The 54,863-nt window shown below is 70.8% G+C and carries 52 protein-coding genes (1 of these 52 running past the window's edge); 31 read left to right on the forward strand and 21 right to left on the reverse strand.

All coding sequences use genetic code 11. The features are described 5' to 3' along the window. The 3 genes from ACFW16_RS16560 to ACFW16_RS16570 form a co-directional block, all read left to right on the forward strand. Positions 1-65, forward strand: the 3' portion of a protein-coding gene (locus ACFW16_RS16560; protein ID WP_380306870.1) for a c-type cytochrome. The gene continues 847 nt to the left of window position 1, outside the view; only the last 65 of its 912 coding nucleotides appear in the window; the start codon falls outside the window, past its left edge; the stop codon is at positions 63-65. A 221-nt stretch (positions 66-286) separates the two neighbouring features. Further along, complete coding sequence (locus ACFW16_RS16565; RefSeq protein WP_380306872.1) at positions 287-2,398, forward strand: calcium-binding protein; 2,112 nt, start codon at positions 287-289, stop codon at positions 2,396-2,398. Between the two features lie 101 nt (positions 2,399-2,499). Beyond that, on the forward strand, positions 2,500-3,660 hold the full coding sequence (locus ACFW16_RS16570) for a serine hydrolase domain-containing protein (protein WP_380306874.1): 1,161 nt from the start codon (positions 2,500-2,502) through the stop codon (positions 3,658-3,660). Positions 3,661-3,702: 42 nt separating this feature from the next. Here ACFW16_RS16570 and ACFW16_RS16575 read toward each other — a convergent pair whose 3' ends face one another. After that, the gene (locus ACFW16_RS16575; RefSeq protein ID WP_380306876.1) at positions 3,703-4,161 is read right to left on the reverse strand and encodes a c-type cytochrome; all 459 of its coding nucleotides are present in this window, start codon (positions 4,159-4,161) and stop codon (positions 3,703-3,705) included. 249 nt (positions 4,162-4,410) lie between these two features. On the opposite strand from ACFW16_RS16575, the gene ykgO reads away from it, so the two are divergent. Both ykgO and ACFW16_RS16585 read left to right on the forward strand, forming a co-directional pair. Further along, positions 4,411-4,536 (forward strand): type B 50S ribosomal protein L36, encoded by a 126-nt coding sequence (gene ykgO / locus ACFW16_RS16580; RefSeq protein ID WP_138893229.1) that lies wholly within the window; start codon positions 4,411-4,413, stop codon positions 4,534-4,536. 98 nt (positions 4,537-4,634) lie between these two features. Then, the gene (locus tag ACFW16_RS16585) at positions 4,635-6,122 is read left to right on the forward strand and encodes an FAD-linked oxidase C-terminal domain-containing protein (RefSeq protein ID WP_380306878.1); all 1,488 of its coding nucleotides are present in this window, start codon (positions 4,635-4,637) and stop codon (positions 6,120-6,122) included. A gap of 31 nt (positions 6,123-6,153) precedes the next feature. Here the strand turns inward: ACFW16_RS16585 and ACFW16_RS16590 are convergent, their stop codons facing one another. Together ACFW16_RS16590 and ACFW16_RS16595 are read right to left on the reverse strand one after the other, a co-directional pair. Beyond that, complete coding sequence (locus ACFW16_RS16590; protein WP_380306880.1) at positions 6,154-6,705, reverse strand: type II TA system antitoxin MqsA family protein; 552 nt, start codon at positions 6,703-6,705, stop codon at positions 6,154-6,156. Beyond that, a complete protein-coding gene (locus ACFW16_RS16595) occupies positions 6,702-6,980 on the reverse strand; it encodes a type II toxin-antitoxin system MqsR family toxin (RefSeq protein WP_380306882.1) in 279 nt (92 codons plus the stop codon). The genes ACFW16_RS16590 and ACFW16_RS16595 overlap by 4 nt, the downstream gene beginning before the upstream one ends. A gap of 91 nt (positions 6,981-7,071) precedes the next feature. Here ACFW16_RS16595 and glcE point away from each other — a divergent pair, with 91 nt between their 5' ends. Beyond that, the gene (glcE, locus tag ACFW16_RS16600) at positions 7,072-8,247 is read left to right on the forward strand and encodes a glycolate oxidase subunit GlcE (RefSeq protein ID WP_380306884.1); all 1,176 of its coding nucleotides are present in this window, start codon (positions 7,072-7,074) and stop codon (positions 8,245-8,247) included. An 89-nt stretch (positions 8,248-8,336) separates the two neighbouring features. Then, positions 8,337-8,597 carry a GlsB/YeaQ/YmgE family stress response membrane protein gene (locus ACFW16_RS16605; protein WP_380306886.1) on the forward strand — a complete coding sequence of 87 codons (261 nt, stop codon included), beginning with the start codon at positions 8,337-8,339 and terminating at the stop codon, positions 8,595-8,597. 29 nt (positions 8,598-8,626) lie between these two features. Here ACFW16_RS16605 and ACFW16_RS16610 read toward each other — a convergent pair whose 3' ends face one another. Then, on the reverse strand, positions 8,627-9,283 hold the full coding sequence (locus tag ACFW16_RS16610; RefSeq protein ID WP_380306888.1) for a hypothetical protein: 657 nt from the start codon (positions 9,281-9,283) through the stop codon (positions 8,627-8,629). A gap of 131 nt (positions 9,284-9,414) precedes the next feature. Here ACFW16_RS16610 and glcF point away from each other — a divergent pair, with 131 nt between their 5' ends. Then, positions 9,415-10,719 carry a glycolate oxidase subunit GlcF gene (gene glcF, locus ACFW16_RS16615; RefSeq protein WP_380306890.1) on the forward strand — a complete coding sequence of 435 codons (1,305 nt, stop codon included), beginning with the start codon at positions 9,415-9,417 and terminating at the stop codon, positions 10,717-10,719. A 116-nt stretch (positions 10,720-10,835) separates the two neighbouring features. Here the strand turns inward: glcF and ACFW16_RS16620 are convergent, their stop codons facing one another. Continuing rightward, the gene (locus tag ACFW16_RS16620) at positions 10,836-13,415 is read right to left on the reverse strand and encodes a penicillin-binding protein 1A (protein WP_380306892.1); all 2,580 of its coding nucleotides are present in this window, start codon (positions 13,413-13,415) and stop codon (positions 10,836-10,838) included. Positions 13,416-13,609: 194 nt separating this feature from the next. Between ACFW16_RS16620 and ACFW16_RS16625 the strand changes: the two genes are divergently transcribed. Beyond that, positions 13,610-14,077, forward strand: a complete 468-nt coding sequence (locus tag ACFW16_RS16625; protein ID WP_380306894.1) for a phosphatase PAP2 family protein — start codon at positions 13,610-13,612, stop codon at positions 14,075-14,077. 4 nt (positions 14,078-14,081) lie between these two features. Here the strand turns inward: ACFW16_RS16625 and ACFW16_RS16630 are convergent, their stop codons facing one another. From ACFW16_RS16630 to ACFW16_RS16640, 3 genes are all read right to left on the reverse strand, one after another. Next, a complete protein-coding gene (locus tag ACFW16_RS16630; RefSeq protein WP_380306896.1) occupies positions 14,082-14,525 on the reverse strand; it encodes a VOC family protein in 444 nt (147 codons plus the stop codon). Next, complete coding sequence (gene irrA / locus ACFW16_RS16635) at positions 14,518-14,931, reverse strand: iron response transcriptional regulator IrrA (protein ID WP_380306898.1); 414 nt, start codon at positions 14,929-14,931, stop codon at positions 14,518-14,520. The genes ACFW16_RS16630 and irrA overlap by 8 nt, the downstream gene beginning before the upstream one ends. 232 nt (positions 14,932-15,163) lie before the next feature. Next, positions 15,164-16,810 carry an electron transfer flavoprotein-ubiquinone oxidoreductase gene (locus ACFW16_RS16640; protein ID WP_380306900.1) on the reverse strand — a complete coding sequence of 549 codons (1,647 nt, stop codon included), beginning with the start codon at positions 16,808-16,810 and terminating at the stop codon, positions 15,164-15,166. A gap of 174 nt (positions 16,811-16,984) precedes the next feature. Here ACFW16_RS16640 and ACFW16_RS16645 point away from each other — a divergent pair, with 174 nt between their 5' ends. The 5 genes from ACFW16_RS16645 (at position 16,985) to ACFW16_RS16665 (ending at position 21,676) form a co-directional block, all read left to right on the forward strand. Beyond that, complete coding sequence (locus ACFW16_RS16645; protein WP_380306902.1) at positions 16,985-17,851, forward strand: uracil-DNA glycosylase; 867 nt, start codon at positions 16,985-16,987, stop codon at positions 17,849-17,851. 76 nt (positions 17,852-17,927) lie between these two features. Then, complete coding sequence (gene moaB / locus ACFW16_RS16650) at positions 17,928-18,461, forward strand: molybdenum cofactor biosynthesis protein B (RefSeq protein ID WP_380306904.1); 534 nt, start codon at positions 17,928-17,930, stop codon at positions 18,459-18,461. 2 nt (positions 18,462-18,463) lie between these two features. Further along, complete coding sequence (locus ACFW16_RS16655; protein ID WP_380306906.1) at positions 18,464-19,366, forward strand: alpha/beta hydrolase family esterase; 903 nt, start codon at positions 18,464-18,466, stop codon at positions 19,364-19,366. Positions 19,367-19,685: 319 nt separating this feature from the next. Next, on the forward strand, positions 19,686-21,365 hold the full coding sequence (gene leuA / locus ACFW16_RS16660) for a 2-isopropylmalate synthase (protein WP_380306908.1): 1,680 nt from the start codon (positions 19,686-19,688) through the stop codon (positions 21,363-21,365). Positions 21,366-21,469: 104 nt separating this feature from the next. Continuing rightward, a complete protein-coding gene (locus tag ACFW16_RS16665) occupies positions 21,470-21,676 on the forward strand; it encodes a hypothetical protein (protein WP_380306910.1) in 207 nt (68 codons plus the stop codon). Between the two features lie 7 nt (positions 21,677-21,683). Here the strand turns inward: ACFW16_RS16665 and ACFW16_RS16670 are convergent, their stop codons facing one another. Continuing rightward, a complete protein-coding gene (locus ACFW16_RS16670) occupies positions 21,684-22,961 on the reverse strand; it encodes a DUF1501 domain-containing protein (protein WP_380306912.1) in 1,278 nt (425 codons plus the stop codon). Positions 22,962-22,965: 4 nt separating this feature from the next. After that, positions 22,966-24,285, reverse strand: coding sequence for a DUF1800 family protein (locus ACFW16_RS16675; protein WP_380306914.1), 1,320 nt, complete (start codon positions 24,283-24,285; stop codon positions 22,966-22,968). A 170-nt stretch (positions 24,286-24,455) separates the two neighbouring features. Here ACFW16_RS16675 and ACFW16_RS16680 point away from each other — a divergent pair, with 170 nt between their 5' ends. Beyond that, positions 24,456-26,876 carry a transketolase gene (locus ACFW16_RS16680; protein WP_380306916.1) on the forward strand — a complete coding sequence of 807 codons (2,421 nt, stop codon included), beginning with the start codon at positions 24,456-24,458 and terminating at the stop codon, positions 26,874-26,876. Positions 26,877-26,953: 77 nt separating this feature from the next. Here ACFW16_RS16680 and ACFW16_RS16685 read toward each other — a convergent pair whose 3' ends face one another. After that, positions 26,954-27,733 carry a 2-keto-4-pentenoate hydratase gene (locus ACFW16_RS16685; protein ID WP_380306918.1) on the reverse strand — a complete coding sequence of 260 codons (780 nt, stop codon included), beginning with the start codon at positions 27,731-27,733 and terminating at the stop codon, positions 26,954-26,956. A gap of 67 nt (positions 27,734-27,800) precedes the next feature. Here ACFW16_RS16685 and ACFW16_RS16690 point away from each other — a divergent pair, with 67 nt between their 5' ends. The 8 genes from ACFW16_RS16690 (at position 27,801) to ACFW16_RS16725 (ending at position 34,254) form a co-directional block, all read left to right on the forward strand. Next, entirely contained in the window at positions 27,801-28,553 is a 753-nt protein-coding gene (locus tag ACFW16_RS16690) for an SDR family oxidoreductase (protein WP_380306920.1), read from the forward strand. Between the two features lie 85 nt (positions 28,554-28,638). Then, positions 28,639-29,376 carry a FadR/GntR family transcriptional regulator gene (locus tag ACFW16_RS16695; RefSeq protein ID WP_380306922.1) on the forward strand — a complete coding sequence of 246 codons (738 nt, stop codon included), beginning with the start codon at positions 28,639-28,641 and terminating at the stop codon, positions 29,374-29,376. Positions 29,377-29,506: 130 nt separating this feature from the next. Next, entirely contained in the window at positions 29,507-30,505 is a 999-nt protein-coding gene (locus ACFW16_RS16700; RefSeq protein WP_380306924.1) for a Bug family tripartite tricarboxylate transporter substrate binding protein, read from the forward strand. A gap of 22 nt (positions 30,506-30,527) precedes the next feature. After that, positions 30,528-31,547 carry an aldo/keto reductase gene (locus ACFW16_RS16705; protein ID WP_380306926.1) on the forward strand — a complete coding sequence of 340 codons (1,020 nt, stop codon included), beginning with the start codon at positions 30,528-30,530 and terminating at the stop codon, positions 31,545-31,547. Between the two features lie 34 nt (positions 31,548-31,581). Beyond that, positions 31,582-32,505 (forward strand): sugar kinase, encoded by a 924-nt coding sequence (locus ACFW16_RS16710; RefSeq protein ID WP_380306928.1) that lies wholly within the window; start codon positions 31,582-31,584, stop codon positions 32,503-32,505. 98 nt (positions 32,506-32,603) lie between these two features. Continuing rightward, on the forward strand, positions 32,604-33,236 hold the full coding sequence (eda, locus tag ACFW16_RS16715; protein ID WP_380306930.1) for a bifunctional 4-hydroxy-2-oxoglutarate aldolase/2-dehydro-3-deoxy-phosphogluconate aldolase: 633 nt from the start codon (positions 32,604-32,606) through the stop codon (positions 33,234-33,236). After that, a complete protein-coding gene (locus ACFW16_RS16720; protein WP_380306932.1) occupies positions 33,233-33,751 on the forward strand; it encodes a GNAT family N-acetyltransferase in 519 nt (172 codons plus the stop codon). The genes eda and ACFW16_RS16720 overlap by 4 nt, the downstream gene beginning before the upstream one ends. Continuing rightward, positions 33,748-34,254 (forward strand): GNAT family N-acetyltransferase, encoded by a 507-nt coding sequence (locus tag ACFW16_RS16725; protein WP_380306934.1) that lies wholly within the window; start codon positions 33,748-33,750, stop codon positions 34,252-34,254. The genes ACFW16_RS16720 and ACFW16_RS16725 overlap by 4 nt, the downstream gene beginning before the upstream one ends. Positions 34,255-34,330: 76 nt before the next feature. Here ACFW16_RS16725 and pgmG read toward each other — a convergent pair whose 3' ends face one another. From pgmG to ACFW16_RS16760, 7 genes are all read right to left on the reverse strand, one after another. Then, a complete protein-coding gene (gene pgmG, locus ACFW16_RS16730) occupies positions 34,331-35,722 on the reverse strand; it encodes a phosphoglucomutase/phosphomannomutase PgmG (RefSeq protein WP_380306936.1) in 1,392 nt (463 codons plus the stop codon). 35 nt (positions 35,723-35,757) lie between these two features. Continuing rightward, positions 35,758-37,080, reverse strand: a complete 1,323-nt coding sequence (locus tag ACFW16_RS16735) for a UDP-glucose dehydrogenase family protein (RefSeq protein ID WP_380306938.1) — start codon at positions 37,078-37,080, stop codon at positions 35,758-35,760. Positions 37,081-37,127: 47 nt separating this feature from the next. After that, positions 37,128-37,997 carry a UTP--glucose-1-phosphate uridylyltransferase gene (locus ACFW16_RS16740; protein ID WP_380306940.1) on the reverse strand — a complete coding sequence of 290 codons (870 nt, stop codon included), beginning with the start codon at positions 37,995-37,997 and terminating at the stop codon, positions 37,128-37,130. 158 nt (positions 37,998-38,155) lie between these two features. Next, positions 38,156-38,725, reverse strand: a complete 570-nt coding sequence (locus ACFW16_RS16745; RefSeq protein ID WP_380306942.1) for a hypothetical protein — start codon at positions 38,723-38,725, stop codon at positions 38,156-38,158. Between the two features lie 176 nt (positions 38,726-38,901). After that, complete coding sequence (locus tag ACFW16_RS16750) at positions 38,902-39,810, reverse strand: Hsp33 family molecular chaperone HslO (RefSeq protein ID WP_380306944.1); 909 nt, start codon at positions 39,808-39,810, stop codon at positions 38,902-38,904. Positions 39,811-39,812: 2 nt separating this feature from the next. Continuing rightward, positions 39,813-40,730 carry an ornithine carbamoyltransferase gene (argF, locus tag ACFW16_RS16755; RefSeq protein WP_380306946.1) on the reverse strand — a complete coding sequence of 306 codons (918 nt, stop codon included), beginning with the start codon at positions 40,728-40,730 and terminating at the stop codon, positions 39,813-39,815. Further along, the gene (locus ACFW16_RS16760) at positions 40,723-41,913 is read right to left on the reverse strand and encodes an aspartate aminotransferase family protein (protein WP_380306948.1); all 1,191 of its coding nucleotides are present in this window, start codon (positions 41,911-41,913) and stop codon (positions 40,723-40,725) included. The genes argF and ACFW16_RS16760 overlap by 8 nt, the downstream gene beginning before the upstream one ends. A 199-nt stretch (positions 41,914-42,112) precedes the next feature. Here ACFW16_RS16760 and rpmI point away from each other — a divergent pair, with 199 nt between their 5' ends. The 4 genes from rpmI (at position 42,113) to pheT (ending at position 46,333) form a co-directional block, all read left to right on the forward strand. Further along, positions 42,113-42,313 (forward strand): 50S ribosomal protein L35, encoded by a 201-nt coding sequence (gene rpmI, locus ACFW16_RS16765; protein ID WP_342241424.1) that lies wholly within the window; start codon positions 42,113-42,115, stop codon positions 42,311-42,313. 18 nt (positions 42,314-42,331) lie between these two features. Next, a complete protein-coding gene (gene rplT / locus ACFW16_RS16770) occupies positions 42,332-42,697 on the forward strand; it encodes a 50S ribosomal protein L20 (RefSeq protein ID WP_342241425.1) in 366 nt (121 codons plus the stop codon). Between the two features lie 130 nt (positions 42,698-42,827). Further along, positions 42,828-43,904, forward strand: a complete 1,077-nt coding sequence (gene pheS / locus ACFW16_RS16775) for a phenylalanine--tRNA ligase subunit alpha (protein WP_380306951.1) — start codon at positions 42,828-42,830, stop codon at positions 43,902-43,904. A 26-nt stretch (positions 43,905-43,930) separates the two neighbouring features. Further along, the gene (pheT, locus tag ACFW16_RS16780; RefSeq protein ID WP_380306953.1) at positions 43,931-46,333 is read left to right on the forward strand and encodes a phenylalanine--tRNA ligase subunit beta; all 2,403 of its coding nucleotides are present in this window, start codon (positions 43,931-43,933) and stop codon (positions 46,331-46,333) included. A gap of 152 nt (positions 46,334-46,485) precedes the next feature. On the opposite strand, the gene ACFW16_RS16785 is transcribed toward pheT, so the two are convergent. Next, complete coding sequence (locus ACFW16_RS16785; protein WP_380306955.1) at positions 46,486-47,595, reverse strand: D-alanyl-D-alanine carboxypeptidase family protein; 1,110 nt, start codon at positions 47,593-47,595, stop codon at positions 46,486-46,488. A 338-nt stretch (positions 47,596-47,933) separates the two neighbouring features. Between ACFW16_RS16785 and ACFW16_RS16790 the strand changes: the two genes are divergently transcribed. The 3 genes from ACFW16_RS16790 (at position 47,934) to clpA (ending at position 51,362) form a co-directional block, all read left to right on the forward strand. Continuing rightward, positions 47,934-48,470, forward strand: coding sequence for a phasin family protein (locus ACFW16_RS16790; RefSeq protein WP_380306957.1), 537 nt, complete (start codon positions 47,934-47,936; stop codon positions 48,468-48,470). A gap of 171 nt (positions 48,471-48,641) precedes the next feature. Next, positions 48,642-48,980 (forward strand): ATP-dependent Clp protease adapter ClpS, encoded by a 339-nt coding sequence (gene clpS, locus ACFW16_RS16795; RefSeq protein ID WP_034844418.1) that lies wholly within the window; start codon positions 48,642-48,644, stop codon positions 48,978-48,980. A gap of 39 nt (positions 48,981-49,019) precedes the next feature. Further along, on the forward strand, positions 49,020-51,362 hold the full coding sequence (clpA, locus tag ACFW16_RS16800) for an ATP-dependent Clp protease ATP-binding subunit ClpA (protein WP_380306959.1): 2,343 nt from the start codon (positions 49,020-49,022) through the stop codon (positions 51,360-51,362). Positions 51,363-51,506: 144 nt separating this feature from the next. Here the strand turns inward: clpA and ACFW16_RS16805 are convergent, their stop codons facing one another. Continuing rightward, entirely contained in the window at positions 51,507-52,916 is a 1,410-nt protein-coding gene (locus tag ACFW16_RS16805; RefSeq protein WP_380306961.1) for a PLP-dependent aminotransferase family protein, read from the reverse strand. Positions 52,917-53,005: 89 nt separating this feature from the next. Between ACFW16_RS16805 and ACFW16_RS16810 the strand changes: the two genes are divergently transcribed. Further along, a complete protein-coding gene (locus tag ACFW16_RS16810) occupies positions 53,006-53,896 on the forward strand; it encodes a DMT family transporter (RefSeq protein WP_380306963.1) in 891 nt (296 codons plus the stop codon). Here the strand turns inward: ACFW16_RS16810 and ACFW16_RS16815 are convergent. Continuing rightward, complete coding sequence (locus ACFW16_RS16815; protein ID WP_380306965.1) at positions 53,893-54,786, reverse strand: LysR family transcriptional regulator; 894 nt, start codon at positions 54,784-54,786, stop codon at positions 53,893-53,895. The two genes, ACFW16_RS16810 and ACFW16_RS16815, sit on opposite strands and share 4 nt — an antisense overlap. Positions 54,787-54,863 lie beyond the last annotated feature (77 nt).

The raw sequence follows: 54,863 nt of genomic DNA on the forward strand, positions 1-54,863 counted from the left end.
TTCCGGCCGACCGCGAGGCGATCGCCACCTATCTCAAGAGCCTCAAGCCGCTGTCCGGCCGGTAACGGCCGGACGGGGCCATGGCTCCGGGCCGCGGAATCCCCTATAGTGCCGCGACATTCGTAATTTTAGGAACATTTGCATTGTATTGACCGGCGCCTGCCCATTTCGATCCGCCGGCGCCTTCCGCTTTCAACCGCGACATGCCGCCCGGGCAGCGAGCACGGCCGAGGCCGTTCCGCTGTGCGCACGGCGCGCCGCCCTGCATTGATCGGAGACCCATCTCGTGACCAGCTACACCGGCACCGTCGATCCCGACTATATCTACGGCCTGACCGATTCCGTGGTGGTGCCGCCCGGCGCCAACGGCGTGCAGCTCGACCTGTCGGGCGACGACACGCTGAGCGGAATGGGCGGCGACGACTTCGTCCTGGCCGGCGCCGGCAACGATGTGGTCGACGGCGGCGACGGCGCCGATCAGCTCGACGGCGGCACCGGGGACGACCTGCTGCGCGGCGGCCTTGGGCCCGATACGCTGACCGGCGGCGACGGCGTCGACACGGCCGACTACAGCACCAGCGCCAAGCCGGTGATCGTGGATCTCTATCTGGGCATCGGCAGCGGCGGGGATGCCGAGGGCGATACCCTGGCGGGGATCGAGAACGTCACCGGCAGCGCCGGCGACGACACCATCGACGGCGGCACGGACGACAACGCCCTGTCCGGGATGGCCGGGGACGACCTGCTGGTCGGGTATGAGGGCGCCGACACGCTGGTCGGCGGCGACGGCAACGACATGCTCGCCGGCGACGCGGAGCCGGGCGGCGGCAGCTGCGGCTGCGGCGACGGGCCCGACCTGCTGCAGGGTGGCGCCGGCGACGACACGCTCTATGGCGGCGGCGACGCCGACCGGATCGAGGGTGGCGACGGCAACGACCTGATCGGCATCATGGATGGGGCGGAGGTCGTCGCCGGCGAGGTCATCGACGGCGGCGACGGCTACGACGTCATCGCCTTCACCCCGCTGCCCGGGGCGGACACGCTGCTGGTGCTGCAGGGCGATTCGCTGCGCGGCATCGAGGAGATCGACCTCGGTTTCCCGGGCGGGCCGGTCGGCCTGCCGGCGCATCTGCTGCTGGTCGGCGTGCTGTCCGACCTGCTGATCGTCGGCAGCGACGACCGCAACGTGGTCACTGCCGGCGACGCCAACGACACGGTCCGCGGCCTGGGCGGCGCCGATGTCCTGCTCGGCGGCCTCGGCAACGACAGGCTCGAAGGCGGCACCGGGGCGGACCGGCTCGACGGCGGCGCCGGGGACGACGTGCTGCTCGGCGGCGCCGGGGCCGACTCCCTGGCCGGCGGGGGCGGCATCGACACCGTCCTCTACCAGGGCTCGGCCGCGGCGGTGGCGATCGACCTGCTCGCCCGCACCGCCTCCGGCGGCGATGCCCAGGGCGATGTGCTGACCGCGATCGAGAACGTCTACGGCACCAGCCTCGGCGACTCGCTGGGCGGGGATGACGGCCGCAACGTCTTCGGCGGCCGGGTCGGCGACGACATCCTGGCCGGGCGGGGCGGCGACGATTCCCTCTCGGGCGAAGGCGGCAACGACAGCCTCGACGGCGGCGACGGCGCCGACCGGCTGGTGGGCGGCGACGGCATCGACACCATCCATGGCGGTACCGGCAATGATTCGGTCGATGCCGGCACCGGCAACGATCAGGTCTTCGGCGAGGCCGGCAACGACTCCATCATCGGCGGGGCGGGCGACGATCAGCTCGACGGCGGCGACGGCAACGACACGCTCGAAGGTGGGACCGGGGCCGACACGCTGACCGGCGGGGCCGGTGTCGACACGGCGAGCTATGCCAGCTCGGCCGCGGGGGTGACCGTGGTGATCGGCGGTGCCTCCAGCGGCGGCGATGCGGCGGGCGACACGTTCAGCAGCATCGAGCAGGTGATCGGCTCGGGCTTCGTCGACACGCTGACCGGCGATGCCGGCGCCAACACCCTGTGGGGCATGGCCGGCGACGACGTGCTCGCGGGCGGCGGCGGAGCCGACGTGCTGAGGGGCGGCGCCGGCAACGACCGCTTCGTCTATGCCGCCGTCACCGACAGCACCGTCGCCGCCGCCGGCAAGGATGCGATCCTCGACTTCACCGCCGGCGACAGGATCGACCTGTCGGCGATCGACGCCGACGGCAACGCAGCCAACGGCGACACCGCCTTCACCTTCGGCACCGGCGCCGTCTTCACCGGCATCGGGCAGATCCGGGTGCTGGCCTTCGCCGACAACCGCTACGGCGTCTATCTCGAGACCACCGGCAACAGGGTGGAGGACGCGATCATCACCGTCACTTCCGACCACGCCCTGACCGCGGCCGACTTCGTGCTGTAGACCATCAGAACGGTGCAGGCCTGCCTCGTCTTCGTCTAGAGTGGGCTGCCGCCGGCAAGGCGGCGGCAGCCCCTCGGGGCGAAGAAACAGGGACGGCAATGGTGACCGAGCTGGAGACGAGCGAGGCGGCGCCGGAGGCGACGCTCGCAAATTGGCGCCAAGCGCCGTACAGCCGCTGGGGCTTCCGCAATGTCCGCCGGCTGGTGCCGGTGGCCGAGATCCCGCGCGGCGAATTCGCCGCCTGCCTGAAGCCCGGGCCGGCGCTGGACCTCGACCGCATCGCGGTGCCGGGGCAGGACGGGTCGGTGGCCAGGCTGATGGCCGAGAGCGACACCGACGGCATCCTGGTGCTGCATCGCGGTGCGACGGTGGCCGAGCACTACGCCCACGGGCTGGGGCCGAAGACGCAGCACATCGTCTTCTCGATCAGCAAGTCGATCACCGGCCTGATCGCCGGCATCCTGGTCGGCCGCGGCCAGCTCGACCCCGGCGCGCCGGTGACGGCCTATGTGCCGGAGGCGGCGGGTTCGGCCTATGACGGCGCCACGGTGCGCCATGTGCTCGACATGACGGTCGGCATCCGCTTCGTCGAGGACTATGTCGACCCGGCCGGCGACGTCGCCCGCTACCGCGTCGCCATGGGCTGGAACCCGCCCGGCGAGGTGGCGCGGGACAACGACCTGCACGGCTTCATCGCCCGCCTGCCGGCCGATGGCAGCCGGCATGGCGAGACCTTCCACTACGTCTCGCCCAACTCCGACATGCTGGGCTGGATCTGCGAACGCGCCTCCGGCATGCGCTTCGGCGCGCTGATGACCGAGCTGCTGTGGCGGCCGATGTGGACGGAGGCGGATGCCTATATCACGCTCGACCGGCTGGGCGCGCCGCGCACCGCCGGCGGCATCTGCATGACCCTGCGCGACCTGGCCCGGATCGGCGAGCTTGTGCGGCGGGACGGCCGGGCCGGCGGCATTCAGGTGGTGCCGCAGGCCTGGGTCGACGACATCCTCGACAACGGCGACGCCCGGGCCTGGGCGCGGGGCGACCTGGCGCCGCAGGGGCGCTACCGCAGCCAGTGGTACGTGCCGGGGCCGGGGCGCGACGTGGTCTGCGGCATCGGCATCCACGGCCAGTGGATCTATGTCGACCGCGCAGCGGAGCTGGTCATCGCCAAGATGTCGTCGCAGCCCATGGCGGTCGACGACGCGCTCGACCACCGCCTGCTGGCCGGCTTCCGCGCCATCGCGCAGGCGGTCATGTAGGTCGGGTTCGCGGACGCGAACCCGACGCTAGGCCGCGATTCGTCAGCTCTTCTTCACCCGATAGGTCTCGTGGCAGGCGCCGCAGGACTGGCCGACCGCGGGGAAGGCGGCCTTCACCTTGGCGGCATTGCCTTCCTGGGCGGCGGCGTCCAGCGCCGCGATGGCGTCGTGGTTGGCCTTCACCTTGGCCTGGAAATCGGCCCAGTTCGCCCAGACCTCCGGCTTGGCCGCGCTCTTGCCGACGCCGACCGCGGTGCCTTCCGGGAACAGGGCCAGCAGGTTGGCGCTCACCCCCGCCATCTTGGCGGTCGCCGCCTTGACGTCGTCGATCGTGCCCTGGTTGTCGCGCACGAAGCCGGTCAGGGTCTTGACGCTGGCGCCGTAGGTCTTCATCGCATCCTCGCGCTGGGTCACCACCTCCTCGGGCGTGGCCGCCCAGGCGATGGCGGCGCCGCAGCTGACGATGGCGGCGGTGATGACGGCGAACTTCAACGAACGCATGGTGCCTCCCCCTCGGGTGGGTGCCGGTCCGGCGATGATGGGCGCGAGTATGCTGGAGGAATTGTTGCGATCTCCAGCCCGTTCGGGCTCCGGCCCCTGGTTCGCTGCGACGTGTCGCAGGGTTACGCCTGAAATCGGTGCGCGCGTGGTTGACAGGATGCGGGTCCGCCACTATGGTCCGCGCCTCTAATTCCGGCCCGCGAGCCCGTGCTCCCGGCGGCGCCGGCGCTGCCGCATGGGATATGGATCATGAAAGTCGCGAACTCGCTCAAGACCCTGAAGACCCGCCACCGCGCTTGCCGCGTCGTCCGTCGCAAGGGCCGTGTCTACGTCATCAACAAGGAGAACCCGCGCTTCAAGGCGCGCCAGGGCTGATCTCAGCCGCTCCTTGAGTCGGTCGAAGGCCGCGTCCCCGGACGCGGCCTTTGCATTTCCGGCGATGGCTTCTATCGTCCGCGGCGGAGGTCCCGCCGATGAAGATGCCAGCCCCCGATGCCGCCGTCCTGGCGCGACGCGAGGAGATCGCCACGGCGCTGCGCGCCATCGTGCCGGGGGAGGGCGTGATCACGGCCGAGAGCGAGCGCCGCGCCTATGAATCGGACGGGCTGACCGCCTATCGCACCCTGCCGATGATCGTGGTGCTGCCCTCGACCACCGCCCAGGTCTCGGCGGTGCTGCGCAAATGCCAGGAGCTGGGGGTGAAGGTGGTGCCGCGCGGGTCCGGCACCTCGCTGTCCGGCGGCGCCCTGCCGCTCGAGGACGGCGTGCTGCTCGGCCTCGGCAAGTTCAACAAGGTGCTGGAGATCGACTTCGACAACCGCTGCGCCCGGGTGCAGCCGGGGGTCACCAATCTCGGCATCACCAACGCCGTCGCCCATGCCGGCTTCTATTACGCGCCCGACCCGTCCAGCCAGATCGCCTGCTCGATCGGCGGCAATGTCGCCGAGAATTCCGGCGGCGTGCACTGCCTGAAATACGGGCTGACCACCAACAACGTGCTGGGGCTGGAGGTGGTGCTGATCGACGGCACCGTGCTGCGCCTCGGCGGCAAGCATCTCGATTCGCCGGGCTACGACCTGCTCGGCGTGCTCACCGGCTCGGAAGGGCTGCTGGCCGTGGTCACCGAGGTCACGGTGCGGCTGCTGCGCCGCCCGGCGACCCAGCGCGCCGTGCTGATGGGCTTCCCGTCGTCGGAGGCCGGCGGCGACTGCGTCGCGCGCATCATCGGCGCCGGCATCATCCCGGGCGGGCTGGAGATGATGGACAAGCCCGCCATCCATGCGGCCGAGGCCTTCGTCAAGGCCGGCTATCCGCTGGATGTCGAGGCGCTGCTGATCTGCGAGCTGGACGGGCCGGAGGCCGAGGTCGACCACCTGATCGGGCGGGTCGAATCGATCGGCCGCGACTGCGGCGCCACGATCTGCGTCGTCAGCCGCAACGAGGAGGAGCGGCTGCGCTTCTGGGCCGGGCGCAAGGCCGCCTTCCCGGCGGTCGGCCGGATCAGCCCCGACTATTACTGCATGGACGGCACCATCCCGCGGAAGCGCCTGCCCGAGGTGCTGGCCCGGATGCAGGAGATGTCGCGCCGCCACGGGCTGCGCGTCGCCAATGTCTTCCATGCCGGCGACGGCAACCTGCACCCGCTGATCCTGTACGACGCCAATGTGCCGGGCGAGCTGGAGAAGGCCGAGGAGTTCGGGTCGGACATCCTGAAGCTGTGCGTCGAGGTCGGCGGGGTGCTGACCGGTGAGCACGGCGTCGGGGTCGAGAAGCGCGACCTGATGGAGGTGCAGTTCGGGCCGGAGGACCTGGCGCAGCAGCAGCGGCTGAAATGCGCCTTCGACCCGGACGGGCTCTTGAACCCCGGCAAGGTGTTCCCGACGCTGCACCGCTGCGCCGAGTTGGGGCGTGTCCATATCCACCGCGGCGAGACCCGCTTCCCCGATCTGCCGCGCTTTTGATGACGCTCGACGCTACGGTTTACGCAGAGAATCAGCTTGCTCGGTCGGCGAACAACCGCTCGTAGATGCGATCCAGATGGGCATCCTTGATCGTCTTGCGTATGAGCGTCGCATCAGTGGCCGATGGTAGGGACATCTTGCCCTTTGGTGGTTTCGTAAAGAAATCGGGTCGTTTCATCGCCAGCTGTAGCAGGCGCCGAGTCGGGGCGGATGGTCGAATCTGACCAGCCTCGTACTTTTCGAACGATTTGTCTCCGGTTCCAAACACTTGGCCGGCTTCCCGCTGGCTCAGGCCGCAGCGGATGCGGATGGCGCGAATCAACAGGGGCGGGAAGGACTCGCCTTTGACGATCGCCTCTGCCGTACGCCGTGCCATCTCCGCGACTTCATTGTCCTCATCGACCAGTTGCCCTTCCACATCGGAAGGGTCGTCCAAATTGCACCACCAGCCCGGCTGGAGGTACTCGAAGACCCGTCCTTCGACCGAAAAGGACACCAGCTTCTCTCCCCGCCGCATCGGCCTGCCGCTTTCGGCACTCTCGATTGTCTCGGGGTAGTCTCTTGGCCTTCTCACCATGCTCATGCTTCCTTGAAACTGATCAAGAGATAGGCGCCCATGGAGTCCGTGGTGAATTTCACATAGAGCGATGTGCCGGTTGTTGTGGGCCGATAGACATCTTGCCAGATCTTGTGATTCGCAAGGGACGTCATGGATTTGTCGAAGTCTGCTGGGATCAATGCCTGAATGACGGCGACGACCTGGGCATCAGCCATTTTCAGGGCATCGGCCCCTTGCTTGGACACTACGGTTCTGTTCATGGTTGATGGATTCGCGAATGCCGCCTTGATCGCCGCCAACCGATAGTGCGGAACGCGCTTCTCTATACCCCCATAATGGGGGTATATGCATGTTAAGTCAAGCCGATGGCGCGCGAGCGAGGTGCGACCGATGACCGAGACGCTGAAGCCCGAGACCGACGACCAGGTGCTCGAGATCGTCCGCTGGGGGCTGGCCGGCGAGGTGCCTCTGGAGCTGCTCGGCCGCGGCAGCAAGCGCGGCTTCGGCCGGCCGGTGCAGGCGGCGCATGCGCTCGACCTGTCCGGCCTGGCCGGGATCGAGGTCTACGAGCCGGAGGAGCTGGTGCTGACCGCCCGCCCGGGCACGCCGATGGCGGAGATCGAGGCCGCGCTGGCCGCCCGCGGCCAGGCCCTGGCCTTCGAGCCGCCGGATCTCGGCCCGCTCTACGGCGGCCCGGCCGGTGCCGGCACGCTGGGCGGCACGGTCGGCTGCAACCTGTCGGGGCCGCGGCGGCTGAAGGCCGGGGCCGCGCGGGACCATGTGCTGGGCATCGAGGCCGTCTCCGGCCGCGGCCAGGCCTTCAAATCCGGCGGGCGGGTGGTCAAGAACGTCACCGGCTACGACCTGCCGAAGCTGCTGACCGGCGCCTTCGGCACGCTGGCCGCCATGACCCGGATCACGGTCAAGGTGCTGCCGGCGCCGGAGACGGTGCGCACCCTGGCCGTCGCCGGGCTGGACGACGCCGCCGGCGTCGCCGTGCTGACCCGGGCCCTGACCAGCCCCTACGAGGTCTCGGGCGCCGCCCATCTGCCGGCCGGCATCCTCGGCGGCGCCGCGCGCAGCCTGGTCCGGATCGAGGGCTTCGGCCCCTCGGTCGACAGCCGGGTGGCGGCGCTGTCGCAGCTGCTGGGGGATGCCGGGCCGATCTCTGTGCTCGATCCCGGCGAATCGGTCGATCTCTGGCGCCGGATCCGCGACGTCGCGGCCTTTGCCGACGATGACCGGGCCGTGTGGCGGGTCTCGGTGGCGCCGACCGCCGGGCCGCGGGTCGCGGCCGCCGCCGGCGGTGCGCATTACTTCGACTGGGGCGGCGGGCTGATCTGGATCGCGGTCACCGCCGAGGGCGATGCCGGGGCCGCTGCGATCCGCGCCGCGGTCGCGGCCGCGGGCGGCGGGCATGCCACCCTGGTCCGGGCGCCCGCCGGGCTGCGCGCCGCGCTGCCGGTGTTCGAGCCGCAGCCGCCGGCGCTGGAGGCGCTGGACCGCCGGGTGCGCGAAGCCTTCGACCCGAAGGGAATCCTGTCGCCGGGACGCATGACGGCCTGACGGCTTCGGGGGCGTGTGAAAGCACCGGAAACCTCGCCCTCGCTCATGGGTTATGATCGGACGGTCGACTCGACTCGGAGGGAGAGCCCATGGGCATCATCGGCACCATCATCATCGGCTTCGTCATCGGTCTGGTCGCCAAGTTCCTGATGCCTGGGCGCGACCCGGGCGGCTTCATCATCACCATCCTGCTCGGCATCGCCGGGTCGGTGGTCGGCGGCTGGCTCGGCCTGCAGCTCGGCATCGTGCCGGAGAGCGGCTTCGGCCGCTTCCTGCTGGGCGTGGTCGGCGCCATCGTGCTGCTGATCATCTACCGGTTCATCGCCGGCCGCAGCAGCAGCGCCAGCTGAGAGTGCGGGCGGCCCTCGGGCCGCCCTTCCTACCGCACCGGTTTCGCCAGATGCGCGTAGGGCTCGCCGCGGCGCGGCTGCAGCGCCTGCGCCGCATCGGTGTCGGCATGGGTGACCCGCAGCAGCGTCGGGATGCCGTCCGCCGCCAGCTCCACCGTCGCGAACACCAGCTCGCCGCAAGGTGCCGGCCAGCCGATCGGCCGCAGCCCCGACACCGCGGCCGCCGCGTAGGGCGAGCAGTCCGAGGCGACGTCGACGCTGGCGGCCGCCGGCTTGCCGCCGACAAAGCGCCAGACGGCCACCTGCTTGCCCGGCTGGTCGAACACCGCCGCCGGCTCGCCGAAGCGGGCCTTCAGCGGGGCCAGCGCGTCCGCGGCGCTGCGCGGCCCGCCTGAGTCGAAGCGCAGGGTCTCGGCCACCGAATACAGCCGGTTGCCCTGGGCCGGCGGGGTGAATTGCAGCAGCAGCGTGCCGTCGCCCGGCCGCTCCGCGGCGACCAGGCCGGTCCAGGGCGCCTCGCCCGGCGCGGCGAAGGTCACAGTCTGCCCGGTGAAGGCGGCGGCCTCGCGCGGTGTCTGCCCCAGCGCGATGTCCTGGACCACCGGCCCTCCCGCCCATGCCGTGCCGCACAGGCCGCCAAGCAGCAGGGCCCCGGGCAGGGCGCGGCGCATCCGGACCATGGTCATCTCGGCCTCCCCGTCTGTAGGGCCAGCGTACTAACCCCTATGCCGGTTGACAACGCTGCCGGCCGCATCGGCCGGGTTCCCTTTCTTCGGGCTTGCGGTCTAGTGTCGGGCGCAACGACGGGAGGGTGCGGGTGCAGACTCATTTCTCGCTGGCGCAGCTGGCCGATCCGGACAATGCGGTGTCGGAGCAGATCCTGCGCAGCTGCGTGCATTGCGGCTTCTGCCTCGCCACCTGCCCGACCTACACGGTCCTGGGCGACGAGCTCGACAGCCCGCGCGGCCGCATCTACCAGATCAAGTCGATGTTGGAGGGCGGCGGCCCGGCGCCGGCCAGCGTCGCCAGGCATCTCGACCGCTGCCTGTCCTGCCTGTCCTGCATGACCACCTGCCCCTCCGGCGTGCACTACATGCATCTGGTCGATCACGGCCGCGCGGTGGTGGAGAAGACCTATCGCCGGCCGCTGCAGGACCGGGCGATCCGGGCGCTGCTGGCGGCGGTGCTGCCGCGGCCGCGGCTGTTCCGCCTGGCGCTGATCGGGGCGATCGCGGCCCGGCCGGCGGCGCGGCTGCTGCCCAGGCGGCTGCGCGCCATGCTGGCCCTGGCGCCGCGCCGGCTGCCGCCGCCCAGCCCGGTCGACCGGCCGCAGGTCTTCGCCGCCGAAGGGCCGCGCAAGCGGCGGGTGGCGCTGCTGTCCGGCTGCGCCCAGACGGTGCTGGACCCGGCGATCAACGAATCCACGGTCCGCCTGCTGACCCGCCACGGGGTCGAGGTGGTGGTGGCGCCGGGCGCCGGCTGCTGCGGGTCGCTGACCCACCATATGGGGCGGGAGGAGGCGGCGCTGGCCTCGGCCCGGGCGAATATCGAGGCGTGGGGCCGCGTGGTGGAGGAGGCCGGCCTCGACGCCATCGTCATCAACACCTCCGGCTGCGGCACCACGGTCAAGGATTATGGCCACATGTTCCGCGCCGACCCGGCCTGGGCTGGGCGTGCCGCGACGATCTCGGCCCTGGCCAGGGATGTCACCGAGCTGATGGACGAGGTCGGGCTGAACCCGCCGGCACGGCCGAGCGGCCAGGCCGTGGCCTACCATTCCGCCTGCTCGATGCAGCACGGCCAGCGCATCGCGGCGCCGCCGCGCCGGCTGCTGGCGGCCGCGGGGTTCGAGCTGCGCGAGGTGCCGGACGGGCATCTCTGCTGCGGCTCCGCCGGCACCTACAACCTGCTGCAGCCGGAGATCGCGGACGAGCTGCGGGCGCGCAAGGTGCGGGCGGTGGAGAGCACCGGGGCGGCGATCGTCGCCGCCGGCAATATCGGCTGCATCACCCAGATCGGCCTCGGCACCGCCCTGCCGGTGGTGCACACGGTCGAGCTCTTGGACTGGGCCACCGGCGGCCCGAAGCCGGCCGCTCTGAAGCTCGCCCTGGCGGCCGTCTGACGCGGTTTTCTGCGCTTCCGGTGCTCACGGACCCAAAAGTCCGCTGCGCTCCGGTTCTCGACAACCACGCCAGCCGACTCACCGGGACGAGCTTCAGACCAGCCTCTTGAGACCAGTCAGTAAAGGCCGCCGGTGCCGGTCAGCGCGTCCTGGCTGGTTTCGCCGAAGGTGTCGGCGACCGGCGGCGGGCCGGGCTCGGTGCCGGGGCGGAACGCCTCCATGATCACGTCCGACCCGCCGGGCTCCGCCGAATAGCCGCTGCGGCGGTCGACATAGGCGAAGCTGACGCCGGACGGCACGGCGAAGGCGCCGGGGTCCTGCCCGGCCAGCGCGTCCTTGATGAAGTCGCTGAAGATCGGCACCGCGATCGACCCGCCGGTGGCGCCGGCGCCCAGGCTGCGCGGCTTGTCGTAGCCGACGAAGATGCCGACCGCGAGCTTCGGGGAGAAACCCACGAACCAGACGTCGTTCGAATCATTGGTGGTGCCGGTCTTGCCGGCCAGCGGCAGGCCGAGGCCGGCGAGCCGGGCGGCGGTGCCGCGCTGGGTGACGCCCTGCAGGATCGAGATCATCTGGTAGTTGGCGATCGGGTCGTCCAGCTGCTCCCCGCGCGATCGCGCCGGCGCCGGCTGGCCGCTCCAGGCGGGGGCGGCGCAGGGGATGCAGTCAGCGCGATCGGGGCCCACGATGCCCTGCTGCCGCAGGCTGCGGCCGTCGCGGTCCTGCACCCGCTCGATCAGATAGGGGCTGATCTGGTAGCCGCCATTGGCGATGGTGGCATAGGCCGTGGTCAGCTTCAGCGGCGTGGTCTCGCCGGCGCCCAGGCCCATCGCCGGATACAGCGGCATTCTCTGGTAGATGCCGAAGGACTCCGCCGTCTCCTTGACCGGCTGCAGCCCCATCTCGACCAGCAGGCGCACCGTCATGACGTTGCGCGAGCGCTCGACGCCGGAGCGCAGCGTGGCCAGGCCGATGAAGCCGCCGCCGTAGTTGCGCGGCCGGTAGCGGCCGGCGCCCTGGCCCTGGTCGACCGAGATCGGCGTGTCGTAGATCAGGCTGGACGGGGTGTAGCCGTGCTGCAGCGCCGAGAGGTAGACGAAGGGCTTGAAGGCCGAGCCCGGCTGGCGCTGCGCCTGGGTGGCGCGGTTGAACTCGCTGAGCGAGAAGTCGAAGCCGCCCGACATCGCCAGCACCTTGCCGGTGAAGGGCTCGATGGCGACCAGCGCGCCCGACACCTCCGGCACCTGGCGCAGCGAATAGGCGGCCGACGCCGGCCCCGAGGTCTTGGCCGGCTGCACCCAGATCACGTCGCCCTTGGCCAGCACGTCGTCGGCGCCGCCGACCTGGCGGCCCATGCGGCCGTTCTCGACCCGGCGGGCCCAGGTCAGGTCGGCGCGGTCGATGCGGCCCTGGCTGCCGTCCTCCAGCCCGATGGTGGCGGCCTGGCGGTCGACCCCCAGCACCACAGCCAGGGTCCAGCCGTCGATCTGGGCCGGCCGGTCGATGCCGGTGAGGAAGCGCTGCCACACCGGGCGGTCGTCCTTCGGCGCGGCGGTCGGGGCGACCGCGGGCGCCGACGGCTGCTGCTGCTGGTCCGGCAGGCGCACGCCCATCGCCGACAGCGCGCCGAGCAGCCGCCCCTGCTGTGCGGGGGGCTGGGCGGCCGGCTGGGCCGGCGCCTGGGCGGCCTCGGCCTGTGCCACTGCCTCAGCCGAGGCCGGCAGGTCGAGCATGGCCGAGATGTTGGTGATCGGCCCGCGCCAGCCGCGGTTGCGGTCGAAGCGTTCGAGGCCGGCGCGCAGGGCGCGGTCGGCGAAGATCTGCAGCCGAGGATCCAGCGTGGTGCGCACCGCCAGCCCGCCGCGATAGAGCTGATCGTTGCCGAAGGATTTGCGCAGCGACCGGCGCACCTCCTCGGCGAAATAGGGGGCGTAGACGGTCTCCAGCGGCGCCTGGGCGCGTACCGCCAGCGGCTCGGCCTTGGCGGCCACCGCCTGCTCGGCGGTGATGGCGCCGTCCTGCGCCATCCGGTCGAGCACGTAGTCGCGACGGGTGCGGGCGGCCTCGGGCCGGGTGATCGGGTTGTAGTTGTTCGGCGCCTTCGGCAGCGCCGCCAGGAACGCCGCCTCCGACAGCGACAGCTCGGCCGGCGGCTTGCCGAAATAGCGGGCCGAGGCCGCGCCGACGCCGTAGGCGCCGCGGCCGAGATAGATCTCGTTGAGATACATCTCCAGGATCTGGTCCTTGGAGAAGTCGTGCTCGATCTCGAAGGCCAGGATCAGCTCGCGCAGCTTGCGCAGGGCGCTGACCTCGTTGGTCAGCAGCAGGTTCTTGGCCACCTGCTGGGTGATGGTCGAGCCGCCCTCGAGCCGGCGGCCGTGCCGCAGGTTCTTGATGTTGGCCACCATGGCGCGGGCCAGGCCGGACGGGTCGACGCCGTGATGATGGCGGAAATTCTGGTCCTCGGCCGAGACGAAGGCCTGCACCAGATAGGGCGGCAGGGCCGTCAGCGGCACCACCACCCGGTTCTCGACATAGTATTCGCGCAGCAGCGACCCGTCGGCGGCGTAGATCCGGGTGGTCTCGGGCGGCTGATAGGCGGCGAGCTGGCCGGCATCGGGCAGGTGCAGCTCAGGCCCGGCGGTGGTGGCCAGGAGCTTCAGCAGGACGGCGGCGACGGAAAAGCTGGCGGACATGCGGGCGGTTCGATGGTCCCAGGGCGTCTCTTACTAAACGTTCGGCCGGCGAATCGGAAACGCCTTCTTCTGAACGAGGCCATGCGGCGGATGGGGGGCGGGCCGGGAGACACGTCCCTCCGCGCCGTTCCGGCGCTGCGGCCTGCGCCGCCATGCCGCTTCGCCGGCGGGCCGGCGCATGGGATGATGGCGGCATGAAAACGATCGTCCTCCTGATGTCGATCGGCCTGCTCGGCTGGTGGCAGGTGGTCGTGCCGCTGCAGGTCATCGTCGCGGCCGTCGCCTTCGCCCGCGGCCGGTGGCGGCTGGCCGTGTTCAGCCTGGCCGCACTGGCCATGGCGGTGGCTGCGGTCGCGGCCGCGCGGGCGGTGGTCGATTGGCACCCGGACGGCTTCGGCCGGGTCGGGGTCGTGCTGCCCAGCGGCCATTCGGCCCTGGTCGTCGTCGCGGTGACGACGGTGGCGGCGCTGGCCTGGCCGCGCTGGTCGCGGCGGCGCATCGCGGCGGCGGCGGCGCTGATCCTGGCCGTCGCGGCGGTCATGGCCTCGAGCGGTCATACCGTGGGGGACGTGCTGGTCGGGCTGGCGCTGGGCGGCGTCTCGGTCCTCGCCGCCGGGGGCGCCGCCCGGTTCCGCCGTCCTCGCCGGACGGCACCGGCCTGAGGACTCAGTAGTTCGGCCACAGCCCCGGCGTGGCCAGCTCGATGACGTGGCCGTCCGGGTCGGCGAAATAGAGGCTGGTGCCGCCGCGCGGCCAGGCCATCTCCCCGGTCAGGGCCACGCCCGCCTCGGCCAGCCGGACCCGCCAGGCATCGAGGCCCGCGGCGGGCACGGCGAAGGCCATGTGCAGCCGCCCCGTGCCCTCATGCCCCGGGATGGTGCCGGAGGATTCCACCACATCCTCGGAGGTGGCGCCGGCCAGGAACAGCAGCAGCACGCCCTGGCGGCCGGCGTCCAGCGCCACCAGCCGCGGGCCGCGCAGCATCACGCGCAGGCCAAGCACCCCTTCGTAGAAGGCGGCGGCGCGATCCAGGTCGGCGACGTAGAGCGAAGTCTCGAGCAGCCCGTCGATGCGCGGCGCGGCGGTCATGGCGCCGGCGCCGTCACTCATCGGCCAGGCGGATCACCACGTCCACCCGGGCGATGCGGGTGCCGGCCGGCGCCTCCGGCAGGGCCGAGACCACCACCGCCTCGCCATGCACGTCGCGCAGCTCGCCGGTGGCCTCGTGGTAGAAGTGGTGATGGTCGCGGATGTTGGTGTCGAAATAGGAGCGGCCGGCCTCCACCACCACCTCGCGCAGCAGCCCGGCCTCGGTGAACTGGTGCAGGGTGTTGTAGACGGTCGCCAGGGCCATGGCCTGGCCGGCCGCCAGCGCCTCGCCGTGCAGCGCCTCGGCGGTGACATGGCGGTCGCCGCCGTCGAACAGCAGCCGCGCCAGCGCCACGCGCTGGCGGGTCGGCCGCAGCCCGGCCTCGATCAGCCGGTCGACGGGGACGGTGTCGTGGGCGTCCGTCATTCTGGTCCTGCAATGATCCCCTTCGCACCATAATCTGTGCGTGCCGATGGAACAACACCCCGGCACCGGGGGCGATCCACAGCCCGCTGAGAGGCTGTTTGGAAATGCGCTGGCGTGAGTCGGCTGGCGGTGGTTTCGAGAACCGGCGCGCAGCGCACGTTTGGTGCGTGAGCACCGGAAGCGGAGAAACCGCCGTCAGACGGCCGCGCCAGTAGCATTTACAAATGGTCTCTCACATCATCTGGTAGTTCGGGCCGCCACCGCCCTCCGGCACGGCCCAGACGATGTTCTGCTTCGGATCCTTGATGTCGCAGGTCTTGCAGTGCACGCAGTTCTGCGCGTTGATCACGAAGCGCGGGTCGCTGCCGTCCTCGTTGCGCACCACCTCGTACACCCCGGCCGGGCAGTAGCGCTGCGCCGGCTCGTCGTAGAGCGGCAGGGTGTAGGCGATCGGGACCGACGGGTCCTTCAGCTTCAGATGCGACGGCTGGTTCTCCTCATGGTTGGTGTTCGACAGATACACCGAGGAAAGGCGGTCGAAGGTGATCACCCCGTCCGGCTTCGGATAGTCGATCTTCTTCGACTGGGCGGCCGGGCGCAGCGTCTCGTTGTCGGCATGCTTGTGGCGCAGGGTCCAGGGCAGCTTGCCGCGGGTCCACAGCTCGATGCCGGAGTACAGCGTGCCCAGGATCGTGCCCCAGCGGAAAGCCGGGCGGCAGTTGCGCACCACCGTCAGCTCCTGCCAGACCCAGCTGGCCTTCAGCCGCTCCGGATAGGCGGTCACCTCGTCATGGCCCTCGCGGCCCTCGGCCAGGGCGTCGAACACCGCCTCGGCGCAGACCATGCCGCTCTTCATCGCGGTGTGGTTGCCCTTGATCCGGGGCACGTTGACGAAGCCGGCGGAGCAGCCGATCAGGCAGCCGCCCGGGAAGGTCAGCTTCGGGATCGACTGCAGCCCGCCCTCGTTGATGGCGCGGCCGCCATAGGCCAGGCGCTTGCCGCCCTCCAGCGTGGGGCGGATCAGCGGGTGGGTCTTGAAGCGCTGGAACTCCTCGAACGGCGACAAATACGGGTTCTTGTAGTCCAGCGCGACGACATAGCCGATCGAGACCAGGTTCTCGCCGAAATGGTAGACCCAGCTGCCGCCATAGGTCTCGTTGTCCAGGGGCCAGCCGAAGCCGTGCTGCACCAGGCCGCGCCGGTGGTTCTCCGGCTTCACCTCCCACAGCTCCTTCACGCCCAGGCCGAAGGTCTGCGGGTCGCAGTCGGCGCGCAGGGCGAAGCGCTCCATCAGGATCTTGGCCAGCGACCCGCGCACGCCCTCGCCGATCAGCGTGTATTTGGCGTGCAGCTCCATGCCCGGCGTGTGGTTGGCGGTCGGCTCTCCGTCCTTGCCGATGCCCATGTCGCCGGTGGCCACGCCCTTGACCGAGCCGTCCTCGTGGTACAGCACCTCGGCCGCGGCGAAGCCGGGATAGATCTCGACCCCCAGCGCCTCGGCCTGCTGCGCCAGCCAGCGCGTCACCAGCCCCATGCTGACGATGTGGTTGCCGTGGTTGTGCAGCTCCTTCGGCAGGGCGAAGTTCGGGAAGCGGAAGCTGCTGACCCCGGTGTAGAGGTGGAATTCGTCATGGGTCACCGGAGTGTCCAGCGGCGCCCCCTTCTCCTTCCAGTCGGGGATCAGCTCGTTCAGGGCGCGCGGGTCCAGCACCGCGCCGGACAGGATGTGGGCGCCGACCTCCGACCCCTTCTCCAGCACGCAGACACTGACGTCGCGCCCCGTCTCTGCCGCCTTCTGTTTCAGCCGGATCGCCGCCGCGAGGCCCGCCGGCCCCGCGCCCACGATCACGACGTCGTACTCCATCGATTCGCGTTCCATCGCGCGTTCCTGTCGTTTGGTTGGCGGCATGCTACAGAAATGCATCCCGGGAATCGAATGGCCGATCATGTCGCGCCGGCTTTGGCTCCGGTTGCGACGCGCGGGGCTCCGCCGACGCTGCGGCAGGCCGGCCGCCGGGGTTGACAGGCCGGCCGGTGCCGCGGCTTCTAGCGCATGGACAGGATCAGCGAATCAGCCGTGCAGCCCGCCGAGATCATCGCCCTGCTGAGATGGTACCAGGACGCCGGCGTCGACGAGACGATCGGCGACGATCCGGGCGCGCTCGGGCGTCCTCGCAAGGCTGCGCCGGCCCCCGTCCAGATGGCGGCGCCGGCGCCGCAGCCCGCCCCCGCCGCCCCGGCTCCCCAGGTCCGCGCGGTCGGGGCCGCCGCGGTGCTGCCGGGCAGCGACGCCGCCACCGGCGACGCCCGCCGCATCGCCGCCGGCTGCAGCACGCTGGAGGAGCTGGCGGCGGCGCTGGCCGCCTTCGACGGCTGCGGGCTGAAGGCCACGGCCACCCAGATGGTCTTCGCCGACGGCAACCCGGAGGCCGACATCATGATCGTCGGCGAGGCGCCGGGGGCGGAGGAGGACCGGCTGGGCAAGCCCTTCGTCGGCCAGTCCGGCAAGCTTTTGGACCGGATGCTGGCGGCGATCGGGCTCGACCGCACCACGGTCTACATCTCCAACATCGTCAACTGGCGGCCGCCCGGGAACCGCCAGCCCAACGCGGCGGAGATCGCGATCTCGCTGCCCTTCATCGAGCGCCACATCGCCCTGATGCAGCCGAAGATCCTGCTCTGCGCCGGCGGCACCTCGGCCGCCGCCCTGCTGGCGACGCGCGAGGGCATCACCCGGATCCATGGCCGCTGGTTCGACCGGTCCTTCCCGGACCTGGCCGCGCCCGTGCCGACCATGCCGATCTACCACCCCGCCTTCATCCTGCGGCAGCCCGGCATGAAGCGGGACGTCTGGCGCGACCTGCTGGTGCTGAAGCACCGGATGGTGGAGCTGGGCTGCGGCTTCACGTCCGCCGGCTGACCGTCGTTTCACTTTTCCCGGCGCCTTCCGTCGGCTAGCTTGGCCGCTTCGTTCGACCACCGCATTGGGGGGACGCATGCCGGGCCGGATCGACGAGTCACGCCCGTTCATCGCCGTCAACATCGCATTGCTGACCGTGTCCGACACGCGGACGGCCGCCGACGACAAGTCGGGCGACACGCTGGCCGAGCGCATCGCCGCGGCGGGCCATGCGGTGCGCGAGCGGCGGATCGTCAAGGACGACCAAGCGGCGATCGAGGCGCAGCTGAAGGCCTGGATCGCCGATTCGGAGATCGACGTCGTCGTCGCCACCGGCGGGACCGGCGTCACCGGCCGCGACGTGACGCCCGAGGCCTTCCACGCGGTCTACGAGAAGCATATCCCCGGCTTCGGCGAGCTGTTCCGCTGGCTGTCCTACGACAAGATCGGCACCTCGACGATCCAGAGCCGGGCGACCGCGGGCGTCGCCGGCGGCACCTATCTGTTCGCGCTGCCGGGCTCTCCCTCCGCCTGCCGCGACGCCTGGGACCTGATCCTGAAGGACCAGCTCGACAACCGGTTCCGGCCCTGCAACTTCGTCGAGCTGATGCCGCGCCTCCGCGAGAAATGACTATGAACGCCATCCTCCGCGCCGGCCGGCTGGCCGTCTTCGCCTGCCTTCTCGCCGTGGCCGCCTGCGCGGCGCCCGGTGGCGGCACCCGCTCCGCGGCGCCGGGCGCCGATGTCGCCCAGCTGCCGCCCCAGCCGACCAGCGGCTGCGGCATCCCCGCCGCGGAAGGGCGGCAGTCGCTGAAGTTCGAAGGCGCGTCCTGGCGCTACATCGTCGACCTGCCCTCCGGCTACGACAAGTCGCAGCCGTACCGGCTGATCCTGGCCTTCCACGGCCGCACCGGCACGGCCGAGAAGGTGCGGACCTATTTCGACCTGGAAGGCCCGGCGGCGCGGCCGGCGATCGTGGTCTATCCGCAGGCGCAGGGCGGCTGGGGCGGCCGGGCGGACCGCGACATGGCCTATGTCGACACCCTGCTGGCCCGGCTGAAGGCGACGCTCTGCGTCGACCAGACCCAGATCTTCGCCGCCGGCCATTCGATGGGCGGCAGCTTCGTCAACGACCTGTCCTGCGGTCGCGCCGGGGTGTTCCGCGCCACCGCGGTGGTGGCCGGCGGCATCGGCAGCGTCCGCCCCTGCCGGGGCCAGGTGGCGGCGATCCTGCTGCACAACCCGAAGGACAACATGGTGCCCTACAGCCAGGGCATCACCGAGCGCGACAAGCGCATCGCCCAGAACCGGCTGGCCGCCACCCCGGTCGACGCCAGCGCCACCTTCCGCTGCAAGCGCTGGGGCAAGGGCGACATCGCCGACCCGGTGGTGTTCTGCGATCTGCCGTCGACCTTCAACCGCAAGCGCCCCTATTCGCATGGCTGGCCGGACGGCACCGGGCCGGCCATCACCGGCTTCTTCGACCGGGTCACAGATCAGCGGATTCAGTTGACAGAGCGGCCCCCGGCCCCTTAGGTGGGGGCATGGTGATCCGGCTAAGCACGCTTCGACTTATCTGATCGGCGCCCCGCCTATGCATGGTGGGGGGCTGCCGAACCGAAGCTGCTGCGACTCCCTTACCGGACCATCACCATGACCCCCGATCGATCGCCCCGACAGGCTTTTTCCCGCACCCGCCGGGACAGCTTCCGACTTATCACCGGCCGCTGAGCGGCGCATCGCGCGCCCGGCGGCCGTCTTCGCGCATCCATGTCATGCGCCCGTCTTCAATTCGCCCTATCCTTCATGTCCGGCCGCCGGCCGGCCGGTGCGAGAGAGAAATCCGATGTCCGTGATGCAACCCAAACCCGGAATGCCGATCGACAAGTACCGCCCGGTGCAGACCGTGGCGCTGACCGACCGGCAATGGCCGAACCGCGTCATCGACCGCGCCCCGATCTGGTGCTCGGTCGATCTCCGCGACGGCAACCAGGCGCTGATCGAGCCGATGGGGACCGACCGCAAGCAGCGCATGTGGGATCTCCTGGTCGGCATGGGCTTCAAGGAGATCGAGGTCGGCTTCCCCGCCGCCTCGCAGACCGATTTCGACTTCGTCCGCCACCTGATCGACAACGATCTCATCCCCGACGGCGTCACCATCCAGGTGCTGACCCAGTCGCGGGAGGAGCTGATCCGCCGCACCTTCGACGCGATCCGCGGCGCCAGGCGGGCGATCGTCCACCTCTACAACTCGACCTCGACGCTGCAGCGCCGGGTGGTGTTCGGCCTCGACCGCGACGGCATCACCGAGATCGCGGTGCGCGGCACGAAGCTGATCAAGGAGCTGGTGCCGACGGTGCCGGAGACCGAGGTCGTGTTCCAGTATTCGCCGGAAAGCTTCACCGGCACCGAGCTGGACTATGCCCGCGACATCTGCGGCGCCGTGCTCGACGCCTGGCAGCCGACGCCGGAGAAGAAGGCCATCCTGAACCTGCCGGCGACGGTCGAGATGGCGACGCCGAACGTCTATGCCGACCAGATCGAGTGGTGCCACCGCAACTTCGCCCGGCGCGACAGCTTCGTGCTGTCGGTGCATCCGCACAACGACCGCGGCACCGGCATCGCCGCGACCGAGCTGGCGCTGATGGCCGGCGCCGACCGGGTCGAGGGCACGCTGTTCGGCAATGGCGAGCGCACCGGCAATGTCGACATCGTCACGCTGGGGCTGAACATGTTCACCCAGGGCGTCGACCCCGGGCTCGACCTGCACGATGTCGGCGAGATCGTCCGCACCGTCGAATACTGCAACCAGCTGCCGGTGCATCCGCGCCACCCCTATGGCGGCGAGCTGGTGTTCACCGCCTTCTCCGGCTCGCATCAGGACGCGATCAAGAAGGGCTTCGCGGCCATGGAGAAGAGCAACAGCGGGCTGTGGGAGGTGCCGTACCTGCCGATCGACCCGCAGGACATCGGCTGCAGCTACGAGGCGGTGATCCGGGTCAACAGCCAGTCCGGCAAGGGCGGCGTCGCCTACCTCCTGCTGACCGACCACGGGCTCGACCTGCCGCGCAAGCTGCAGGTGGAGTTCAGCCAGGTGATCCAGAAGCTGGCCGACGAGACCGGCAAGGAGATCTCGTCCAAGGTGATCTGGCACGAGTTCGAGCAGGAGTACCTGGCCCCCGGCCGGGTCGAGGTGATCGGCCACACCACCCTGCCGACCGGCCGCGGCGAGCGCCACATCGAGGCGCAGGTCAGGATCGACGGGGTGGAGAAGACGATCCGGGGCGAAGGCAACGGGCCGCTCAACGCCTTCATCGACGCGCTGCGGCGCGAGACCGGGGTCGATGTCGACATCGCCGACTATCGCGAGCACGCGCTGCGCAGCGGCTCCGATTCCAGCGCCGCCACCTATGTCGAGGCGCGGATCGACGGGAAGACGCTGTTCGGCGTCGGCATCGACAGCAACATCGTCATGGCCTCGCTCAAGGCGGTGGCCAGCGCGGTCAACCGCGGCATCCGCAAGGGCGCCGCCTGAGGCTCGGGCCTGCCGGGTCCGCGGCCAGCGGACCCGGATCGGGTCGTCGGGCTTGTGCGAGACGCGACGGCAGCCCGCCGGCGCGGCGATCCGAGGAGGAAACCATGCCGCAGCTTCGACCCGACGACCTGTCCGCCGACGAGAAGGATGCCCTGGGGCGCATCCACCGCCACGAGCCCGGCGTCGCCGACCCCGTGCGCCTGGCCCTGCAGGCCCGCGGCCTGATCGAGGAGCGGCAGGGCAAATGGGCGCTGACCAATGACGGTAGCGTCCTCTTGGCCACGCTGGGCCTGGCCAAGCTCGACGAATAGCGGGCGGTCATGCCCGCCTGACCAGCTCCCGCATCGGGGCCGCATCGGCGCTGCCGGGGAAGACGATGCGATCCAGCGCGTCCTCCGGCAGGCCGAGATGGTCGCGGAACACGCCCTTGACCACGGCGCGCAGATCCGTGGTCGGGGCCAGGTCGCGGCCCTGGTACAGCTTGTCCTGCGCCAGGCCCGGCCAGTCGGCCAGCACCCGGCCGCCATGCACGGCGCCGCCGGCCAGGAACGCGACCGAGCCGGTGCCGTGGTCGGTGCCGCCGGAGCCGTTGGCCGCGGCGGTGCGGCCGAACTCCGTCACCGTCAGGATCGCGGTCTGTTTCCAGGCATCGCCGAGCCCGCGGCGCAGCGCCTGCAGCGTCGCGGCATAGCCGGCCAGCAGCCGGTCCAGCCGCTTCACCTGCTGCACATGGGTGTCCCAGCCATACAGCTCCATCACCGCGATGCGCGAGCCGCCGGGATCGGCCAGGAACCGGCCGGCGGCCTCGGCCAGCTGGAGGTCGGCGCCCGCCGCGGCGCCGGCCATGGCGCCGCCGGCCATGGCACCCTGGGCCATGGCACCCTGGGCCATGGCGCCCTGGGCCGGCCCGGCAGTCATTGCCGTGTCGGCCTGCACCATGCCCTGGATCTGCCGGCCGAAGGCGGTGGTGTCCAGCCCGGCGGCATAGGCCGCGTGCAGCGCCGGGTCGCGGTCGTACAGCCGGGCGACGAGGTCGGGGAAGCCGGGCGGCAGCCCGGCCGGCTTGTCCGGCAGCCAGGAGGTGACCGGCGTGGCGCCGCGCAGCACCAGCGGGATCTCCTCGGCGAAGGCGATGCCGAAGCGCCGGTCGGTGGCGCCGATCAGGCCCAGCGTGCGGTTCAGCCAGCCGTCGCGGGTGCCGTCCAGCCGGGCGGCGCCGGTCTCCAGCAGGTCCTGGCCGTCGAAATGCGACCGGTCGCGATAGGGCGAGGCCACGGCGTGCAGCGGCAGGAAGCCGCCCTCGGCGTACCAGTACTTCAGCGGCGCCAGGCCGGGATGCAGGGCGAAGCGCCCGTCCAGGTCGACCATGCCGCCGTCCCCGCCGGGATCGGGCGGCAGCAGGGCGCCGCGCAGCGCGCGCAGGTCCGGGTCGGCATAAGGCGGCATCGCCGCCAGGCCGTCCAAGGCGCCGCGCAGGATGATCAGCACGAAGCGCCGCTCGATCGGCGCCTTGGCCAGCAGCAGCCGGGCCGGCAGCACCGTCGCCGCGGCCGTGGCCGCGAAGCCGCCGAGAAGATGGCGTCGGGTCAGATCCATCCTCTCACCTCCTCTGGAATTCGGGGCTCAGCAGCGCCAGGGCCATGCCCTCGCGCTGGCTCGGCGCGCCGCGCAGCACGCCCCTGGTCTCCTCCGACAGGGTCGGGCCCAGCAGCGCCTCGGCGAAGGGCAGGGGCGACTGGTCGGCGACGAGGCGCGGGATCACCTGATAGCTCCATTCGATCCGCTCCATCACCAGCTCCGGCGCCAGCCAGTCCGATTCGCGGTCCGGCCAGCCCTGCGGCGACGGCGCGTCATAGACCTTCTGCCCCAGCCGGCGGGCCCAGTTCACCGCCGGCGGTCCGGCCTCGGCGAGGTCGAAGCCGCGCGCGGCCGAGACCACGAGGTCGAGCGGCGACTTGAACTTGCGCCGCTCCGGCTGCCAGGCCTCCGGGCTGTCGATCAGCGCCTCGGACACCGCGGCCAGGTCGCCGCCGGTGTCCTGGAAGGTCTTCGCCAGCCGGTCGACTGCGGCCTGCGGCGGGTCGTCGGCGATGAAGTGGCGGGCCAGCTGCGTAGCGATGTGCCGGGCGGTCGACGGATGCGCGGCCAGCGCGTCCAGCGCCGCCTCGCCCTCGGCCTCACCGGCCTCCGGGTATGTCTTGCCCAGGAAGGTCTTCGGCCCGGGCTCGTGGCCGGTCGGGCGGAAGGCGAAGACGGTGCCGGGCGGGTCCTTGGCCCGGCCGGGCGTCCAGCCGGTCAGGATCATCGCCAGCGCCCGCACGTCGGCCTGGGTGTAGCCGCCGTCGACGCCCAGCGTGTGCAGCTCCATCAGCTCCCGCCCCAGATTCTCGTTCAGCCCCACGCCGGCCTTCTGCCCGTATTTCGAGTTCGGCCCGACCGAGCGGACATTGTCGAGATAGAACAGCATCGCCGGATGGTGCACCACCGCGCCCAGCAGGTCGCGGAACCTGCCGGTCGCGAAGGGGCGGATCGCCTCGGTCTCATAGGCGCCGGCGAAGGGCATGACATAGGTCTGGGCGTAGGCGACGGTGAAGTGGTTGGTCCAGAACTTGACCAGCCGCTCGCGGAACGGCGTGTCGCTGGCCACCGCCGACTGGATGTGGGCGATGCGGTCGCGGTCGCGCAGCGCGCGCGCCTCGTCCTGGTGCGGCTTGCGGCTCTCCTCGTCCGGCGCCGACTGGACCGCGATCAGGATCTCCAGCGCGGCCCGGGTCATCGGCATGTCGCCCGCCGGGGCCGCCGGCTGGCGGATCTGCGCCCGCAGCCAGTCCCAGGGGTTGTCGGCGAGGGTCTCGATCTGCCCCGGCCGGGCGCCGAAACCGAAGCGATTCGCGGCGATGGCCGCCTCGACGAGAGACATCGTTCTCCGTCTCCGCTCTCGAACGATCGGGGCCCCTTCCGTCTCCTGCACGGCAGGGTGGCGGGATTCCGTCGGCCGTCGTCGTTCCCGGGGCAGCGGACCGGCGTTGCGTCCGGTTCACTGGCGTGCTCCATAAGGTAGGGTCTGATCCGCGGCAGGGCGAGGACGCGATGGGGACGGTTGGTCGCAGGGTGCGGGATGCGCGCATCGAGACCGAAGGCGCGGCGGATGCCGATCGGCTGCGCCTGCTCAAGGCGCTGGAGAAGAAGATCCTCTGGCTCTCCGCCTGGACGATCCACAACGCCAACCATCTGCGGCCGAACCTTGACGGGCTGAAGGTCGGCGGCCACCAGGCCTCGTCGGCCTCGCTGGTCACGGTGATGACCGCCCTCTATCTCGACGTGCTGCGGCCGCGCGACCGGGTGGCGGTGAAGCCGCATGCCAGCCCGGTGTTCCACGCCATCCAGTACCTGCTGGGCCAGCAGACGCGGGAGAATCTCGAGGCCTTCCGGTCGCTCGGCGGGGCCCAGTCCTACCCGTCGCGGACCAAGGACGCCGACGACGTCGACTTCTCCACCGGCTCGGTCGGGCTCGGCGTCGCCATGACGCTGTTCGCCTCGATCGCCCAGGACTACGTCGCGCTCAAGGAGTGGGGCCGCGGGGCCAAGGCAGGCGGCCGCATGGTGGCGCTGCTGGGTGACGCCGAGCTCGACGAAGGCAACATCTACGAGGCCCTGCTGGAGGGCTGGAAGCACGACGTCCGCAACGTCTGGTGGGTGATCGACTACAACCGCCAGAGCCTGGATTCGATCGTCACCGAGCGCCTGTTCGCCCGCATCGACAAGCTGTTCGAGAACATGGGCTGGCGGGTGGTGACGCTGAAATACGGCTGGCTGCTGGAGGCCGCGTTCCGCCGCCCGGGCGGCGAGGCGCTGCGGCGTTGGATCGACGAATGCCCGAACCCGCTCTACTCCGCCCTGGTCTATCAGGGCGGGGCGTCCTGGCGGCGCCAGCTGCTGGCCGATATCGGCGGCGAGGCGGGCATCCCGGAGCTGCTGGCCGACCATGACGACGCGGCCCTGGCCGCGCTGATGACCAACCTCGCCGGCCATGACATGGACACGGTTCTGGCGGCGTTCCACGGCATCGCCGACGACGTGCCGACGGTGTTCATCGCCTACACCATCAAGGGCTTCGGCCTGCCCTTCGCCGGTCACAAGGACAACCATGCCGGGCTGATGAACCCGGAGCAGATGGCCGCTTTCCAGGCCGGCCAGGGCGTGCCCGAGGGGCGCGAGTGGGAGCCCTTCGCCGGCATCGACGACCTGGCCGACGAGCTGCGCGCCTTCCTCGCCGCGGTGCCCTTCGCGGCCGAGGGGCGCCGGCGTTATCAGGCGGCGCGGATCCCGGTGCCCGCCGCGCTCGACGTCGCTTTGGCCGAGACCATGTCGACCCAGGAGGGCTTCGGCCGGATCATGGGCGAGCTGGCCAAGCGCGAGGACGCGCTGGCCGAGCGCGTGGTCACCACCTCGCCCGACGTCACCGTCTCGACCAATCTCGGCGGCTGGGTGAACCGCCGCGGCATCTTCGACCGGCACGTCCGCGCCGACGTGTTCAAGGAGCAGAAGGTGGTCTCGGCCCAGCGCTGGGGCATGTCGCCGGACGGCCAGCATGTCGAGCTGGGCATCGCCGAGAACAACCTGTTCATCAACCTCGCGGCGCTGGGCCTGACCCATTCGCTGTTCGGCGAGCGGCTGCTGCCGGTCGGCACCCTGTACGACCCGTTCATCGCCCGCGGCCTCGATGCGCTGAACTACGCCTGCTACCAGGATGCCCGCTTCATGCTGGTGGCGACGCCCTCCGGCCTGACCCTGGCGCCGGAGGGCGGGGCGCACCAGTCGATCGGCTCGCCCCTGATCGGCATGGCCCAGGACGGCCTCGCCAGCTTCGAGCCGGCCTATGTCGACGAGCTGGCGGCGATCATGGCCTGGGGCTTCGACTACATGCAGCGCGACACGTCGGACCCGAAGGCCGGCGACTGGGTGCGCGACCATGACGGCGGCTCGGTCTATCTCCGCCTGTCGACCCGGCCGCTGGAGCAGCCGCGGCGCGACATGACCGAGGATTTGCGCCAGGCGATCATCGCCGGCGGCTATTGGCTGCGCCAGCCGGCGCCCGGCGCGTCGCTGGCCATCGCCTATACGGGGGCCGTGGCGCCGGAGGCGATCGCCGCCTTCGAGCAGGTGCTGGAAGACATCCCCGGCGCCGGCCTCCTGGCCGTGACCTCGGCCGACCGGCTCAATGCCGGCTGGCATGCCGAGGTGGCGGCGGTGCGCGCCGGCCATGCGGTCGAGCCCTGCCTGGCCCGCCGGCTGCTGGCGCCGCTGGCGCCCGACGCGGCGCTGGTCACGGTGCTGGACGGGCATCCGGCGACCCTGTCATGGCTCGGCGGCGTGCACGGCCACCGGGTCAAGCCGCTGGGGGTCGAGCATTTCGGCCAGTCCGGCACCATCCCGCAGCTCTACCGCAAATACGGAATCGACGCCGACGCCATCCTGGACGCCTGCGCCGCGGCGTGTTTGGGGATGTGACGTAGGTTGGGTTCGCATCGCGAACCCAACATCGCGACATCGGCACCGTGTTGGGTTCGCCCAGTGGCGAACCCAACCTACGTTTCCATCTCCACCCGGCCCAGCGCCTCGATCTCGATGGCGATTCGGGCGCCGGGGGCGGGCCATTGCGTCTGCACCAGGCTGCCCAGCAGCACGATCTCGCCGGCCGCCAGACCCCGGCCGCGGCGGGCCAGGGTTCCGGCCAGCCAGGCCAGGGCGTTCAGCGGATGGCCCAGCACGTCGCGGCCATGGCCGCGTCCGACCTCGGCGCCGTCGACCCACATGCGGCCGGACAGGGCGGCCAGGTCCAGGCCGCGCCAGTCGGCGACCGGCGGCCCCAGCACGCAGCCGGCCTGGAAGAAATCGTCGGCCAGCAAGGTCGGCGCGCCCAGCGCGGCGAAATCGGCGTAGCGGTCGTCGACCACCTCGATCGCCGGCAGCACCGCGTCGACTGCCGCCGCCAGCACGTCGCGGCCGTGCGCGCCGGGCGGCAGGTCGCGGCCGATGCGGACCGCGATCTCGCATTCGACGCCGATCCGGTGATGCGCCGCTGCCGGGAAACGGCCGGGGCTCTCCTGGACATTCGCCTGGAAGATGCCGCCCTCGCAGGGCTCCGGGATGCCGAGGAAACGCTGCATCACCGGGGTGGTGCAGCCGATCTTCCAGCCGGCCCGCGGCCCCAGCCGGGCCGACAGCCGCTCATGCACCGCATCCTGCAGCCGGCGCGCGGCGGCGAGGTCCGGCGGGCGCAGCGCTTCCGGCAGGCCGGGGAAGGCGCCGGGCCGCAGCCGGTGGCCGGCCAGGATCCCGGCGGCAGAATGGCGATCGATTGCCATCGCGCACTCCATTGGTAGGGCTTTTATCCTCTGCTACGCTCATTCGTCGGACAAGAGGGAGGATGCCATGGCGGGGGTGCTGCTCGTCACCGGCGCCGGACGGGGAATCGGCGCCGCCATCGCCCGGCTGGGCGCGGCCCGGGGCTGGCGCGTCGCGGTCAATTACGGCCGGTCGCGCGGGCCGGCGGAGGCGCTGGTGGCCGAGATCGCGGCCGCGGGTGGCGAGGCTGCGGCCTTTGGCGCCGATGTCGGCGACAGCGCCGCGGTGACGGCGATGTTCGCCGAGATCGACCGGGCGCTCGGCCCGGTCACCGCCCTGGTCAACAACGCCGGGGTGATCGGCCCGGTGACCCGGGTCGACGGCATGGACGACCCGCAGGGGCTGGCGGCGCTCTACGCCACCAACGTCTTCTCCATGTTCTATTGCAGCCGCGAGGCGATCCGCCGGATGTCGCGGCGCCAGGGCGGGCCGGGCGGCGTGATCGTCAACATCTCCTCGGTCGCGGCCCGGCACGGCGGGCTGCCGCAGGAGGTGGCCTACGCCTCGTCGAAGGGCGCGGTCGATTCCTTCACCACCGGCCTGGCGCGCGAGGTGGCGGCCGACGGCATCCGCGTCGTCGGCCTGCGCCCCGGCCTGACCGACACCGACATCAACGACGACCATGTCGGCGGCAAATCGGTGCTCGGCGCGGTGGCGCCGACCATCCCGATCGGCCGCATCGGCCGGCCGGAGGAGATCGCCGAGGCCGTGCTGTTCCTCTTGTCCGACGCCGCTTCGTATATGACGGCGACCATGATCGACGTGTCGGGGGGGCGCTGATACCCCTCTTTTTTGTCAAATCATTGCAACGCGGGAGATTTCGGCGACAATGGCCCAGGATCCAAAGAAGGTCGAAGACCGCGGCATGAAGAAAAACGGTTATCCTTCCGCCGGCCTGCACGGCCGGGTGGTCCACGATATCGGAGCCCGGATCGTCACCGGGCAGATCCCTCCCGGAGACACGTTGCCGAGCGAAGGCGAGCTGGCGGAGACCTACGGCGCCAGCCGCTCCGCCATCCGCGAGGCGGTGAAGGTGCTGGCGGCCAAGGGGCTGGTCGAGCCGCGGCGCCGCTCCGGCACCCGGGTGCGGCCGCGCGAGGCCTGGAACCTGCTGGACCCCGACATCCTCGGCTGGCATTCGCCCGAGGCGCTGATCCCGAGCTTCCGCCGCGACCTGGTCGAGCTGCGCTGGGCGATCGAGCCGGCGGCGGCGGAGCTGGCGGCCCGCCGCTCGCAGCCCGAGGACCGGGCGCTGATCCAGGAGGCGCTGGACGAGATGGAGAAGGCGGGGGAGGACCCGAACGCCTTCTACCGCGCCGATGTCCGCTTCCACCTCGCCGTCTTCGCCGCCAGCCGCAACGCGCTGATCGAGCGGCTGAGCACCATCCTCGGCCCGTTGCTGACCATGAGCTTCCAGGCCCAGGCGCGGCGCAACCGGGCCTTCCCGCTGGCGGTCGGCGACCACCGCGCGGTTTATGAGGGCATCGCCGCCGGCGACGCCCGGGCGGCGCGCAAGGCGATGCAGTTCATCATGAACCAGAGCGCCCGCGAGCTGGAGGCGGCCAGCCCCGAGGCCGCGATCGCCGCCGACGCACCGGCTTGATCGACGGCCGGCGGCGCGGGTTGCCAGCGCCGCATTCCTCCGCGACAATCCCGGCCCACCGGGCGCTGCCCTGCGCCGTGCCCGAACGATAACAATCACAGCATCGCTCGATCGACCCAGGGGGAGACGCATGACCAAGCTGCACGGCCTGTTCCGACGAACCGTCCTGCTCGCGGGCCTGACGGCCTGCTTCGCGCTGCCGGCCGGCATGGCCTCGGCGGCCGACGCCTTCCCGTCCCGGCCGGTGACGCTGGTGGTGCCGTTCGCGGCCGGCGGCTCGACCGACCTGATCGCCCGCATCATCGCCGAGAAGATGAGCCAGGATCTCGGCCAGACCGTGATCGTCGAGAACAAGGCCGGCGCGGGCGGCAATATCGGCGCCGATGCGGTCGCCAAGGCCGATCCGGACGGCTACACCATCCTGATGGGCACGATCGCGACCCATGCGCTGAACCCCGCGGTCATGAAGCAGATGCCCTACGACCCGGTGAAGGACTTCGCGCCGGTGTCGCTGCTGGTGCTGGTGCCGAACGTGCTCGAGGTCAACCCCGAGCTGCCGGTGAAGTCGGTGCAGGAGCTGATCGCGCTCCTGAAGTCCAAGCCGGGCGAGTACAGCTACGCCTCCTCCGGCATCGGCACGCCGCTGCACCTATCGGGCGAGCTGTTCAAGAGCCTGGCCGGCGTCGACATGGTGCACGTCCCCTATCGCGGCGCCGGGCCGGCGCTGAACGACGTGGTGGCGAACCAGGTGCCGATCATGTTCGACAACCTGCCGTCCTCCACCTCCTTCATCAAGGCGGGCACGCTGCGGGCGCTGGCGGTCACCACCAAGACCCGTTCGGCCAGCTTCCCCGACCTGCCGACGATGGAGGAGGCGGGGGTGCCGGGCTACGAGACCTATACCTGGAACGCGATCTTCGCCCCGGCCGGCACGCCGCAGCCGGTGGTCGACCGGCTGAACGCCGCGGCGGTCAAGGCGGTGAAGGACCCGGCGATGCAGCCGCGCCTGGCCGAGCTCAGCGCCAGCGTGGTCGGCTCCACCCCGGACGAGCTGGCCAAGCATGTGACGTCGGAGCTGGCGAAGTGGGCTCCGATCGTGGAAGCCTCCGGCGCCGCCGACTCCCAGTAAACACCCGACAGGAGCTCCGCCGATGCCGATCGACACCCGCCGCCTGGGACGCACCGATGTCGAGGTGACGACGCTGGGCTTCGGCACGGCGGCGCTCGGCGAGCTCTTCGTCACGGTGCCGGAACCGCAGGCCCATGCCACGCTGCAGGCGGCCTGGGATGCCGGCATCCGGTATTTCGACACCGCGCCCTGGTACGGGCTGGGCCTGGCCGAGCACCGGCTGGGCAGCTTCCTGCACGGCCGGCCGCGCGGCGAGTTCCGCGTCTCCACCAAGGTCGGGCGCTGGCTCAGGCCGTCGCCCGACCCTGAGCATTTCCACTCCGACAAATGGGCCGGCGGCCTGCCCTTCGATATCGTCTTCGACTACGGCTATGACGGCATCATGCGGGCGGTGGAGCAGATCTGGATGCGGCTGACCCTGCCGCGGATCGACCTGCTGCTGATCCACGATCTCGACCTGCCGCACCACAGGACCGACGCCCGGGTGCGGGCCCATCTCGACCGGCTCTCGGCCTCCGGCTGGCGGGCGCTGGAGCAGCTGAAATCCTCCGGCGTGATCGGCGCGGTCGGCGCCGGCATCAACGTCATGGGCATGATCCCGCGGCTGCTCGACGCCGCCGATCTCGACGCCTTCCTGGTGGCGATGCCCTACACGCTGATGGACCAGGAGCCGCTGGCGGAGGAGTTCCCGCTGTGCCAGCGGCACGGCGCCGGCATCGTCATCGGCGGCGTCTTCGCCTCCGGCCTCCTCGCCACCGGGCCGGTCGCGGGCGCCAAGTACGACTACCGCGACGCGACGCCGGAGGAGCTGGAGCGCTGCCGCCGGATCGAGCGGGTCTGCACCGCGCATAACGTGCCGCTGGCCGCGGCGGCGCTGCAGTTCCCGCTCGGCCATCCCAGCGTCGCCTCGGTCATCCCGGGCGCGCTGTCGCCCGACCAGGTCACGCGCAACGTCGAGAATTTCCGCTACCCGATCCCCGCCGGGCTGTGGTCGGATCTGAAATCCGAAAGCTTGATTCGCGCCGACGCGCCGACCCCGTAAAGGGACGGGCCGCGAGCCGGGAAGGGATTGTTTCATGCGGGTGGCATCGATCGGCGAGTGCATGATCGAGATCGCGGTGAAGCCGGGCGGGGACGCCCAGCTCGCCAGCGGCGGTGATACGCTGAACACCGCGGTGTACCTGGCCCGCCAGGGCGTCGCGGTCGACTACGTCACCGCGCTGGGCGACGACCCGTACAGCGACGAGATGCTGGCCCGCTGGCAGGCGGAAGGGGTGGGGACGGGGCTGGTGCCGCGCCTGCCCGGCCGGGTGCCCGGCCTGTACATGATCCGCACCGACGACAAGGGCGAGCGGACCTTCCACTACTGGCGCGACCGGGCGCCCGCGCGAGAAGTCTTCGAGTTGCCAGGTGCTGACGAACTGGCCGAAACGCTGGCCGGCTACGGCCTGCTCTACTTCTCCGGCATCACCCTGTCGCTGTACAGCGACCGCGGCCGCGACGCCTTCCATGCGGCCCTGTCGGCGGCGAAGGCGAGGGGCGCACGCATCGCCTTCGACGGCAATTACCGGCCGCGCGGCTGGCCCGACAAGGCGAAGGCGCAGGCGGTGTTCGCGCGGTTCCTGGCGCTGGCCACCCACGCCCTGCCGACCTTCGACGACGAGCAGGCGCTGTTCGGCGACGGCGACCCGCAGGCCACCATCGCCCGGCTGCGCGGATACGGCGTCGGCGAGATCGTGGTGAAATGCGGCGGCGAAGGCTGCCACATCGCCACGGCCGAAGGCCTGACGAATGTGCCGGTGCCGCAGGTGGTGACCCCGGTCGACACCACCGCGGCCGGCGACAGCTTCAACGCCGGCTACCTGGCCGGCCGCTTCGCCGGGCTGGACCCGGCGGCCTCGGCGCTGCGCGGCCACCGCCTGGCCGCGGCGGTGATCGGCCACCGCGGCGCCGTGGTGCCGCGCGACGCCATGCCGGATTTCGCCGGCGGGCCGACCTGACCCGAGGCGGATGACTCTTATTCGTCATCCACAATTTGCTAAGGTGCCGGCGCAACCTGAACGCCCGGCCCTTCACACCTGACCGATCGAGACCTGTCATGACCGTCGACGCCATCATCGCCCGCGCCCCGATCATCCCCGTGCTGACCGTCGAGACGGTGGAGGCGGCGGTGCCGCTGGCCCGCGCCCTGGTCGAGAGCGGCCTGCCGGTGCTGGAGGTGACGCTGCGCACCAAGGTCGCGCTCGAGGTCATCGCCGCCATGGCGGCCGAGGTGCCGGAGGCGATCGTCGGCGCCGGCACCGTGCTGAACCCGGCCGACCTGGAGGCCTCGCGCAAGGCCGGCGCCGTGTTCGGCGTCAGCCCCGGCCTGACCCCGGCCCTGGCGCGGGCGGCGGAGGGCTTCCCGTTCCTGCCCGGCGCGGTGACGCCGTCGGAGATCATGGCGGCCCGCGACCTCGGCTACGGCGTGCTCAAATTCTTCCCGGCCGAGATCTATGGCGGCCAGTCGGCGCTGGCGGCCCTGGCCGGCCCCTTCGCCGGCATGCGCTTCTGCCCCACGGGCGGCGTTCGCGAATCCAACCTGCGGGCCTATCTGTCCCTGCCGAACGTGGCGGTGGTCGGCGGCACCTGGATCGCCGGCAAGGCCGAGGTGGCGGCCGGCGACTGGGCGGCGGTCGCCGCCCGCGCCCGCCGCGCCGTGGCCATCGCCCGCGGCGAGGAGGAGGCGTGAGCGAAGCGCCCGCCTTCACTCTGCGGGCGCTGCGCACTGAGGACTGGCCGGACGTTGCGGAGATCCAGGCGCAGCCCGGCTTCCGCTGGGGCACGCTGCGGCCGCCCTATGAATCGCCGGACGCGATCCGCAAATGGTTGGAAAACCGGCCGCCCGGCGACCTCTATATCGTCGCCGAAGCCGAGGGCCGGGTGGTCGGGCTGACCGACCTGACGCTCGGACAAGGCCGGCGCCGGCACAGCGGCGGGATCGGCATGGCCGTGCATGATTCCTGGCAAGGCCGCGGCATCGGCACCGGCCTGATGGCGGCGCTGATCGATGCCGCCGACCACTGGCTCGACGTCCGCCGGCTGGAGCTGACGGTGTGGGCCGACAACGCGCCGGCCCTGGCGCTCTATCGCAAGTTCGGCTTCGTCGAGGAGGCGCGGATGCGGGCCCATGGCTACCGCGACGGGACCTATGTCGACGCCCTGGCGATGGCCAGGCTGCGGGGGCTCGGCGGAGGCGAGGCATGACCGCCGCGCCCGCCTTCACGCTGCGGGCCAGCCGGATCGAGGACGCGGCCGGCATAACCGAGCTGCACAGCCAGCCGCGCTTCCGCTGGGGCACGCTGCGGCCGCCCTTCCCCTCGGTCGAGCCGGTGCGGAAATGGCTGACCGAACGGTCGCCGGACGACGTGCACATCGTCGCCGAGGCCGAGGGCCGGATCATCGGCGATGCCGGGCTGCACCGCGGCAAGGGCCGCCGGGCGCACACGGCGGCGATCGGCATGGGCGTGCATGACGACTTCGCCGGCCGCGGCGTCGGCACGGCGCTGATGGCCGCCCTGATCGATGCCGCCGACAACTGGCTGGACCTGAAACGGCTGGAGCTGACGGTCTGGACCGACAACGCGCCGGCCCTGGCCCTCTACCGCAAGTTCGGCTTCGTCGAGGAAGGGGTGATGCGCGCCTACGCCTATCGCGACGGCGCCTATGTCGACGCCGTGGCGATGGCCCGGCTCAGGGGGATCGGGTAGGAGGCCTGCGTAGGTTGGGTTCGCGGACGCGAACCCAACGTTCCGACGGCCGGGGCGAACCCAACCTGCGCGGTTCTCAATGCGCCGAGGCGGTGAAGCTGGGCTCGGTCAGGCCGCTTTGCTGCAGCTGGTCGACGATCTGCGCCTTCAGCCGGGCCAGGCCGGCCTCGTCGCCGCTCTCGGCGCGGGCCACCAGCACGTCCTGGGTGTTCGAGGCGCGCAAAAGCCACCAGCCGTCCGGCGTGGTCACCCGGGCGCCGTCGATGTCGTTCACGTCGGCGCCGGCCCGGCGCAGCCGGGCCATGACCTCGTCGATCACCGCGAACTTCCGGCTCTCGTCGACCTGGAACCGCACCTCGGGGGTGGAGACGGTGCTGGGGAAGGTGTCGCGCAGCGCTGCCAAGGTGCCGCCGCTGCGGCTGACCTGGGCCACCAGCCGCACGCCGCAATACAGCGCGTCGTCGAAGCCGTACCATTTGTCGGCGAAGAAGATGTGGCCCGACATCTCGCCGGCCAGGGGCGACTTCACCTCGGCCATCTTCGCCTTGATCAGGGAATGGCCGGTCTTCCACATCAGCGGCGTGCCGCCCAGCGTCGCGATCGCGTCGAACACGGTCTTGCTGGTCTTGACGTCGGCGATCACGGTGCCGCCGGGGTGCCGCGGCAGCACGTCGATGGCGTAGACCGCCACCAGCATGTCGCCCGGGATGATCCGGCCCTGGCCGTCGATCGCGCCGATGCGGTCGGCGTCGCCGTCGAAGGCGATGCCGAGATCCGCGCCGACCTCGGCCACCTTGGCCTGCAGCGCCACCAGGTTCTCCGGGATGGTCGGGTCCGGATGGTGGTTCGGGAAGCGGCCGTCGATCTCGTCGAACAGCAGCACGTGCCTGCCCGGCAGCTTCGCCGTCAGGCGGCGCAGAACCTCGCCGGCGGCGCCGTTGCCGTTGTCCCAGACCACGGTCAGGTCGCGGGTGCCGTCATAGTCGCGCCGCAGCCGCTCGACATAGAGGTCGCGCAGGTCGAGGTCGCGCACCGTGCCCGCGCCCGTCTCCAGGTCGCCGGCGGCGGCGATGCGGCCGATCTCCAGGATCTGGTCGCCATAGACCGGGCCCGAGCGCAGCACCATCTTGATGCCGTTGTAGTCCGGCGGGTTGTGCGACCCGGTGACCATCACGCCGGCATCGGCGTCCAGGTGCTTCTGCGCGAAATACAGCATCGGCGTCGGCCCCAGCCCGACGCGCACGACCTCGAGCCCGGTCGAGACCAGGCCCTGGACCAGCGCCGCCTCCAGCTCCACCGAGCTCAGCCGGCCGTCATAGCCGACCACCACCTGCCGGCCGCCCTTGCGCTTGACGATGGTGCCGAAGGCAGCGCCCACCGCCCGGTAATCGGCGGCCGCGAGCGTCTTTCCGATGACGCCGCGGATGTCGTATTCGCGCAGGACGGTGGGGTGGAAGCTGTGGGTCATGATGCGGGTACGGTCCTTGGGCGGGTCTTGAGGTTTCAGCCGGCCGAGCCCGGCACCGGGCGGCCGATGCTGTGGTATCGGAAGCCGGCCGCCTGCATGTCCGCCGGCTTGTAGACGTTGCGCAGGTCGACGAAGACCGGGCCGCCCATCAGCGTGATCATCCGCGCCGGGTCGAGGGCGCGGAACTCGTTCCATTCGGTCAGCACCACGGCGCCGTCGGCGCCGCGCAGCGCCTCATAGGCGCCGGTCGCGTAGTCGATGTCGGTCAGCAGCTTGCGCGCCTCCTTCATCGACGCAGGGTCGTAGGCGCGGATCCGGGCCCCCGCCTTCTGCAGCGCCGGCACCACCGTCAGGCTCGGGGCGTCGCGCATGTCGTCGGTGTTCTGCTTGAAGGCGAGGCCCAGCACGGCGATGGTCTTGCCGGCGACGCTGCCGCCGAAGGCGGCGATCACCCGGTTGGCCATCTCGGCCTTGCGCGTCTCGTTGACATCGATGACGGTCTCGATCAGGCGCTGCCGGGCGCCGGCATCGCGCGCGGTCTGCACGAAGGCCAGCGTGTCCTTGGGGAAGCAGGACCCGCCATAGCCCGGGCCGGGATGCAGGAACTTCGGCCCGATGCGGTTGTCCAGGCCGAGCGACCGGGCGACGTCATGGACATTGGCGCCGACCTGCTCGCACAGATCGGCGACCTCGTTGATGAAGGTCACCTTCATCGCCAGGAAGCTGTTGGCGGCGTATTTGATCAGCTCCGCCGTCTCCAGCGCCGTGGTCACGATCGGCCGCTCGATCAGGTACAGCGGCCGGTAGACGTCGGACAGGACCTCGCCGGCGCGCTCGCTTTCGGCGCCGATGACCACGCGGTCCGGCAGCATGAAGTCGCCGATCGCCGAGCCCTCGCGCAGGAACTCGGGGTTGGAGGCGATGTCGAAATCGGCGTCCGGCCGGGCCCTGCGGATCACCTCGGCGACCTTGCGGCCGGTGCCGACCGGCACCGTCGACTTGGTGACGACGACGGCGTAGCCGGTCAGCGCCCGGGCGATCTCCTCGGCCGCGGCGAAGACGTAGGTCAGGTCGGCATGGCCGTTGCCGTGCCGGCTCGGCGTGCCGACGGCGATGAACACCGCATCGACGCCGTCCACCGCCGCCGCCAGGTCGGTGGTGAAGGACAGGCGACCGGCGGCCGTGTTCTTCGCCACCAGCACATCGAGGCCCGGCTCGTAGATCGGCATCTCGCCGCGCTTCAGCCGCTCGATCCGGTCGGCATCCTTGTCGACGCAGACGACGTCGTGGCCGAATTCCGAGAAGCAGGCGCCGGAGACGAGGCCGACATAGCCGCTTCCGATCATCGCGATGCGCATGGGCGCACCATCTCCCTAGTTCCGCCGGCTGATCTCAGCCGGCCGGGTCACAGATAGCGGGCGACGGCCTCGCGCAGCGCGGCGGACAGGTCCGGCCGGTCCAGCCCGTAGGCCAGATTGGCGGCGATGAAGCCGACCTTGTCGCCGCAATCGAAGCGGTCGCCCTCGAAGCGCACGCCATGGAAGGGCTGGCTGCCGATCAGCCGGGCCATCGCGTCGGTCAGCTGGATCTCGCCGCCGGCGCCGCGCTCCTGCCGGTCGAGATGGCTGAACACCTCCGGCTGCAGGATGTAGCGGCCGACCACCGAGAGGTCGGACGGGGCCTCCTCCGGCTTCGGCTTCTCGACCAGGCCGGTGACCTCGGCCACCGTGCCGTCGTCCTGGCCGATGGCGAGGATGCCGTAGCGCGAGGTCAGCGCCTTCGGCACCTCGCGCACCGCGATCAGGTTGCCGCCATGGGCGCCGTAGGCCTGCACCATCTGCGCCAGCAGCGGGGTTCGGCACTTGAAGATCTCGTCCGGCAGCAGCACCGCGAAAGGCCGGTCGCCGACCAGGTGGCGGGCGCACCAGACGGCGTGGCCGAGGCCCAGCGGCTGGGCCTGGCGGACGAAGCTGAACTGGCCGGGCGGCAGCTCGGCGTCGCGCGCCGCCTTCAGCTGCTCCGCCTTCTTGCGGGCCTCCAGCGTGGCGTAGAGCTCGGCGTTCTCGTCGAAATGGTCCTCCAGCGCGGTCTTGCCGCGGCTGGAAACGAAGACGAACTCCTCGATCCCGGCGGCCTTGGCCTCTTCGACCGCGTATTGCAGCACCGGCTTGTCGACGACGCAGAGCATCTCCTTCGGCACCGCCTTGGTGGCCGGCAGCGACCGGGTACCGAGGCCTGCGACGGGGAAGACGGCGACCTTGACGGGCTCAGACATGAATGCCTTCTCTGAAACTCGGGACACCCGCTATGAACAATTCATATCCCGCCTTGTGCCACAGAGCAGGACGAAAAGGAAATCGGGTGGAGTTCGGGGGCGTTCCGGCCGGCCTGGGGCCGGCCCGGGCCGCGACGGAATCAGGCCCGACCTTCCCGCTACGGCAGCACGAGAGGCGCCAGATACTGCCGGATATTGGCCTCGAACTGCCGGTCGAACTCGTTCATCCCGTCCTGCAGCAGCCCGGCCTCGGCGCGGTTCTGGTCGGCGACGCTGGAGCCGTCGGTCACGGTGGTCGACCGCTCGACCCTGACATCGGTATAGCCGCCGGTGTAGGCGCCGACGGGGCCGACCTCCAGACGGGCCGCCAGCCGCAGGATCAGCCTCTGCGAGGGTTGGTCCCGGAACACCGCCGTCAGGCCGCCCTGGGTCGCCAGCGGCTCGCGGGTCAGGCTGGCCTCCTGGATGATCAGCTGTCCGGTGCCGGCGCGGCCGCCGGCCTGAAGGCGCGCTGCGGCCCAATCGCGGATCGCCGGCGCCGGGGTGACCCTCTGCGCTCCAGGCGTCGAGCTATGGTTCACGGTGTCGATGCGGGCGAGGTTCAGCCGGATCGGCGGGCGGCCGGCGAAGCTCACCGGCGCCACGCTCGCCAGCTCCGGTCCGCCGCAGGCGGCGAGCAGCAGAAGGGCGGCGCCGGCAAACAGGCTGCGACGGGTCGGGTGGGGCATCGGATCCTCCGCTGAAGGATGCGCTCGAAAGCAAACGCTCCAAAACCGGAGCTCTTCCTTATTGTCATTGCCGGGCTTGACCCGGCAATCCAGAAGGTCTCGACATCCTCTGGATGCCCGGGTCAAGCCCGGGCATGACAGTTTGATTCGATCGTTGGCCGACGTCGCGCAGGCTCTCACGCCGCGTAAAGAGCAGCCAGCTGGTCCCGGTCGAAATCGTAGCGGGTGTTGCAGAACTCGCAGGCGACCTCGACCCGGCCGTCGACGGCCAGGCTCTCGATCTCCGCCTTCGGCATCGACTTCAGCATCGACGCCACCCGCTCGCGCGAGCAGCGGCAGGAGAAGCGCATCGGCTGGGGCGGGAAGACCCGCACCCCGTCCTCATTATAGAGACGGTACAGCAGCGCCTCGCCGGACAGGGCCGGCTGGGTCAGCTCGTCATCGGTGGCGGAGCCGAGCAGCACCATGGCGCGGCGCCAGTCGTCCTCGCGGTCGGTCGGCACCTGCTTCTCGGGGTCGGGCAGGCGCTGCAGCATGATGCCGCCGCCGCGCCAGCCGGACGGGCCGTGCCCGACGGCCGAGCGCAGCCCGGCCTGCAACTGCTCCGACTGCCGGAAATAATGCTGGGCGCATTCCCACAGCGTCTCGCCGGAGAGGTCGACGATGCCCTGGTAGCGCTCGGTGTCCTGGCCCTGGTCGACGGTGAAGGCCAGGTGGCCCTTGCCCAGCAGCGCCGGCACCGTGGTGGCGGTGCCGGGGGAGTCGGGGTCGATCAGGCGGGCCTCGTCGAACATGGCGTTGGCGCGGACCGCGCCGTCGCTGGTGACGTCGGCCACCACCAGCCGCACCGGCCCGTCGCCCTTGGCCTGCAGGGTGAACACGCCCTCGTATTTGAGCGCGCTGGCCAGAAGGGAGGTCAGCACCACCGTCTCGGCCAGCAGATGGGCGACCGGCTCGGGATAGGCGTGGCGGCCGAGGATGTCGTCGAGCAGCGGGCCGAACCGGACCAGCCGGCCGCGCAGCCCCGACGCCTCGATCTGGAAGGGGAGGACGAGATCGTCCCCCCCGGTCGTGACCGGCGCCATCGTCACAGGGCTCCCAGGCACCACAGCAGGATGCCCTTCTGGGCGTGCAGGCGGTTCTCCGCCTCGTCCCAGACCACCGATTGCGGGCCGTCGATCACCCCGTCCGTCACCTCCTCGCCGCGATGGGCCGGCAGGCAGTGCATGAACAGGGCGTCCGGCTTGGCCTGCGCCATCAGCCGTTCGTCGACCTGGTAGGGCCGCAGCAGGTTGTGGCGCGACGGCGCGTCCTTGTCGCCCATCGACACCCAGGTGTCGGTGACCACCAGGTCGGCGCCGCGCACCGTGGTCTCGGGGTCGGTGCCGACCGAGATCCGGGCGCCTTCGCGATGCGCCCACTGGATCAGGTCGGCCGGCGGCGACAGCTCGTCCGGGCAGGCCAGGCGCAGCTCGAAGTCGAACATGCCGGCGGCGCGGATCCAGGACCGGGCGACGTTGTTGCCGTCGCCGGTCCAGGCGGCGACGCGCCCGGCGATCGGCCCGCGCTTCTCCTCGAAGGTCATCACATCGGCCATCAGCTGGCACGGATGGGTCTCGTCGGTCAGGCCGTTGATCACCGGCACCGTGGCGTTCTCGGCCATCTCGCGCAGCCGGTCCTCGTCCGAGGTGCGCAGCATGATGATGTCGACATAGCGCGACAGCACCCGGGCGGTGTCGCCGATGGTCTCGCCGCGGCCGAGCTGGATCTCGGTGCCGGTCAGCATCACCACCTCGCCGCCGAGCTGGCGCATCCCGACCTCGAAGGAGACGCGGGTGCGGGTCGACGGCTTCTCGAAGATCAGCGCCAGGGTGCGGCCGGCCAGCGGCTTCGACGCATTGCCGCGCGGATCGGCCTGCTTCAGCTCGATCGACCGGTCGATGATCCGGCGCAGGTCTGCCTTCGACAGATGGTGCAGATCGGTGAAGTGCTTGACGTCAGCCATTTGCCACCGCCTTCGCCGCCCGGGCGGCGCACACCTTGTCGAGGATCGAGATCGCCTCGGCGATTTCCGCCGCGCCGATGGTCAGCGGCGGCAGGATGCGGATGACGTTCTCGCCGGCGCCGACGGTCAGGAGGCCGGCGGCGCGCAGCTCGGGGACCATCTGGTCGCTCGGCTGCACGCATTTCAGGCCCAGCATCAGGCCGGTGCCGCGCACCTCCTCCAGCACCGCCGGATGGCGCGCCACCAGCGCCTCCAGCTCGGCCTTCAGCTGCTTGCCGGTGCGCTCGACCCCCTCGAAGAAGCCGTCGGCCAGGACGATGTCGAGCACGGCGTTGCCGATCGCCGTCGCCAGCGGGTTGCCGGCATAGGTCGAGCCGTGCGTGCCCGGGGTCATGCCGCAGGCCGCCTCCTCGGTCGCCATGAAGGCGCCGAGCGGGAAGCCGCCGCCGATGCCCTTGGCGACGCACATCACGTCCGGCGTGATCCCGGCCCATTCATGGGCGAAGAACCTGCCGGTCCGGCCGTAGCCGCACTGGATCTCGTCGAAGAACAGCAGCAGGCCGAACTCGTCGCAGACGCGGCGCAGCTCGCGCAGATACTCCGGCGTCGCGGCCTTGATGCCGCCCTCGCCGATGATCGGCTCGATGCAGATCGCCGCGGTCTCGTCGGTGATCGCCGCGCGCAGTTCGTTCATGTTGCCCCAGGCGACCTGGTCGAAGCCCTCGACCAGCGGGCCGAAGCCCTTGATCAGCTTCTCGCCCTTGGCGGCCGAGATCGCGGCCAGGGTGCGGCCGTGGAAGCTGTTGGTGACGGTGATGATCCGCCAGCGCTTCGGGTTGCCGCGGGTGTAGTGGTACTTGCGCACCAGCTTGGTCGCGCCTTCCCAGGCCTCGGCGCCCGAGTTGGTGAAGAACACCGTGTCGGCGAAGGTGGCGTCGACCAGCCGCTGGGCCAGGCGCTCGCCCTCCGGGATCCGGTACAGGTTCGAGACGTGCCACAGCTTGGCGCCCTGCTCCTGCAGGGTCTTCACCAGATGCGGGTGGCAGTGGCCCAGCGCCACGACCGCGATCCCCGCCGCGAAGTCCAGGTATCGTCGCCCGTCGGTCCCGAACAGATACGCCCCTTCGCCCCGCTCGAAGACGAGGTCGGCACGCGCATAGGTCGGCATGACAGCGGGAATCATGGACAGGCTCGCTGAGAGTGAGTCTCGGTCAGAGTCTCGTGGTTGCGGGAAGGAGGCGACTAAGCCCAGCTTATGCGGCGCTTGTCAACGCGCGCCCGTGCCGTTATAACGCGCGCTCCGTTCGGGTGGCGAGGCCGGGGTCCGATCCCCGGGGCATGCCCAACCACCCATCCATCGTCTTCCTTCGGAAGGACCGAAAATGCCCAAGATGAAGACCCATTCCAGCGCCAAGAAGCGCTTCCGGCTGACCGCCTCCGGCAAGGTCCGCTACAACTCGGCCTATCGCCGCCACCGCCTGCTGACCAAGACCAAGGCGGCCAAGGAGCGGAACCAGGGCACCAAGATCATGTGCGACGCCGACGCGACGAAGGTGAAGCGCTATCTCCTGGTCAACGGCTGAGCAGAGGAGCGCTGACAGATGGCACGAGTTTCCCGCGGCGTCACCAGCCACGCCCGCCACAAGAAGATCCTCAAGCTCGCCAAGGGCTACCGCGGCCGCGCTTCGACCAACTATCGCGTCGCGATCGAGAAGGTCGAGAAGGCGCTGCGCTACGCGTATCGCGACCGGCGCAACAAGAAGCGCGACTTCCGCGGCCTGTGGATCCAGCGCATCAACGCCGGCGTGCGCGAGCACGGCCTGACCTATTCGAAGTTCATGCACGGCATCAAGCTGGCCGGCATCGACATCGACCGCAAGGTCATGTCCGACATCGCCACGCGCGAGCCGGAGTCGTTTAAGGCCTTGGTCGATCAGGCCCAGGCCGCGCTCAAGAACGCCGCTTGATCCCCTCCCGCCCCGGCGGGATCGGATAAAGCGAAAGGAAGCGGGGGTCGGGCCTGAGGGCTCGGCCCCTTTTTTCATGGCCGGTTGCCGGCCCCCCGGACAACCGGGACCACCATCGAGGATACAGGCGATGGAACAGGTAGAGACGCTGAAGCGCGAAGTGGCCGCGGCGCTGGCCCAGGCCCCGGATCTCGCGGCCCTGGACGCCGTGCGGGTCGCGGCGCTGGGCAAGAAGGGCAGCCTGACCGGCCTGATGGCGGGCCTGCGCGACCTCGACCCGGAGGCGCGCAAGGCCTTCGGCGCGGCGCTGAACGTGGCCAAGGACGAGATCACCGCCCTGCTCGACGCCCGCAAGGCGGAGCTGGAGCGGGCGGCGCTGGACGCCCGGCTGGCGCGCGAGACGGTCGACGTCACCCTGCCGCCGCGGCCGGAGCGGACCGGCCGGATCCACCCGATCAGCCAGACCCGCGACGAGATGGTGGCGATCTTCGCCGAGATGGGCTTCACCGTCGCCGAAGGCCCGGACATCGAGGACGACTGGCACAACTTCACCGCCCTGAACATCCCGCCGGAGCATCCGGCGCGGCAGATGCACGACACCTTCTATCTGCCGGACCGTCCGGACGGGAAGGCGGCGGTGCTGCGCACCCACACCTCGCCGGTGCAGATCCGCACCATGCTGTCGCAGACGCCGCCGATCCGCATCGTCGCGCCGGGCCGGACCTTCCGCTCGGATTACGACCAGACCCACACCCCGATGTTCCATCAGATCGAGGGGCTGGTGATCGACGAGGCCATTCATATGGGCCATCTGCGCGGCTGCCTGCTGGAGTTCTGCCGCGCCTTCTTCGACGTGCCGGACCTGCCGATCCGCTTCCGCCCCAGCTTCTTCCCCTTCACCGAGCCGTCGGCCGAGGTCGACATCGGCTGCTCGCGCAAGGGCGGCGAGCTGAAGCTGGGCAATTACGGCGACTGGCTCGAGATCCTGGGCTGCGGCATGGTCCATCCCAAGGTGCTGGAGGCCTGCGGCATCGACTCGACCCGCTACCAGGGCTTCGCCTTCGGCATGGGGATCGAGCGGCCGGCGATGCTGAAATACGGCATCCCCGACCTGCGCACCTTCTTCGAGGCCGATCTGCGCTGGCTGAAGCACTACGGCTTCGTGCCGCTCGACGTTCCCAGCCTGGCCACCGGCCTGACCCGCTAGACCGCCCGCCGCACGAGGCCGAGATCATGAAATTCACGCTGTCCTGGCTTAAGGACCATCTCGACACCACGGCGTCGCTGGGCCAGATCACCGACACGCTGACCAGCCTCGGGCTCGAGGTCGACGGCGTCGAGGACCCGGCCGCCGCCCTGGCGCCCTTCACCATCGCTTATGTGAAGTCGGCGGTGCAGCACCCGAACGCCGATCGGCTGCGGGTCTGCATCGTCGACACCGGCCGCGGCGAGGTGCAGGTGGTGTGCGGCGCGCCCAACGCCCGCACCGGCATGAAGGGCGTGTTCGCGCCGGCCGGGTCGTACATCCCGGGCACCAAGATCGACCTCAAGGCCGGGACGATCCGCGGCGAGGCCTCGAACGGCATGCTGGTGTCGGAGCGCGAGCTCGGCCTGTCGGACGAGCATGACGGCATCATCGACCTGCCGCAGGACGCGCCGCTCGGCGCCTCCTTCGCCGCTTGGCGCGGCCTCGACGACCCGGTGATCGAGATCGGGCTGACCCCGGACCGGGCCGACTGCGCCGGCATCCGCGGCATCGCCCGCGACCTCGCCGCCGCCGGCCTCGGCACGCTGAAGCCGCTGGACGAGACGCCGGTCGCCGGCAGTTTCCGGACCGACCTGACGGTCGATCTCGACTTCCCAGCCGATGCCGCCGCGGCCTGCCCGATGTTCGCCGCCCGGGTGTTCCGTGGGGTGAGGGACGGCCCCAGCCCGGCCTGGCTGCAGGCGCGGCTGAAGGCGATCGGGCTCAGGCCGATCTCGCTGCTGGTCGACATCACCAACTACTTCACCTTCGACCGCAACCGGCCGCTGCATGTCTTCGACCAGGGCAAGGTCCGCGGGGGCTTGAGGCTCCGCCTGTCGCAGGGCGGCGAGACGCTGGCGGCGCTGAACGACAAGACCTACACGCTCGGCGCCGGCGTCACCGTGATCGAGGACGACACCGGCCCGCTCAGCCTCGGCGGCATCATGGGCGGCGCCTCGACCGGCGTGTCCGAGCAGACCACCGAGGTGATCCTCGAGGCGGCGCTGTTCGACCCGGTGCGCACCGCCATGAGCGGCCGGGCGCTCGGCATCAGCAGCGATGCGCGCTACCGCTTCGAGCGCGGCGTCGACCCGGCGGCGGTGGTCGCCGGCATCGAGCAGGCGACCCGGATGATCCTGGAGCTGTGCGGCGGCGAGGCTTCTCAACTCGTGATCGCCGGGCGTGAGCCCGACTGGCGCCGGACGTTGACGCTGCGCCCCGTCCGGGTCGAGAGCCTGGGCGGCGTCGCCGTGCCGCGCGGCCGCCAGGTGGAGATCCTGTCGGCGCTGGGCTTCGGCATCTCGGACGGCGCCGACGGGCTGATCCAGGCCGCGGTCCCGTCCTGGCGCGGCGACGTGCAGGGCGAGGCCGATCTGGTGGAGGAGGTGCTGCGGGTCAATGGCTACGATGCCATTCCGGCGGTGTCGCTGCCGAGGCTGGCCCCGCTGACCCAGCCGGCGCTCAGCCCGGCGCAGAAGGCGCGCGAGCTGGTGCGCCGGACCCTCGCCGGCCGCGGCCTGGACGAGGCGGTGACCTGGTCCTTCATGGACGGGCGCGACGCCGGCTGGTTCGGCTTCCAGAACAGCGGGCTGAAGCTCCTGAACCCGATCGCGTCGGACCTCGACACGATGCGCCCCTCGGTGCTGCCGAACCTGATCCGGGCCGCCGGCCGCAACGCCGCGCGGGGCCTGCCCGACGCGGCGCTGTTCGAGATCGGCCCGGCCTATCGCGACGCCACCGAGACCGGCCAGGCCATGGTCGCCGCCGCGGTCCGCTCGGGCCTCAGCGGCCCGCGCCACTGGGCGCAGCCGCCGCGGCCGGCCGACGTGTTCGATGCCAAGGCCGACGCCATCGCGGCGCTGGAGGCGGCGGGCGCGCCGGTCGCCAACCTCGCGGTCTCGACCGACGCGCCGGACTGGTACCACCCGGGCCGCTCCGGCTGCCTGCGGCTGGGCCTGACGGTGCTGGCGCATTTCGGCGAGCTGCACCCGGCGGTGCTGTCGGCGCTGGTGGTCGACGGGCCGGTGGTCGGCTGCGAGGTCTTCCTCGACGCCGTGCCGCAGCCGAAGAAGAAGGCGGGCACGGCCAAGCCGCTCTTGAAGCTGGCGGCGTTCCAGCCGGTGGTGCGCGATTTCGCCTTCGTGGTCGAGGAGTCGGTGCCGGCCGACCGCATCCTCAAGGCGGCGAAGGGGGCGGACAAGGCGCTGGTCGCCGATGTCGCCCTGTTCGACGTCTATCGCGGCCCGGGCGTGCCGGAAGGCCGCAAGTCGCTGGCGCTGGCGGTGACGCTGCAGCCGATCGAGGCGACCCTGACCGACGAGGCGATCGAGGCCGTTGGCAAGAAGATCGTCGCCGCGGTCGAGAAGCAGGGTGGGATGTTGCGGGGGTAGGGGCGGGCCTCCGGGCCATGCGTCACCCCTCCCTTCCTGTCATTGCCGGGCTTGACCCGGCAATCCAGGGACGGCCCGGGCTGCCGTCGACGGTCTCTGGATCACCGGGTCAAGCCCGGTGATGACAGTGAGGGGAGGCGGCTAAGCCAGCGTCACCGTCGGCGCAGCGGCCGCGGCTTGGGCAGGGGGATGTCGGCCAGGGCGCTCGGCACCGGCTCGAAGACCACGCGCTGGGCCCGGGGGCGGGCGGCGGCGTGCAGCGCGATCATCGCGCCGATGCCGTCGGTGCCGGCAGCATCGTCGTCCTCGGCATCGCCCTCGCCCCCGGCCGCCGCCAGCAGCGGTTCGTCCAGCACGTCCGGCCGGCGGTCCGGCAGCGGCGGCTGGAACGGAGAGGCGGCCACACGCGGCGTGGCCGCGGCCGGCGCCTGGGCGACATAGGCGCCGGTGCCCTCATGCGACTCGAAGGCCTCGTCCAGCATCTCCGCCATCTTGGCGTTGCGGGCGATCGGGCTGGTGCCGCCGAAGATCACGCCGATCAGCCGGGTGCGGCCGCGCACGGCCGACGCCACCAGATTGTAGCCCGCGGCCCGGATGTAGCCGGTCTTCATCCCGTCCATGCCGGCATAGGACTGCATCAGCCGGTTGTGGTTCGGGAAGTTGCGGCCGCGATAGCGGAAGTTCTTGGTCGCGAAATAGGGGTAGTACTGCGGATAGTCGTTGATCAGCGCCCGGGCCAGCACCGCCATGTCGTGCGCGGTCGAGACGTTGTCCGGATCCGGCAGGCCGTTGGTCGAGGTGAAGGTGGTGCGGCTCATGCCCAGCGCCCGCGCCTGCTGCGTCATCATCCGCGTGAAGCGGGATTCGCTGCCGCCGATCGCCTCGGCCAGCACCACCGATGCGTCATTGGCCGACTGCGTGACCAGTCCCAGGACCGCGTCCTCGACCCGGATGCGGGACCCGGTCGTCAGGCCCAGCTTGGTCGGCGACTGCGAGGCGGCGTAGCTCGACACCGGCAGCCGCGTGTCCAGCGTCAGCTCGCCCCGCTCCAGGCTGTGGAACGCCAGATACAGCGTCATCAGCTTGGTCAGCGACGCCGGGTACAGCTGCTGGTTCGCGTTCTCCTCGTGCAGCACCTCGCCGGTGCGCGCGTCGATGACATAGGCGGCATAGCGCGACGCCGCCTCCGCCCGGGCGGGCAGAAGCGCCAAAGCGAGGCAGGCAAGAAAGACTGCCGCCGATCGCGCAACGAAACCTGCCATGCCGACCCCCCGCCCACGCCGCTTGCGGATCTTGATTCAAGCGTGATTTCAGAAGTCTAATTTAACCCGTTGATTTTTGTCCATAAACCAATTCGTGAACATGGCAAAAAGATGCCGGTCCCGAATGCCTGTCCGGTTGCAGACATCCTGACAGCATCGCCGATCCCGAGGCAACGGCCTCGGCGGCGAGCCGCCATTTGTCCGGCATGTTGCAGTGCACAAAAAATGTTGACAGATCGAATCGGTCTGCTCATAAAGGCGGCATGTTGCAGTGCAGCATGGCTGGGCGGCGCCCCGGGCGGCGACGGTCCCGCTGCGGAGCATTTGGAGCCGTCGTCATGACCACCACCGCCAAGAGCCGTGCCGGCGCGAGCAAGCTCGCCGCCGTCGACACCAACACCGACATCGTGAGGGACACCGTGGCAGACACCGTCAAGGCCGGCCAGGCCGCCGTCGAGAAGAACCTCGCCCAGGGCCTCGCCCTGTCCAAGGACCAGTTCGAGAAGGCCACCCAGGCCGCGACCAAGAACTTCGACGACCTGGTCGCCTTCGCCAAGGGCAATGTCGACGCCGTGTTCGCGTCGGCCGCCGTCTTCGCCCAGGGCACCGAGCAGCTGACCCGCGCCTGGTTCGCCCTGCAGCACGGCGCCGCCGAGCAGGCCGCCGAGGCGACCCGCTCGCTGTTCGCCGCCAAGACCCTGCGCGAGGTCGTCGACCTGCAGTCGACCTACGGCAAGACCGCCTTCGACGGCCTCGTCGCCGAGAGCAGCAAGCTGTCGGAGCTGGGCCTGAAGGTGACCAACGACGCCGTGGCGCCGATCGCCGCCCGCGTCAACGTCGCGGTCGAGACCCTGTCCAAGCCGCTCGCCGCCTGATCCGGCCTCCTCCCCCGGACCAGCGGCCCACGGCCCCGGCGACATGACGTCGCCGGGGCCGTTCGCATTTCAGCTATCCACACTCTTTCCGCATTGCAGGCCTACTCCTTCGGCCCCCACAGCACTATCATCATGATCGGGTTCAAAACCGGCAGCACGCATCCCATATCCATGAGCGACACCGAACGGAAGGATGATCGAGGAGGCGGCAACGACGCCGGCACCGGGGTTGTCGTTCAGACCAGGCCACGGACGAAGAAGCCGTCCATGTACAAGGTCCTGATGCTGAACGACGATTACACGCCGATGGAGTTCGTCGTCCATGTCCTGGAACGCTTCTTCGCGAAGAGCCGCGAGGAAGCCACCACCATCATGCTCCATGTTCACCGTCGGGGTGTGGGCGTCTGCGGCGTTTTCACCTACGAGGTGGCGGAGACGAAGGTGGCGCAGGTGATGGACTTCGCGCGCCGCAATCAGCATCCTCTACAATGTATTCTTGAGAAGGCCTGACCAGAGGTCTGGCAGGCCCTCCCGGCATGGGGACGACCGATGCTCTCGCGGAATCTGGAGCAGACGCTGCACAGGGCCCTCGCTTTCGCCAATGAGCGACGGCACGAATACGCCACGCTCGAGCACTTGCTGCTGGCATTGTCCGAGGACCAGGACGCCGTCGCGGTGATGCGCGCCTGCGGCGTCAATCTCGAAAAGCTGCGCCGCGACCTCGTCGGCTACATCGACACCGAGCTCGCGACCCTGAAGATCGACGGGATCGAGGACGCGAAGCCGACCGCCGGCTTCCAGCGCGTGCTGCAGCGCGCCGCCATCCACGTCCAGTCCTCGGGGCGGGAGGAGGTGACCGGCGCCAACGTCCTGGTCGCCCTGTTCTCCGAGCGCGAGAGCCACGCGGTGTACTTCCTGCAGGAGCAGGACATGTCCCGCTTCGACGCCGTCAACTACATCAGCCACGGCATCGCCAAGGCCGGCGCCTCGGGCGGCGCGCGCGCCGGCGGCGCCGGGGCGGGGGAATCGCGTCCGGTCTCGGGCGCCGACGAGGATGCGCAGGCGGAGAAGGTCGTGAAGAAGGGCTCGGAGGCGCTCAGGACCTATTGCGTCAACCTCAACGAGAAGGCGTCGAAGGGCAAGATCGACCCGCTGATCGGCCGCGAGGCCGAGATCGAGCGGACGATCCAGATCCTCTGTCGCCGCTCGAAGAACAACCCGCTCTATGTCGGCGACCCCGGGGTCGGCAAGACCGCGATCGCCGAGGGCCTGGCCCGCCGCATCGTCGACGGCGAGGTGCCGCCGGTCCTGGCCGACGCCACCATCTTCGCCCTCGACATGGGCGCGCTCCTGGCCGGCACCCGCTACCGCGGCGATTTCGAGGAGCGGCTGAAGGCGGTGATGACCGAGCTGGAGAACCTGCCCGGCGCGGTGCTGTTCATCGACGAGATCCACACCGTGATCGGCGCCGGCGCCACCTCGGGCGGGGCGATGGACGCCTCCAACCTGCTGAAGCCGGCCCTGGCCTCGGGCGCGCTGAAATGCATCGGCTCGACCACCTACAAGGAATACCGGAACTACTTCGAGAAGGACCGCGCCCTGGTGCGCCGGTTCCAGAAGATCGACGTCAACGAGCCGACGATCGACGACACGGTCAAGATCCTGCAGGGCCTGAAGACCTATTACGAGAAGCACCACCAGGTGCGCTACACGGCCGATGCCATCCGCACCGCGGTGGAGCTGTCGGCCCGCTACATCGGCGACCGCAAGCTGCCGGACAAGGCGATCGACGTGATCGACGAGGCCGGCGCCGCCCAGATGCTGCTGCCGCCGTCACGGCGGAAGAAGACCATCGGCATGCGCGACGTCGAGGCGGTGGTGGCGAAGATCGCCCGGATCCCGCCGAAGAGCGTCAGCCGCGACGACAAGGCGCTGCTGCAGACCCTCGACCGCGACCTGAAGACCCTGGTGTTCGGCCAGGACCCGGCGATCGACGCCCTGTCGGCGGCGATCAAGCTGGCCCGCGCGGGCTTGCGGGAGCCGGAGAAGCCGATCGGCAACTACCTGTTCTCCGGCCCGACCGGCGTCGGCAAGACCGAGGTGGCGCGGCAGCTGTCCAAGCTGCTGGGCATCGAGCTGGTGCGCTTCGACATGTCGGAATACATGGAGCGGCACTCGGTCAGCCGGCTGATCGGCGCCCCTCCGGGCTATGTCGGCTTCGACCAGGGCGGGCTGATGACCGATTCGGTCGACCAGCACCCGCACTGCGTGCTGCTCTTGGACGAGATCGAGAAGGCGCATCCGGACGTCTTCAACATCCTGCTGCAGATCATGGATCACGGGAAGCTGACCGACCACAACGGCAAGTCGGTCGATTTCCGCAACGTCATCCTGATCATGACCACCAACGCCGGCGCGACCGAGCTGACCAGGCAGTCGATCGGCTTCGGCGCGACCCGCAAGGAGGATGCGGACAAGGAGGCGATCAACCGGATGTTCACGCCGGAGTTCCGCAACCGGCTCGACGCCATCATCCCCTTCGGCCATCTGACGCCGGAGATCGTGTCGCAGGTGGTCGACAAGTTCGTGATCCAGCTCGAGACCCAGCTGGCCGACCGGCACGTCACCATCGAGCTGTCCTCGGCGGCGCGGCAGTGGCTGGTGAAGCGCGGCTACGACGAGCTCTACGGCGCCCGGCCGATGGCCCGGGTGATCCAGGAGCACATCAAGAAGCCGCTGGCGAACGAGCTCCTGTTCGGCAAGCTGGTCAAGGGCGGTCAGGTCCGGGTCGACGTGGCGGAGGACGGCGAGACCCTGGCGTTCGAGTACATCGAGAACCCGACCGCGCCGGTCTCCTCCGACGACGCGGCCAAGGAACCCGAGCTGGCCTGATTGCCTGTCCGGTTCTGAAAACAAAAGGACGCCCCGACCGGGGCGCCCTTTTCTTGTGTAGGTTGGGTTCGCGGCCGCGAACCCAACATGGCTCCGGTCGAGTGTTGGGTTCGCCAGGTCATGGCAAACCCAGCCTACGGCCGCTCACCCCCGCATCGCCTCCTCCAGCACCGCGAAGATCTGCGGGCTGGCCGACTGGGCAACATTGAAGCGCAGGTAGCGGCCGGCGCTGCGGGACGGGCTGAACACGTCGCCCGGCGCCAGCACCACGTCGCGGGCCAAGGCGCGGCGCGCCACCTCGGCCGAATCGAGGCCGTCGGGCAGGGCGACCCACAGGAACATGCCGCCGCGCGGCTCGACCCAGGGCACCAGGCCCAGCGTGCCCAGCCGCCGCGCGGTCTCACCCATCGCCCGCGCCAGCCGGCCGCGCAGCCCCTCGACATGGCGGCGGTAGCTGCCGTCGGTCAGCAGCCGGTGCACCAGCCGCGCCGCCAGGGCGCCGTTGGAGAAGCTGGTGGCGAGCTTCAGGTCGGTCAGCCCCTCGATCCAGTCCGGCCGGGCGGCGATGAAGCCGCAGCGCACCGCCGCCGACAGGGTCTTGGAGAAGCTGCCGATATGGATCACCCGCTGCAGCCCGTCCAGCGCGGCCAGGCGCGGCGACGGCTCCGACTCGAAATCGGCGAAGATGTCGTCCTCGACCACCACCAGGTCATGGGCCTCGGCCAGCATCAGCAGCCGGTGCGCCATCTGCGGCGCCAGGCTGGCGCCGGTCGGGTTGTGCAGGGCGGCGTTGGTGACGTAGAGCTTCGGCCGGTGCTCCGCCGCAGCGCGGGCGAAGGCGTCCAGGTCCGGGCCCGCCGGGGTGCGCGGCACGCCGATCACCCGGGCCCGGTGGGCGCGCAGCACGCCGAGGAAGTTGAAGTAGCAGGGGTCGTCGACCAGCACGGCGTCGCCCGGCTCCAGCAGGAAGCGGCCGATCAGGTCGATCGCCTGGGTGCCGCCGTCGGCCAGCAGGATCTGCCCGGCCTCGGCGGCGATGCCGCGCTCCGCCAGCCGTCCGGCCAGGTGCCGGCGCAGGGGGGCGAAGCCGAGCGGCGAATCGTAGTCGACCAGGCCTTCGCCCTCCGACCGGGCCAGGCTGCGCAGCGCCCGCCGGATCGCCGGGTCGGGCATCCAGTCGGCCGGCAGCCAGCCGCAGCCCGGCTTCAGTGACAGGCCTGCTTCCGGCGCCTCCAACGCCTGCCGGGCGATCCACAGCGGGTCGATGGTGCGGTCCAGCCGCCGGCCGGGCTCGGCCAGGGTCAGGGGCTGCGCCCGCCGCGCGACATAGAAGCCGGATCCGGGGCGGGCGGCGATCGCGCCCTCCGCCGCCAGCCGGTCATAGGCCTCGACCACGGTCGATTTCGACACGCCCAGCGACTCGGCCAGGCGGCGGATCGACGGCACCTTGGCGCCCGGCGCCAGGGCGCGGCTCTCGATCCGCTGCCGGATGGCGTCCATCACGGTCGAGACAAGGGTGGCGCCGTTTCGCGACGCAGGGACCAGATCGAGCATCCGTACCAGGCTCCGGACCAGGACAGTTCGGCGAAACTGTACTCTACCATCTCTGGCCCATGCCGTCGCCGGCCGGCATGATCGGCGGCATGGAAGCGACACGGACGATCGGATCCTCGAACGAGGCGGCGGCGGGCTGGATCAACGGCCTGCTCGGCGTGCTCATCTTCAGCGGCTCGCTGCCGGCGACCCGGGTGGCGGTGCTCGACCTCGACCCGCTGTTCCTGACCCTGGCGCGGGCGGCGATCGCCGGGCTGCTCGGCGCCGCGATGCTGCTGGCGCTGCGGCCGCGGCGGCCGGAACGGTCGGACATCGGGCCGCTCGTGGTGGTGGCACTCGGCGTCGTGGTCGGTTTCCCGCTGCTGACGGCGCTGGCGCTGCGCTATGTCACCTCGGCCCATGCCATCGTCTTCGTCGGCCTGCTGCCGATCGCGACGGCGGTGTTCGGCGTGCTGCGCGGCGGCGAACGGCCGCGCCCGGCCTTCTGGGCCTTTTCCGTGCTCGGCGCCGCGATCGTCGGCGGCTATGCGTTGCGCCAGGGGGGCGAGGCCTCGCTGCTCGGCGACGGGCTGATGCTGGCCGCCATCCTGGCCTGCGGCCTGGGCTATGCCGAAGGCGCCCGGCTGTCCCGCCGGCTCGGAGGCTGGCAGGTGATCTCCTGGGCGCTCCTGCTCTCGCTGCCGCTGGCGCTGCCGGCGTCGCTGCTGACCTGGCCCTCCTCCTGGGCCGCGGTCGGCTGGCCGGCGCTGGCCGCGCTCGCCTATGTCTCGCTGTTCTCGATGCTGATCGGCTTCATCTTCTGGTATCGCGGCCTGGCGCTGGGCGGCATCGCCGCGGTCAGCCAGCTGCAGCTGCTGCAGCCCTTCTTCGGCCTGGCCCTGGCCGCGACGCTGCTGCATGAGCCGGTCGGCTGGGGGCTGGTGGGCTGCGCCGCCGCGGTGGTGCTGTGCGTGGCGGGGGCCAAGCGCTTCGCCCGCTAGGCCCGATCCATCCCGCGGACATGCTCGACGAAGCGCCGGGTCGCGCCCAGCGGCTCGGCGTCGCGGCGGGCCAGGTGCAGCGGCGCGACCAGGGGCGCGGCCAGGCGCAGGGTGGCGACGCCGCCGGCGTCCAGCCGGGCCATCGAGGCCGGGACGATCGACACGCCGAGACCGGCCTCGACCAGGCTCAGCGTCGACACCAGGCGCGGCGCCTCCTGCGCGATGCGCGGGCTGAAGCCGGCGGCGCGGCAGGCGGCGATGATCGAATCATAGAGGCCCGGCCCGCTCGGACGGCGGTACAGCACGAAGGCCTCTTCGGCCAGCGCCGAGAGCGGGATCGGGTCCTCGCTGGCGGCGAGCGGATGGCCGGCCGGCACGACCGCGACCATCGGTTCGTCCAGCAGCGGCTCGACCACCAGTCCGGCGGCATCGCCGACCGGCGAGCGGATGAAGGCGGCGTCCAGCCGGCCCAGGCGCAGCGCCTCGACCAGCTCGCCGGTGCTGGCCTCCTCCATCGCCATCTCGACCTGCGGCGCGGCCTCGCGGAAGCCGCGGATGGCGGCGGAGACGAAGGGGTGGAAGGCGGCGGAGCTGGTGAAGCCGACGGCGACGCGCCCCTGCTCGCCGCGCCCGGTGCGGCGCACCGTCTCCAGCGCGCGGTCGAGCTGGGCCAGGATCGCGCGCGCCTCGGCCAGCAGCACCAGGCCGCTCTCGGTCGGCTGCACCCCGCGCGGCAACCGGCGGAGGAGGGTGACGCCTAGAGCCTGTTCCAGCGCCTTGATCTGCTGGCTCAGCGGCGGCTGCTGCATCCCCAGCCGCTCGGCCGCCCGGGTGACGTGCCCCTCCTCGGCCACGGCGACGAAGTAGCGGAGATGGCGCAGCTCGATCATCGGCTCAACGAGTCCCCCTCCCCTCGCGGGAGGGGGCTAGGGGGAGGGGGTTTTCGCAGTCAGCCCCGGCCCAGACC

The sequence above is a fragment of the Inquilinus sp. NPDC058860 genome (assembly GCF_042743185.1).
GTDB lineage: Bacteria > Pseudomonadota > Alphaproteobacteria > DSM-16000 > Inquilinaceae > Inquilinus.

Excerpts from the sequence above, each read along its gene's own strand:
- ACFW16_RS16745 (WP_380306942.1), bottom strand. The coding sequence starts at position 38,725 with ATGCCCCACCCGACCCGTCGCAGCCTGTTTGCCGGCGCCGCCCTTCTG.
- rplT (WP_342241425.1), top strand. The coding sequence starts at position 42,332 with ATGGCACGAGTTTCCCGCGGCGTCACCAGCCACGCCCGCCACAAGAAG.
- ACFW16_RS16655 (WP_380306906.1), top strand. The coding sequence starts at position 18,464 with ATGAACGCCATCCTCCGCGCCGGCCGGCTGGCCGTCTTCGCCTGCCTT.
- ACFW16_RS16590 (WP_380306880.1), bottom strand. The coding sequence starts at position 6,705 with ATGAGCATGGTGAGAAGGCCAAGAGACTACCCCGAGACAATCGAGAGT.
- ACFW16_RS16630 (WP_380306896.1), bottom strand. The coding sequence starts at position 14,525 with ATGAGTGACGGCGCCGGCGCCATGACCGCCGCGCCGCGCATCGACGGG.
- ACFW16_RS16760 (WP_380306948.1), bottom strand. The coding sequence starts at position 41,913 with ATGATTCCCGCTGTCATGCCGACCTATGCGCGTGCCGACCTCGTCTTC.
- ACFW16_RS16725 (WP_380306934.1), top strand. The coding sequence starts at position 33,748 with ATGACCGCCGCGCCCGCCTTCACGCTGCGGGCCAGCCGGATCGAGGAC.
- ACFW16_RS16740 (WP_380306940.1), bottom strand. The coding sequence starts at position 37,997 with ATGTCTGAGCCCGTCAAGGTCGCCGTCTTCCCCGTCGCAGGCCTCGGT.
- ACFW16_RS16790 (WP_380306957.1), top strand. The coding sequence starts at position 47,934 with ATGACCACCACCGCCAAGAGCCGTGCCGGCGCGAGCAAGCTCGCCGCC.
- argF (WP_380306946.1), bottom strand. The coding sequence starts at position 40,730 with ATGGCTGACGTCAAGCACTTCACCGATCTGCACCATCTGTCGAAGGCA.
- glcE (WP_380306884.1), top strand. The coding sequence starts at position 7,072 with ATGACCGAGACGCTGAAGCCCGAGACCGACGACCAGGTGCTCGAGATC.
- ACFW16_RS16625 (WP_380306894.1), top strand. The coding sequence starts at position 13,610 with ATGAAAACGATCGTCCTCCTGATGTCGATCGGCCTGCTCGGCTGGTGG.
- moaB (WP_380306904.1), top strand. The coding sequence starts at position 17,928 with ATGCCGGGCCGGATCGACGAGTCACGCCCGTTCATCGCCGTCAACATC.
- ACFW16_RS16675 (WP_380306914.1), bottom strand. The coding sequence starts at position 24,285 with ATGTCTCTCGTCGAGGCGGCCATCGCCGCGAATCGCTTCGGTTTCGGC.
- ACFW16_RS16690 (WP_380306920.1), top strand. The coding sequence starts at position 27,801 with ATGGCGGGGGTGCTGCTCGTCACCGGCGCCGGACGGGGAATCGGCGCC.
- irrA (WP_380306898.1), bottom strand. The coding sequence starts at position 14,931 with ATGACGGACGCCCACGACACCGTCCCCGTCGACCGGCTGATCGAGGCC.
- ykgO (WP_138893229.1), top strand. The coding sequence starts at position 4,411 with ATGAAAGTCGCGAACTCGCTCAAGACCCTGAAGACCCGCCACCGCGCT.
- ACFW16_RS16620 (WP_380306892.1), bottom strand. The coding sequence starts at position 13,415 with ATGTCCGCCAGCTTTTCCGTCGCCGCCGTCCTGCTGAAGCTCCTGGCC.
- ACFW16_RS16575 (WP_380306876.1), bottom strand. The coding sequence starts at position 4,161 with ATGCGTTCGTTGAAGTTCGCCGTCATCACCGCCGCCATCGTCAGCTGC.
- pgmG (WP_380306936.1), bottom strand. The coding sequence starts at position 35,722 with ATGACCCACAGCTTCCACCCCACCGTCCTGCGCGAATACGACATCCGC.
- pheT (WP_380306953.1), top strand. The coding sequence starts at position 43,931 with ATGAAATTCACGCTGTCCTGGCTTAAGGACCATCTCGACACCACGGCG.
- ACFW16_RS16705 (WP_380306926.1), top strand. The coding sequence starts at position 30,528 with ATGCCGATCGACACCCGCCGCCTGGGACGCACCGATGTCGAGGTGACG.
- eda (WP_380306930.1), top strand. The coding sequence starts at position 32,604 with ATGACCGTCGACGCCATCATCGCCCGCGCCCCGATCATCCCCGTGCTG.
- ACFW16_RS16735 (WP_380306938.1), bottom strand. The coding sequence starts at position 37,080 with ATGCGCATCGCGATGATCGGAAGCGGCTATGTCGGCCTCGTCTCCGGC.
- clpS (WP_034844418.1), top strand. The coding sequence starts at position 48,642 with ATGAGCGACACCGAACGGAAGGATGATCGAGGAGGCGGCAACGACGCC.
- ACFW16_RS16665 (WP_380306910.1), top strand. The coding sequence starts at position 21,470 with ATGCCGCAGCTTCGACCCGACGACCTGTCCGCCGACGAGAAGGATGCC.
- ACFW16_RS16645 (WP_380306902.1), top strand. The coding sequence starts at position 16,985 with ATGGACAGGATCAGCGAATCAGCCGTGCAGCCCGCCGAGATCATCGCC.
- clpA (WP_380306959.1), top strand. The coding sequence starts at position 49,020 with ATGCTCTCGCGGAATCTGGAGCAGACGCTGCACAGGGCCCTCGCTTTC.
- ACFW16_RS16640 (WP_380306900.1), bottom strand. The coding sequence starts at position 16,810 with ATGGAACGCGAATCGATGGAGTACGACGTCGTGATCGTGGGCGCGGGG.
- ACFW16_RS16805 (WP_380306961.1), bottom strand. The coding sequence starts at position 52,916 with ATGCTCGATCTGGTCCCTGCGTCGCGAAACGGCGCCACCCTTGTCTCG.
- ACFW16_RS16810 (WP_380306963.1), top strand. The coding sequence starts at position 53,006 with ATGGAAGCGACACGGACGATCGGATCCTCGAACGAGGCGGCGGCGGGC.
- ACFW16_RS16695 (WP_380306922.1), top strand. The coding sequence starts at position 28,639 with ATGAAGAAAAACGGTTATCCTTCCGCCGGCCTGCACGGCCGGGTGGTC.
- ACFW16_RS16750 (WP_380306944.1), bottom strand. The coding sequence starts at position 39,810 with ATGGCGCCGGTCACGACCGGGGGGGACGATCTCGTCCTCCCCTTCCAG.
- ACFW16_RS16785 (WP_380306955.1), bottom strand. The coding sequence starts at position 47,595 with ATGGCAGGTTTCGTTGCGCGATCGGCGGCAGTCTTTCTTGCCTGCCTC.
- rpmI (WP_342241424.1), top strand. The coding sequence starts at position 42,113 with ATGCCCAAGATGAAGACCCATTCCAGCGCCAAGAAGCGCTTCCGGCTG.
- ACFW16_RS16700 (WP_380306924.1), top strand. The coding sequence starts at position 29,507 with ATGACCAAGCTGCACGGCCTGTTCCGACGAACCGTCCTGCTCGCGGGC.
- ACFW16_RS16685 (WP_380306918.1), bottom strand. The coding sequence starts at position 27,733 with ATGGCAATCGATCGCCATTCTGCCGCCGGGATCCTGGCCGGCCACCGG.
- ACFW16_RS16710 (WP_380306928.1), top strand. The coding sequence starts at position 31,582 with ATGCGGGTGGCATCGATCGGCGAGTGCATGATCGAGATCGCGGTGAAG.
- ACFW16_RS16670 (WP_380306912.1), bottom strand. The coding sequence starts at position 22,961 with ATGGATCTGACCCGACGCCATCTTCTCGGCGGCTTCGCGGCCACGGCC.
- pheS (WP_380306951.1), top strand. The coding sequence starts at position 42,828 with ATGGAACAGGTAGAGACGCTGAAGCGCGAAGTGGCCGCGGCGCTGGCC.
- ACFW16_RS16815 (WP_380306965.1), bottom strand. The coding sequence starts at position 54,786 with ATGATCGAGCTGCGCCATCTCCGCTACTTCGTCGCCGTGGCCGAGGAG.
- ACFW16_RS16605 (WP_380306886.1), top strand. The coding sequence starts at position 8,337 with ATGGGCATCATCGGCACCATCATCATCGGCTTCGTCATCGGTCTGGTC.
- ACFW16_RS16680 (WP_380306916.1), top strand. The coding sequence starts at position 24,456 with ATGGGGACGGTTGGTCGCAGGGTGCGGGATGCGCGCATCGAGACCGAA.
- leuA (WP_380306908.1), top strand. The coding sequence starts at position 19,686 with ATGCAACCCAAACCCGGAATGCCGATCGACAAGTACCGCCCGGTGCAG.
- ACFW16_RS16610 (WP_380306888.1), bottom strand. The coding sequence starts at position 9,283 with ATGACCATGGTCCGGATGCGCCGCGCCCTGCCCGGGGCCCTGCTGCTT.
- ACFW16_RS16585 (WP_380306878.1), top strand. The coding sequence starts at position 4,635 with ATGAAGATGCCAGCCCCCGATGCCGCCGTCCTGGCGCGACGCGAGGAG.